Consider the following 56,999-nt stretch of genomic DNA (forward strand, 5'->3'; position numbering starts at 1 on the left):
GAGAAGCAATATTTCCAACGGCTCAAGAGTGTCTAGAGAAGCCGGGGCGATTCACCCATCAGTTTCGTCACTGTCCATTTTTGCGGACAATATCAAGCTTATGGCCGGGTAGCGTGCAGTCATACAACACTTGGGCAACCGGGAAAATCTGCAGGCCGTCTTCGAGCGGTGTTGAAGTACCTGGCCACCCTCTCAACAAGGGTGACTTTCAACGCACTCGAAGGAACCCGCTTCATGACAACCCAAACCACCTCCCAACATCCCCCTCCCCTGTGCTTCCACTACCACGGCAAACCCCTGCACGTACTGCGCCATGACGGCCAATGGTTGCTGTATAGCGACGATGTACTCGCAGTCATCGGCCAAAGACTGGGGCGACGCATGCAGCAATTGCTGAGCGCAGACACCAGCACCGACATTCATCCGGATGCAGAAAACGCGACAGCATGCTGGCCCGCGCAAGCCTTGCTGCGCGCCTTGCGCCGTAGCGGCAAGCCATTGGCACAGCAGTTGCGGAACTGGCTGTCCCACCACTTGCTGCCCGCACTGGCGCAGTTGCCACCGACTGCGCCGCAATGGGAGCAGGCCTTGGCATTGGCGGCGGAGGCCGGGGTGCAGGTGAGCCATGCCGTGTTGCAGGCGGTGTTGACGCAGGATATGCGCTGGCGGCATTCCCACTGGTTGCTGACGCTGGATTACACGCCGGACAACCGGCTGCGCCACGCCCATGGCCGGTTATTGGGGCTGAACAGCAAGGTGACGCCCTTACAGGCGCTGGCGCAACAAATTGCCATGCCACAGGGGCTGTCGGTGGATAACGGGGAGTTGTTGCGCTTGGCGGCGGCGTGTCATGAGCACTTGCACAGCTGTCTGTCGCGTCAGGTGCTACGGACTGCTGCGCCAGCCTGAGCGGTGACCGGCTGACAAAAAAGGCGCCTGGTGGCGCCTTGTTACCTTGACCGGTGCCAGCGCTATTGCGTCTGGAATGGCAGGCTGTAAGCCCTGTCGCCCAGATGCAAGGTTGCAATCCAGTGGCGGCTGCCACTTGCACACACCGGCAGGGTGATACGTGCTTGCCAGTTGGCCCCATCCGCCACAAAGCGGTAGCGATTGAAGCCCATGTCCATATCTGCCATGGAAAACTCCACGCTGGGTTCGCTGGCACTAACGCCCTCCAGCCGCATGACAAAGGGCTTGCCATTCTGCGGGGGAGTGACAAAGTGCAAACTGCCGCCATCCGGCAGGCTGCACGCAGCCTGTGTGACATTGCAGGCCAGCGCAACAGGTGCTGCGGTTTGCTGTTTGTGCTGCAGATACCACCACACCAGCCCGCCTTTGAGCGCAGCCAGCAGCAGCAGGGCCACGCCGATCAGCAGCAGCTTTTTCTGTTTGAGATTCATCGTCATTGCCATGCTCCCCGCATCAGCGCCACGCCGTGGGCTCCTTGCTGACGGGCGCAGTCCACATCCTGCTGTTTCAGGCCGCCCAGGGCATACACCGGTAGCGGGATGCCATCAGCCAATACCGCCGCAAAGCCCGCCCAGCCCAGCGGCGTGACGCCGGGGTGGCTGGCCGTGGGCTGGACATGGCCCAGCAAGGCGTAATCCAGGCCCTGCTCACCAGCCAGTTGCAGCTCGGCAGCGCTGTGTACCGACGCCCCTACCCAGGCAAAATCCGGCCGCTGCTGCAGATGCCGCAAACGCGGGCCATTCAGATGCACGCCATCCACCGGCCAGCCGGCCAGCCAGTCCGGGTCGGCATTCACCACTACCTTGCCGCCACGCGCATGCACGATGGCAGCCACCTCGGCAACAAATGCCTGTAACTGCGAGCGGTCCATATCCGGTTCGCGCACTTGCACCAGCCCGTATGCCGGGCCATCAGCCAGCGCCTGCAACTGCGCAGCCACACCGATTTCATGCGCACAGGTGATGGCATATAGCGCGGGCAGTTGCAGAGATTTGAGAATCGGGCCATTGGCGGGCAGCATGGGCTCGACGCTGGTCTGGCCCGGTGCTTGCCAGGCAAACTGCTGACTCTCCTGCGGCTGCGGCTCACCCTGCCAATCCCACACCCGGAAGAAACGCAGCAGTACCGAAGCGTGTTCGTAATGATGCACCCGGGTCAGCCAGGGCGTGGCATGGGTTACCGTAATGGCCATTTCTTCTTGCAGCTCGCGCACCAGCGCCTGCATGGCGCTTTCGCCCGGTTCCACCTTGCCACCGGGAAATTCCCAGTAACCGGCATAAGGCTTGCCTTCGGGCCGGCTGCCCAGCATGAAGCTGCCGTCCAGACGCATCAGCGCACCGGCCACCACTTCGATGATTTTCTTGTCGGAATGCATGATTGTTGTTGTCTGCCTTAATGTTTCTCTCGGGCTACCACTACACCGCTGGCAATGATGAGTGCACCGCCCAGCCAGGTGGTGATGCCGGGCAATTCACCAAAAAACAGATAGCCCAACCCTGCCGCCCACAACAGGATGCTGTATTCCAGCGGGGCCACTGCTGACAGCTGCACATAACGCAGCGACAGGGCGTTGACGAAATTGGCCAGCCCGCCGCTCAGGCCCAGCAATAGCAGCACCAGCCAATCACCCCAGCCGGGCAGCTGCCAGTCACTGCCTGCGGTCAGGGCGCTGACCAGCAGCATGATCAATGTCCCCAGCATGGCAATGGTGGCCGGGCTGTCGGTGGCCGACAGCTGCCGCGTCAGCAGCGAGGCCAGTGCATAAGACAAGGCCGAGCCCACCGCCAGCAGGCTGTACATATTGAACTGCAGGCCGGACCAGCCACACACCACCAGCACCCCCAGCAAACCGAGTGCCACCGCCAGCCATTGCCGTCGCCCCACTTTTTCGCCCAGCCACACCAGGCTGAGCAGCAGCATGAACACCGGATTGGACAGGGTGATCACCGTTACCGTAGCCAAGGGCAAATGGCGCAAGGCAATAAAGAAAGTGACGATGGTAACCAGCACCACCAGGCCGCGCAGCAGATGCCGCCACGGATGGGCCGTAGCCAGCAGCCGGGCCGGTGCACTGCTGTGGTGCAGCCCCAATACCAGCAGGATGGGCAGGGCAAACAGCGAGCGGAAGAAGATGATCTCCCCCACCGGATAGCCATGGGTCAGCCACTTGGCGCTGGCATCCATCACCGCCAGCAAAAAAATGGCCAGGCTGTACAGCAGAATGCCGCGCGCCTTGTGCTGCGGCGGCATGGCCGTGGTAGCAGCCACGCTCACTTGCCCAACTCCGCCTTGCGTTCCTTGGCACTGCGCCCGGCCCAGTCGTTGGCAAACTGCCAGGCCACGCGGCCAGAACGGCTGGCACGCAGCTGGCTCCATTGCAATGCCGCGCGTTCGGCCTCTTTGTCCATGGGCAGGGAAAAGTGCTCCAGCCAGGTTTGGACGGCGGCGAGGTAAGCGTCCTGATCAAAGGGATAAAACGACAGCCACAGGCCGAAGCGATCGGACAGCGACACCTTCTCCTCGATGGCTTCGCCCGGATGGATTTCGCCATCACTGACCCAGCCTTCACGGTTTTCGCTGTGTTTTTCCGGCATCAGGTGGCGGCGGTTAGAGGTGGCATACACCAGCATGTTTTCTGCCCGCCGCGCCAGGCCGCCATCCAGCGCCGTCTTCAGCGCCTTGTAGGCATCGTCGCCATCTTCAAACGACAGGTCATCGCAAAACAGGATAAAGCGCTCCTTGCGTCCGGCCACCAGCGCCATGATCTGGGCCAGATCGGACAGATGATCCTTGTCCACCTCGATAATGCGCAGGCCCTTGTCGGCAAACTCAGGCAGCAGGGCCTTCACCAGCGAGGATTTGCCGGTGCCGCGCGCGCCGGTCAGCAGCACATTATTGGCAGGCTTGCCTTTGACAAACTGGCGGGTATTGCGCACCAAGAGCTTGAGCTGATTGTCGATATGGGTCAGCCGTGCCAGCGGCAGGGTATGTGGTTCGGATACGCTTTCCAGCCAGCCGGCCATGCCCTGACGCCGCCAACGGTAGGCCGGGGCGCTCCAGTCCGGCTCGGGCCGGGCCGGTGGCAGCAAGGGTTCCAGACGGGACAGCAGCGCTTCGGCGCGGGCCAGGAATGCTTGCAGTTGCTCCATATCATCTCTCCATACAAAAACAGTCTGGCCGTAGCCAGACTGTCTGAACTATTGATGAGCTATTTCAGCCGCGCAGGCTGATGATGGGCCAGCCCTGCGCGGTGGCATGCTGGCGCAGAGTGTCGTCCGGGTCCACCGCTACCGGATTGCTGACAATGGACAAGAGCGGCAGGTCGTTGTGCGAATCACTGTAGAAAAAGCTGCGACCGAAGCTGGCCAGCGTCTGGCTGCGCTCTGCCAGCCACATTTCCAGCCGGATGATCTTGCCGGCCTGGAAGCTGGGTACGCCGGTGTGCTTGCCGGTGTAGCGGCCATCGGCGGTCTGTTCCAGGTCGATGGCGATCAGGTGTTCGTCATCCACGCCCAGTTCAGCGGCGATGGGGCCGGTGATGAAGCGGTTGGTGGCGGTGATGATGAGGATTTCATCGCCCTGCGCCCGGTGCAGGTTCAGCAAGTCGCGCGCAGCTTGCGGAATGATGGGGCGGATATGCTCATCCATATAAGCAGCATGCAGCGCTGCCAGTTCCGCGTTGTCGTAACGGGTGAGCGGCTCCAGCGCAAATTCCAGATATTCGCCGATATTCAGCGTACCGGCCTTGTACTGTTCGTAGAAATGATTATTGCGGTGGTCGTAGTAAGCCTGGTCGACAATGCCGCGCTTGATCAGGAAACGCGGCCATTCGAAATCGGAGTCGCCGATCAGCAGGGTATTGTCCAGGTCGAACAGGGCCAGATTGCGTGCTTGGGTCATGTGTCGGAAGAACTCGCGGTTTGCAAAACGTTTTTCACCAGCGGCACGGTGATCGGGCGGCGCAACGCCAGCGAATAGCGGTCCAGCATGTCCAGCATGCCGATCAGGCTGGACAGGTCGCGCCGCCAGTGGGTAAGCAGATAACGGAACACATCGTCGGCAATGGCCAGCTGGCGGTTGGCGGCATGGGTGCGCAGTGCGGCCAGCTTGTCGTCATCGGACAGGGCTTTTACCTCCAGCACCAGTCCCCAGCCCAGGCGAGTGCGCAGATCGTCACGCACCGCTGCGGCCATCGGCGGCTTGCGCCCGGCCATCAGCAAGCGGCCCTCGCCACTTTCCTTCAGCGAGTTATAAAAGGAGAACAGGGTGATCTGGTCGTCCGGGGCCAGGTCGTCAACGTGGTCCACCGCAATGAAGCTGGCTTCGCGGGCAAAGTCCGGCAGATGCTCGTTCTGGCCATCCAGATAAATGGAGGCGCGCCCCAGCCGCTCGGCATGGGCAATCCAGGCTTGCAACAGATGCGTCTTGCCGCTGCCGGGTTCACCCCACAGATAAATGAAGCGCTCGCCATCCTCCGCCGTGAGGGCGGTAATCACCTCGCGGTTGCGCTGGGCCAGGAAATTGTCGAAAGCCGGCAGCGGAGTGGGGGTCAGATCTAGTACTAGCTGGTCCAAGAGTAAGGTCGTGTGGGCCGGTTGAAGTCAGACTGCGATTTTACGCTGAGATGCCCGCTTGGCGAAACCGCTGCATGGTATTTGTTTAGTGCTTATTGTTGTATAAAATCGCCAACCGCCCCCGCCAGAGCACAGGCGCGCCAACCGTCTGCGGCCATGCCCGCATGCATTTTGCCGCCCATCCCTACCCGCTTGTGCCGCTTTCTGACCGACAGATGCAAACTAAGCGCAGCTTTCCCCAGGAAATTCAGTTAAAATACAGTGCTTTCGCATCAGCGAAAGCTTGACGTGAAAATACTTCAAGTTAGCAGAAAGCGAGTTTACCTTGAGCACCCAGTCCCTCAGTTACCGTGATGCAGGCGTGGATATCGACGCCGGCGACGCGCTCGTCGAAAACATCAAGCCCTATGCCAAGCGCACCATGCGCCCGGAAGTTCTCGGTGGTATCGGCGGTTTCGGCGCACTGGTGGAAATTTCCAAAAAGTACAAAGAGCCCGTCCTGGTATCCGGCACCGATGGCGTGGGCACCAAGCTGAAACTCGCCTTTGACTGGAATCGCCACGACACCGTCGGTATCGATCTGGTGGCCATGAGCGTGAACGACATCCTGGTTCAGGGTGCCGAGCCGCTGTTCTTCCTGGATTACTTTGCCTGCGGCAAGCTGGATGTACCGCAAGCCACCGACGTCATCAAAGGCATTGCCGCCGGTTGCGAACAAGCCGGTTGTGCACTGATCGGCGGCGAAACCGCCGAAATGCCGGGCATGTATCCGGTGGGCGAATACGATCTGGCCGGCTTTGCGGTTGGCGTAGTGGAAAAAAGCCAAGTGATCACTGGCCGTACCATCGTTCCGGGTGACGTGGTGTTGGGCCTGGGTTCCAACGGTGTGCATTCCAATGGCTACAGCCTGGTTCGCAAGATCATCGACCGCGCCCAGCCGGATCTGGACGCCGCTTTTGATGGCGACAAGAGCCTGCGCGATGCCGTGATTGCCCCGACCCGCATTTACGTGAAACCGCTGCTCAAGCTGATGCAAACCCTGCCGGTAAAAGGCATGGCCCACATCACCGGCGGCGGCATCACGGAAAACACCCCGCGCGTCCTGCCGGACAATGTGGTTGCCCAGCTGGATGCTGGCAGCTGGGAACTGCCCAAGCTGTTCCAGTGGCTGCAAAAAGAAGGCAATGTGGACAGCCAGGAAATGTACCGCACCTTCAACTGTGGCATCGGCATGGTGGTGATTGTGGCCGAAGAGCATGTGGCTGCTGCCACTGCCCTGCTGCAGCAGGAAGGCGAAACCGTACATCGCCTGGGCACGGTGCGCGCCCGCAACGGTGACGAACACCAGACCCAGATTTCCTGAGTCCGGCAGTGACACCAAACGGCGCCGCTAGCACTGCTGGCGGCGCTTGTTTTTTTACCGGCAAGCATTGTGGTTGCCGCAGACATGTTGACCCATGAAGAATATCGTCATCCTGATTTCCGGCCGTGGCTCCAATATGCAGGCCATTGTCGACGCCAATATCGCGGGCGCGCGTATTGCCGCCGTGCTGTCCAATCGCCCGGACGCCGCTGGCCTGGCCTGGGCTGCCGAGCGTGGCATTGCCACAGCCGTGGTGGACCACAAGGCCTATGCCAGCCGTGAAGCATTTGATGCACAGCTGGCGCAAGTGATAGACGGCTATCAACCCGATCTGGTCGTGCTGGCTGGTTTCATGCGCATCCTGACGGCAGACTTCACCCGCCGCTACGAAGGCCGCATGCTGAATATCCACCCCTCGCTGCTGCCTGCGTTTCCCGGCCTGCACACTCATGCACGGGCGCTGGAAATGGGCTGCAAGGTGGCGGGCTGCACCGTGCACTTTGTCACCGCCGAGCTGGATCACGGCCCCATCGTGTCGCAAGGTGTGGTCAGCCTGCTGGAAAATGACACGCCGGACAGCGTGGCCGCACGGGTACTGCAACTGGAACACCAGCTTTACCCGGCTGCCGTGCGCCGCTTTGTGGCCGATGAACTGAGCATTGTCGATGGCCGGGTTGCCTCGCCGACACAACCGGCCAGCAGCCTGATGGCACCGGCACCATAAGCCGTCATCGGCATGAAAAAACCGCTGCGGGTCTTTGTGCTCGCCCTACTGGCCTCTATCCTGGTGCATCTGGCCATGCTGGGCTCCGGCCTGCTGCCCGATGCCGTCATCGAACTGCCGCCGGATCAGGCGCTACGCAAGATCGACGTCAAGATGCAGGCACTGGCGCTGGAAGCCCAGCAAGCACCCGCAGTACCGACTGCCCGACTGCTACCGCTTGGCCCTGCTGCAGGCTCGGTGTCGCATCATCCGGCAGCGAAAAAGCGCAAGCCCAAACGCGATACCTCCGGCCCGCTGGCCAAGGCGGCGCCGGCAGCGGACAAACAGGCAGACAATCCGTCAGCGGTGGCAGATGCCAGCCAGCCAGTGACGGAAACCGACAAAACCGCAGCCGCCAGTGCAAGCACGGCGGAAGATGCTGCGGCAAAACTGGAAAAACAGGCCAAGGCAGAAGCCGCCAGCACGCCGGTGACCAGCAGTACCGACAAACCAGCCGGTTATCTGTACCCGGTCAGTTCGCTGCACCGTTTTCCGGCACGGGCCAAGCTTGGCTACCAGACCTTCTATAATGGTGCGATGGTGGGCGGCGGCGGTCTGGATTGGCAACACGATGGCCACCACTACACGCTGGAGATTCGCTTCAACCCGGTTATCGGCGGGAATCGGCGCTATGTTTCGCAAGGGCAGTTAAACCAGCACGGCCTGCAACCGGACAGCCTGCAAGCCTGGGTAGGTCAAGAAGCCAAGGAGTCTGCCCGTTTTGACCATGCAGCCGGTGTGTTGCACTTTGGTGATCAGGGCGACAAGGAAGTAGCACTGCGGGCAGGCGCACAGGATGTATTCAGTCTGGCTTTGCAGTTGGGCCTGAAGGGCGGCCAGCTGGGGAGTGCCCCGCTACAGATCACCACCGGGAAAAAGGTCTACGACTATCCGATGACCCCCAGTGGTGAAACCGATTATGACACCGGCTCCGGCAAGATCCGGGTGATTGTATTCCGCGCCAAGGGCGAGGATGACATCACCGAATTCTGGCTGGCTCCGGATTTCTCCAACCTGCCGGTGCGCATTTCGCGCATCGACAAAAGCAAGCGGGTAGAACTGCGCGCCGTGCTGATCAATGTTGACGGCACCGAGCAATGGCGCCTGCCCGCGCGCCCCATGACCCGGAATAACCGTTAATGAATATCAGCCATAGCCAACTGAAACATATCGAAACCGTCATCGGCCAGATGACCCGCTTCGACCGCCCGGCTGACGCCGTGCTGTCCGCCTACTTCCGTGAAAACGTGAAGCTGGGTTCCAACGACCGCCACCTGATTGCCGAAACCGCCTTTGGCTGTCTGCGCCGCCTGATCCAGTTCCGCGCCCTCATCGCCCCGGAAAAAGCCACCCCGCGCCGTCTGGCCATGGTGGCGCTGATGCGTCTGCAAAAGCTCAACATCAAGGAAATGGCCGATTGCACCAGCGCTGGCGAACGCGAATGGCTGGGTGGCATCAAGGGCAAAACCCTAGAAGAAAATCTGTCGGTAGCCGCCGAGTTGCCAGAATGGGTGATCGAGCGGCTGGCAGAAAAAGACCCGAAAGACGTACTGGCACTGGGCCTGGGCCTGATGGAACCCGCCCCGCTCGACCTGCGCGTCAACACCATGAAGATGAAGCGCGACGAAGTTATCGACCGTCTGCGCGCTGACGGCATGCCGTGCGAGCCGACGCCCTATTCGCCCATCGGTATCCGCCTGCAGAGCAAGCCCGCGCTGACCAAATACGAGCTGTTCCAATCCGGTGCCATCGAGGTGCAGGACGAAGGCAGCCAGCTATTGGGCCTGATTACCGGCGCGCGCCGTGGTGAAATGGTGGTGGATTTCTGCGCCGGTGCCGGCGGCAAAACCCTGCTGCTGGGCGCACAAATGGCTTCCAGTGGTCGCCTGTACGCCTTTGACGTATCGGAAAAACGCCTGGCCAACCTCAAGCCGCGCCTGGCCCGCTCCGGCCTGTCCAATGTGCACCCGCAACTGCTGGCACATGAAAACGACAGCAAGGTAAAACGCCTGGCTGGCAAGGCTGATCGTGTACTGGTGGATGCCCCCTGCTCAGGCCTGGGTACCCTGCGTCGTAATCCGGATCTGAAATTCCGTCAAAACCCGGACAGCGTGGCCGAGCTTAACATCAAGCAAACCGCTATCCTGGCTTCCGCCGCCCGTCTGGTCAAAGTTGGTGGCCGCCTGGTGTATGCCACCTGCAGCCTGCTGCCGCAGGAAAACCGCGACATCGTGGAAGCCTTCCTGGCCGCGCATCCGGATTTCAGCCTGCTGCCCATGGATGAAGCACTGGCCGAACAGAAAATCCCGCTGCAAATCGGCGATTATCTGCAATTGAAGCCACATTTGCACAATTCTGACGGTTTCTTCGCTGCGGTTCTGGTCAGAAAAGGCCATTGACCTTATCATTGAGTATTAGCAAAGTCGAAAATACTGTTTAATCATGAATGATTTGCGTTTCGGCTTTGCTGCTCACTTGATAACCCCACGGAGTTTCCACCCCCATGTCCGACTCCAGAGTCGCCCGGCACCTGGGCCAGCACGGCCTGCGCGCCAGTCGCCGCCTGAGATACCTGTACCTGTCCATTGCATTGTGGCGGCGTCGGGCCCCAATCTGGATCGCCGCCATTCTCATTGGCCTGGTGGCTGCCGTGTTTGCCAATGGCAGCCATCTGTCACACGCGCTGTTCTACCAGATATACGACCAATCTCCGCTGTGGGCACTGCTGATTACCCCGGCCGGGCTGGGCTTGTCGGTGTGGCTGCTGCGCACCTTTTTTGAAGGCGCAGGCGGCGGCGGCATTCCCCAAACCATCATCGCCATGCAGCCGGGCATGCATGCCTTGCGTGCACGCATCCTTACCATGCGTGCAGCGGTGGGCAAGATGGTGCTGACGCTGATCGGTGTCAGCTGTGGTTCTACCATGGGCTATGAAGGCCCCATCGTGCAGGTGGGGGCAGCCATCAAGTATTCACTCAATCGCGAAGCCGCGTTGCGGCATGAAGGCGTGGCACGCAGCTTTATCCTGGCGGGCGCGGCAGCAGGCGTGGCCGCTGCGTTCAACACCCCGCTGGCAGGCATCGTGTTTGCCATTGAGGAAATGGGCCGCACCTTCGACCAGCGTGCCAGCTCCACCATCCTGCTGTCGGTGATTCTGGCGGGTATTACCGCCATTGCCGTGCTTGGCGATTACAACTATTTCGGTGTGGTATCGGTAGCGCTGGATCTGCGCGCCGGCTGGATGGCCATTCCGGTATGCGGCATTATCGGCGGCATCATCGGCGGGCTGACATCGCGCATCATCCTGGTGCTGGCCGAACGCCTGCCCGGCCCGCTGCATGGCTGGCGCAGCCACTATCCCATTTTGTTTGCCATTGGCTGCGGTTTGCTGCTGGCCGTCATCGGCATTGCCAGTGACGGCATCACGTTTGGCACCGGCTATTTCCGAGCCAAGGAAATCATCGAGGGTGGCGGCAGCAGCATGCAGGAATACGGCATTCTCAAGCTGGTTTCACTGGTGATCACCTATATCAGCGGCGCACCTGGCGGCATGTTCGCCCCCTCGCTGGCCGTGGGTGCCGGCTTTGGCCTCAACCTGTCGCTGCTGCTGCCCGCCCTGCCGCAGGCGGCCATGGTGCTGCTGGGCATGGTGGCATTTTTTTCTGGCATGACACGCGCCCCGATGACCGGTTTTGTCATCGTGATGGAAATGACATCTTCTTCTTCCACCATGATCATTCCGCTGATGGCCACGGCACTGATGGCGGCCAACGTATCGCGCTTCATGAACCGCCATGCCTTGTATGACGGCCAGGCCGAATTGTTTCTGCAGCAACTGCGCGCCCGTAATCAGGCAAATTGACCACGACGGCGCGCTTACGTACAATAACCCATCGATTCAGTCAAGTATTCAAGGGCCAGCCCGGTGCCGGCCCGTTCACAGCAAGGAATTCCCCATGGATACCCAGGAAATCATCAAACAGACCGTCACCGAAAATCCGGTTGTGCTGTTCATGAAAGGTACGGCCCAGTTTCCGCAGTGCGGCTTCTCTTCGCGTGCAGTGCAAATCCTGAAAGCCTGTGGCGTGGAAACCATCAAGACCGTTGACGTGCTGCAGGACGCGGAAATCCGCCAGGGCATCAAGGAGTTCTCCAACTGGCCGACTATCCCGCAACTGTATGTAAAGGGCGAGTTCATTGGTGGTTCGGACATCATGTACGAAATGTATCAGTCCGGCGAATTGCAGCAGGTGTTGGAAGGTCTGTAAGCAAAAGCTTCAAGACCTGTATGCAAAACCCGGCCTGGCCGGGTTTTTTTATGCGGCAAACGGGTGCCAGCATATCCACTTGGAATTAGCTGTCTTACAATTCACAGATAACAGACCACACTGGCGGCACCCTGCCCTTTCCCTTGCGGACCACACAGACGACATGACCTCCTCCCAGACAGACGGCTTTTTCGCACCTCCAGATCATCCAGCCAGCCCGCTGAGCGCGGATAACGGCACGGCCATGCCGATTGATGAAATCTGGAAGGCACTGGTCAATGACCAGCTGGTTCCGTATTTCCAGCCGATTGTCGATGTCCAGACGCGCCGCGTCGTTGGGGCCGAAGCGCTGGCGCGCTGGCGTCACCCGGCGCTGGGTGTGCTTTCTCCCATCACTTTTGTTCCGGTGATGGAAGAACGCGGCATGATTCGCGAGCTGACCGAACTGATTCTGGAAAAAACGCTGTACGCCTGCCGTGACTGGCTGGATCAGGGTTTTGAGTTGAATGTGTCGATCAACCTGTCTGCCCAGTTGCTGGCAGACCCGCAGCTGACAGGACACCTGAGCCAGAAAACCCGGCTGGCCGGACTTAAGCCTGCCAATCTGGCCCTGGAGTTCTCGGAAAACACTTTGCGTCAGCACTGGTCGGTGGCTGATGTGCAGCTGGCCACCCTGCGTCAGGCTGGCTTTGGCGTGATGGTGGATGAGTTCGGTATTGGCGTGGGCCTGACCGACAAGCTCAAATCCAACCATTTCAGCGGACTGAAAATCGACCGGGCCTTTGTCCATGGTGCCGGGGGCAACCAGCACCTGCGCGCCATATTGGGTGAGGCGCTGGCACTGGGCAAGGCTGAGGGCTTGCAGACCATTGGCATGGGGGTGGAGGATGCTGGCGATCTATCGGTGCTCAGCGAGCTGGGTTGCCAGTCGGTACAAGGCTATATCTGCTCTGCCCCACTGCCGGCCTCAGGGTTAATTCCATGGATTTCCAGCTGGGAAAAGCGGTAGAATACCGCCCCATACCTCATTCAAAGACCGGCCATGGCAACAAGGCCGGTTTCGCATATCTGAAACAAGCTGCCATTGCGGTTCACAAGACCGGCATCGGCAGCTTTTTCGCAAGGTTGGGAACAAAAAAATGAATATCCATGTAGTCAACCATCCGCTGGTACAGCACAAACTCGGCCTGCTGCGCGAGGGTGATATCAGCACCATGAAATTCCGCCAGCTCACGCAAGAGCTGGCCCGTCTCCTGGCTTATGAAGCCACACGCGACTTCGAACTGGAAGCCACCACCATCGACGGCTGGTGCGGCAAGATCGACGTACAGCAAATCAAGGGCAAAAAAGTCACGGTCGTTCCCATCCTGCGCGCGGGTATCGGCATGCTGGACGGTGTGCTTGATCTGGTCCCCTCGGCCAAAATCAGCGTAGTGGGCCTGGCCCGCAATGAAGAAACGCTGGAGCCGGTGTCCTATTTCGAAAAATTTGTCGACAGCCTGGACGAACGCATTGCCATCATCATCGACCCGATGCTGGCCACCGGCGGCTCCATGGTAGCCACCATCGAACTGCTCAAGCGCAAAGGCTGCAAGCAGATCAAGGCCGTGGTGATGGTCGCAGCGCCCGAAGGCGTGAAAGTGGTCAACGATGCGCATCCGGACGTGCAGCTGTACGCCGCCTCGCTGGACAGCCATCTGAATGAAAACGGCTACATCATTCCGGGACTGGGTGATGCCGGTGACAAGATTTTCGGCACCAAGCACATTTGAGTCCTGCCCATGCCAACAACACGCCGCTCACCTTCAATCGAAGTAGCGGCGTTTTTTGCAGGCGATGCCACCCCAGCCCCATGCACAAGGAAGGCTTACCGTGTTGAGTCCCCATCAGGCGATTGATCAGGATTTTCTGCTGCGCTTTCCCGACGGTCTGCAGGATGAAGCCTGGCTGGCGCTGGCCAGAAAACACCGCAGCGTGGACAGCGTCATCACCCTGTGTCAGCAAGGGCTGAGCGCAAAGACCATGCAGCAGGCGCTGGCAGACGGCCAGTATGCCGCCATCAGCGAAACCTGCCGCCAGATCATCGGCCGCAGCACCACGGTCAGCACCTTCGAAAAGATGGCCTTTCGCAACTATCTGGGCTTTCGCGATGTGCATGTGCCGTTTGTGCAGGCCTTGTACCGCCTGCTGCACCAGTTTGGCCCGGATAGTTTTTCCGACTTTGTCGAAGTGCTGCAGCTGTGTCGCAATGATGGCAATGCCAATCCGGCCAAGTGGCCGGTGGTGAGCTGCTTTTTGGCCTATAGCCAGCCCGATGTGCATGTGTGCATCAAGCCCACTACCGTCAAGAAAGTGGCGGCGCGGCTTGGCGTGGACATTGCTTATCGCCCGCTACCCAACTTTGATACCTACTCACGGGTACAGGCCATGGTGCAGGACTTCAGGCAACACAGCGTGCTGGCACGGGAGCAGAACAACATCATTGCCCAGGCCATCATGTATTGCACGGTCTGAGTCAGCGTCAGGCCGCATTATTAATTTCAACAAAAACAGGGAATTCCCATTATGTTCCAACACGTGAAGGTGGCCATCTCCGGCGCCCAGATCCTGTTTGTCGCCTTTGGCGCACTGGTTCTGGTTCCGCTGCTGACCGGCCTCAACCCTGCCATGGCCTTGCTCGGCGCAGGCATCGGCACCTTGCTGTTCCAGCTGTGTACCGGCCGTCAGGTGCCTATTTTTCTGGGCAGCTCGTTTGCCTTTATCGGCCCCATCATCTACTCCATCCATACTTGGGGTCAGGGTGCCACCATGTTCGGCCTGTTTGCCGCCGGTTTCATGTACTTCGTGTTTGCCGCCATCGTGCGCTGGCGCGGCATGGCCCTGATCAACAAGCTGCTGCCACCAGTGGTGATTGGCCCGGTGATCATGATCATCGGCCTGTCCGTGGCCACGGCCGCTTCCGGCATGGCCATGGGCCAGGCTGGCGGCAAGCAGATCATGCCGTATGAAACCTCTATGCTGCTGGCTGCCATTTCGCTGGCGACCACCATCATCGTGTCCATTTACGCCCGTGGCATGTTCAAGCTGGTGCCGATTCTGGCCGGTGTGACCGTAGGCTATATCGCCGCCGCCTTCATGGGCATGGTGGACTTTGCCAAGCTGGCCAACGCACCGTGGTTTGCCGCACCGGTCTTCCACAGCCCGGAAATCAACTGGTCTGCCGCCCTGTTTATGCTGCCGGTAGCCATTGCCCCGTCCATCGAGCACATCGGTGGCGTGATGGCCATTGGCGGCGTCACTGGCAAGGACTTCACCAAGACCCCCGGCCTGCATCGCACCCTGATGGGTGATGGCCTGGGCGTGTGCCTGGCTGGCCTGATCGGCGGCCCGCCGGTTACCACCTACGCTGAAGTCACCGGTGCGGTAATGATTACCCGCAACTTCAACCCGGTCACCATGACCTGGGCTGCGGTGTTTGCCATCTGCATGGCCTTCTTTGGCAAATTCAATGCCCTGCTGCAATCCATCCCCATGCCGGTAATGGGCGGCATCATGGTATTGCTGTTTGGCACCATCGCCTCCATTGGCCTGAAGACGCTGATTGAAGCCAAGGTAGACCTGATGGAACCGCGCAATCTGGTGATCATCTCGGTGGTGCTGACCGCCGGTATCGGTGGCCTGACCCTGAAACTGGGCGGGCTGGAACTGGCCGGGGTTGGCTTGTGCTCGATTCTGGCCATGGCGCTGAACCTGATTCTGCCCCAGTCCTCGGCCACTCATGACGGCATTATTGAAGGGCAGGACGTGTAAATAGCCAGTCCGTTCACAGTACAGACAAGGAAAAAGCGCAGCATGGCTGCGCTTTTTCTCTGGCTGCTGCCAGGTCATTGGGGATGATGGTACAGGACTCGGCCAAGCCGAGCCTGTCGATCAAGTTTTAAAATCCGCAGCCTTCCTATCTATTCCCGATCCCCTGCCCTTGCCCTGTAAGGGAGCAAAGCGCGAGCAATTTGCGCTTTTTCTTTATATTAATCAGATACGTCGCAATATTACCGCTTCATGTCCGAATGATGAAGGACAGCTTGCCGGGCAGATTGGATAATGTTGACACTCTGTTGAAGTTTCTTCAGGGCCTGCCATGCATCAGCAGGCCACTGCCGTCAGGGGCAGACAGCAAACTCCTTTGTTGTGTCATTGAAAACGCCATCTGTCGATGGCGTTATTTTTTTGTCCCTTGCTTACGCCGCGCCATGCAGTGGCGCAGGACGCAGCCGGGCCATCTTCAATACATCTTCATAGCGGCCCGCGCGTAAGGCGTAGGCACGTAGCCTGGCCTCTTCCACAAAGCCGTATTTGCGATACAGCGCCAGCGCGGCGGCATTATCAGCAAATACCGTCAGCTCTACCCGATGCAGCCCCAGCCAGTTATCAGCCAGATCCAGCAGCGCCAGCAACAAGGCAGAACCTACGCCCAGCCCTTGCCAATCACGCCGGACCGCCATGCCCAGGCTGGCACCATGCGCCAACCGTGGCACACTTTCCCGCCACAAAGAGCCATGCGCAATCACTTGGCCATCGGCGCTTTCCAGCAGCAAGGCATGATGCAGCGGATCCTGGCCGACCAGCCGCTGCTGCCACAATTGCACTGACGGATAAGGCAGCTGCAGCGTATTGCCATAACAGGAGGGATCGCTCATCAGAGCGCGTAATGCCGCCGCGTCAGCCGGGCCAGGTTTGCGAATGTGATACGAGCTCATGCCTGCCCTCCCGCCGGCCAATGCAGCCGTGCCATCACCACGCTGTCCACATAGCACCCGTCTTGCAGGATATCCTGCCGCACCACGCCCTCATGCTGGAAGCCAAAGCGCTCGTACAACGCGATAGCACGCTGGTTGTCCTGCTGGGCCATCAATTGCAGCCGGATCAGCCCCAGCCAGTTGTCGGACAGCTCCAGCAAGGCCTGCATCAGTGCGCACCCCACGCCCTGGCCCTGCCATTCGTCACGAACCACCAGGAATATGTCCGCCACATGGCGGCAACGCGCCTGCGACAGAATGGTGAGCCCGGCGCTGGCAATCACCTCGTCAGCAGCATCACAGGCCACCAGCCAGTGACAGGATGAGGACAGCTGTTGCAGCTTGTGCTGCCAGTCTGCTGCCGACTGATAAGGCTGCTGCGAGGTATGGCGCACCACGCCCGGAGCGGATTGCAGCTGTGCCATGGCAGCGGCGTCGTCCGGCTCGATACGGCGGATATGAAATGACATGCGGCAATGCTCCTGTAAGCCGGTCCGGACCAGATAGCATGACATCATTACAAATAGCATGGCTGTTTAACAAGCAGATTCGCCAGACAACAGCCCCGTTTCATTGCTGAAAACGGGGCTGTTGCTGTTGCCTGCCGCGCGTGCAGCTAGCGGCTGCGGCAGGCCTTGTCCACCAGATACATCAGGTTCTGGTAAGGAATGCCAGAATTGGCCGACAGGCCGATCTCGCAGGTAACGCTATTGGAGAAGCCGCTGCCGCAGTCCTTCACCTGGGCTTTGAGGCCGGTGAGCGCACTGCTGTTGAGTTCTGGATGGCTAAAGCCCTTGTCACCGGCAAAACCACAGCAGGTGATGCCCTGCGGTTCGATGACGCTGCTGCTACAGCGCTTGGCCAGCGCATTGAGCATGGCGGCCTGGCCGGTCTTGCGCATGGAGCACACCACATGCAGCGCCACGCTTTCCTGCTGCGGGGTGAACTGCAAATGCTCGGCGGCCACTTCGTGGACAAAACGGGTGACGTCATACACCTGCAGCCGTTTGTCCTGCAGCCCTTCCAGCATGCTGGCGGTACACACGCCATTGTCGACAATCACCGGCCAGCGGCCATTGTCACTGGCCTGCAGCAAGGCCGCTTCCAGCTCGGACAGCTTGCTGGCGGCCGCATCCACCGCGCCCTTGGACTTGAACGGCGTACCGCAGCACAGGCCGTCCATCTGCTGCGGGTAAAGAATCTCATAACCGGCCTTGCCCAGCACCGAAGCCACCACCTCATTCAGCGGGCGCTGATCCGGCTGCAGCTTGGCCGGAGCAAAGGTGCGGGTCAGGCAGGATGGCAGATACACCACCTTGCGCTCGCCACGTTTGCCGCTGTCCAGCCGCAGCTTGCTGGCGGCACGCGGGAAGTATGGCGTCCAGTACGGAATACGGCGCCCCACCACGCGGCGCAGGCTGCGCATCAGCAAACCGGTTGCGCTATTACCGGTCAGCGCCTGTACCGTCTGCAAGGCAAACAGGCCAAGACGCGCGCCTGCGGTAGCGGTGCCGTAGTTGCTGGCCAGGGTATTGGCCAGCGCCCTGCCGGTATCGCTCAGGTTTTGCTGCCGCAACTGGCTGGTGAGCGCACCGGTATTGATACCCACCGGGCAGGCGGATTCGCACAGGCCACAGGTGGTACAGGTTTCATCACCGGCAAACTGGTAGCTTTCACGCAGCGCATCCAACCGGGATTGGTCCTTGCCGCTTTGCTCCAGCGCTGCCATTTCACGGTTGGCCACAATGCGCTGGCGCGGGGTCAGGGTAATGGCGCGGCTGGGGCACATCACCTCGCAGAAACCACACTCGATGCACTTGTCGATCAGCGTATTGGCGCTGGGAATCGGCTTCAGGTTACGGATGTGCAGCAGCTTGTCGTGGGTGATGATCACATCCGGGTTGAGGATGCCATCCGGGTCGAACAGGGCTTTGAGTTCCTGCATGATCCGGTAGGCTGCCGGGCCCCACTCCATCTCGACAAACGGCGCCATATTGCGGCCGGTGCCATGCTCGGCCTTGACCGCACCTTCGTATTCCACTGCCACCAGCTTGCACACGTCCTCGATAAAGGCCTCGTAGCGCTTGATTTCGGCTTCGCCAGAGAAATTGGGCGTGAACACAAAGTGCAGATTACCTTCCAGCGCATGGCCGAAGATGATGGCTTCGTCGTAATGGTACTGGCGGAACAAGGCCTGCAGCTTGAGCGTGCCTTCGGCCAGATGTTCGATGGGGAATACCACGTCTTCGATGATGACGGTGGTTTCCGCCGCGCGCATCGCCCCCACACTGGGGAACATGCCCTTGCGGATATTCCACAGCCGGGTGTACTCCTCGGCCACATCGGTAAAACGGATGCCGGACAGATTGGGAATGGCGGCAATATAGCCGCAAATGGCGTTGATCTGCGCCGTCAGTGCCACCGCATCACGGGCACGGGTTTCGATCAGGATGGCGGCAGCCTCATCGCCCAGCGTTTTCAGTTCGGCAGGCACGCCGGCCTTGTTTTCCACCGAGCGCAGGCTGGCACGGTCCAGCAGCTCTGCCGAGGACACCACATCCTTGTGCTGCGCCAGCAGCTGGATGGCATCGCAAGCATCCTTGATGGTGGGGTAAAACACCAATGCCGAGGCCTTGTTGGGCAGCTCCTCCACCGTGTGGTAGGTCGCCTCCGAGACAAAGGCCAGCGTGCCTTCACTGCCCACGATCAAGTGCAACAGCATGTCCAGCGGATCAACAAAATCCACCAGCGCATTCAGGCTGTAGCCGGTGGTGTTTTTCATCTTGTACTTGCGGCGGATACGCGCTTCCAGCTCAGCATCGGCACGGATACGCGCGGCCAGCGCGCCCAGCCCGGCCAGCAGCCCTGCATGGGATTGGCGGAAAGCCGCCACGCTGGCGGCATCGGCGGTATCCAGCACCGTGCCGTCGGCCAGCACCAGCCGCAGGCTCTTGATGGTCTGGTAGGTGTTTTGTGCCGTACCACAGCACATGCCGCTGGAGTTGTTACTGACAATGCCGCCGATCATCGCCGAGTTGATGGTGGCCGGGTCGGGGCCAATTTTGCGGCCAAACGGCAGCAGCGCGGCATTGGCCGCCGCGCCGATTACCCCCGGTTGCAGGCGGATGGCGCGCCCTTCATCCAGTACCTGTAGTTCTTTCCAGCCATGATTGGCCACCACCAGAATGGAATCGCTCACCGCCTGGCCGGATAAAGAGGTACCGGCAGCGCGGAAAGTCACCGGCAATTTCAAGGCCGCAGCCTGGGCCAGCACTGCCTGTACCTCGGCTTCGTCATGGGTCTGGATGACGACTTTCGGCACCAGCCGGTAACAGGACGCATCCGTCCCGTAAGCCAGGGTGGACAGCGGATCTGTGAACACCCGCTTGGGGTCGATCACTTCGACAATGGCTTGTTGAAACAGCCGGTAAGCACCTTGCAGCATGAAGTCTCTCCACGGCGCAGACAGCGATTCTGTGTCGGCTTGCCACGCCAGGTTGCGCACGTCCCCCGCTTGCAGAACTGCAATGGCAGGTGGACGGTCCCAAGAATGTTGAAGCGGCATAGTGCCACATCTGGCTTTTTCGCCCATCAAGGGATTACCCTGTCAGCCAAAGGGCGTATGCCTTGTAAATGACAGAAAGGGAGACACAAACATGCTGATGCAGATCGATCAGGCCACCCTGCTGGTGGTGGATATCCAGGACAAACTGCTACCGGCGGTGGATCAGGCCGACAGCATGTTGGCAGCCAGCCGGTGGATGGTGGGTGTGGCTCACGATACCGGCCTGCCGGTGGTGTTTTCCGAACAATACCCACGCGGCCTGGGCCATACCGAAGCCAGCCTGCTGGCCACGGCCCCCCAGGCCACGGTGGTGGAGAAGCTGCACTTTTCCTGCGTAGCCGCCGACTGCCTGCCAGACAGCCTGCTGGCACGCAAACAGGTGATTGTGTGCGGCATGGAAACCCATGTCTGTGTATTGCAGACCGTGCTGCAATTACTGGCTCAGGGCAAGCAGGTATTCGTGGTGGCCGATGCCGTGGCCAGCCGCCGCGATAGCGACAAGCAACTGGGCTTACAGCGCATGCAGGCAGCCGGTGCGGTGTTGGTCAGTCGGGAAATGGTGCTGTTTGAAATGCTGGGCGTGGCCGGTAGCGAGCTGTTCAAGACGCTGAGCCGAAAATACCTGATGGGGGTGCAGCCGGGTTGAATCCCGCCTGCACTCAAGCGAGGGTGGTCGTCTGGCCGAAGAGTGGTCTCTTCGGCCAGACCGGCCGGTGGCGGCTTTGCCGCTCTGGTTTCTCCTTTGCAGACTGGCGCAGGACGGTGATTACAAGAAAGAGCAGGTAATCACCCGTCGCCAGCTACTGCTGCACATATTAGCAATAACCATGCCTAAAATAGCAAGCTATTGATAATAAATACAATCAACTCCTATCCGCAGCAGCCACAGCCATCCGGTTACGCCCATTCACCCGCCAATCGTCACAAAATGCACCATAAAAGTGCACTCCCTGACCATCCTGGCGCAAGCCAGGCAGCAACAAACCTTGCCTTGCCATCCTGTGCTAGCATCCTCAGCTGACACCAACAGCACACAGCTCGCTCCAGGGCATACACATCATGACCACCAGCTTCAAGGAAATTCTGGAAACACTGCCCGCCACCGATGGCATCGCCGCCATCGTGCTGCTGGATGCCGCCGGCGCCGCACTCACGCGCCTGGAAAACCAGCCGGGCACCGCCGGCTCGGTACGGGTTTATCACGCGCTGATCAAGAAACACAGCCACATCAACCGGGCGGCCGCGCTGGAAGGCTTGCAACTGTATGCAGAACATACCGCCGATGCGCGCCTGCATCCGGGCAAGCACCCCAATATCGATCGCCTGCTGGCCATTGCCGAAGCAGATGCTCCGGGCTTGCGCGCCCGTATCGTGCTGCAGGACGACTGAACCTCACCCCGAGCGACAGCCGGCCCAACACCAGGCCGGCTTGCCCCCTCCGCCTTACCAGCTCTCCGGCAGCACGCCAAACAGCGATACCACCGCATACACGCCGCCAAGGAAGAAGGTGGCGACAATCAGCCACTGCACACTGCGGTGGGCATACCAGCCACAGACAAACTCGCTGCGGGCATCGCCGCGACGACGTGCCGCATTCAGCAGCAAGACCGGGATGATACCCATCAGCACCCCACCGAACGTACCGGCGAAATACAGTGCATTGACGAAACTGGCAATGCCCGAATAGGCCAGCAAAAAGGGCGGCAGCGCCACCATCACCAAGACCAGCAGCCGTTTTGATTTCTGGGTTTCGCTACCCAGGCGGAAATGGTCGAAGATATTGGTGAACAGACAGCCCCCCAGTCCCCAGTAAGAAGTCAGCATGGCCAGCAAGGCAAAGATATTGGCAGTGTAATAGGCCCACTGCCCCAACGCCCGGCCCCAGCTCAGCGTGGCCACCTGGGTAAGGTTGTCCGTGCCGACCAGCGCAATGACTGAAGCGGGAATCAGCGCGACGAAGACGAAGGTCAGCGCCATGCCGCACATGATCAGCCGTGGCAGCTTGCGTGGCGCGGAGAGATTGCCACGCACCAGCTCGGGAACCAGGAACTGCGCGCCAAACACGAATACCGCCAGATTGAACACCGGCACCACATACTGCCAGCGGCTGAGCCACAGATTGCTTAGCCGCGCATCCTGACTGACGATGGAAGCCATGATCAGCGCCAGGATGATGACAATCATGCTGATGCTGATTACTTTATTGCCCGCCCCCAGCACCTTCAGGCCCAGATATAACACCGCGACCGACGGCACGATGAACAGGATGCTGCCCAACTCCTTGCTCATGCCATACCCACCCAGCAAATCCAGCAAGATACTGCCACTCCCCGCCATATAAGCCGTCAGCGCACCAAAACTATTCGCTGCAACCGCCAGAAACAACAGCCAGCCGCCCACGCCACCCAGATAACGGCTGGCCAGGCCACTGAGTTGGCGATTACCACGAGTACGCAGCGCCACCTCAGTCAGATAGAGCATGGTGATGGTGCACAGCACACAGGTAATGGCCAGGCACAGCAATAACGGCACATAGCCGGTCTTGCGCGCGGCAAAGGCCATGCCCAGCACGCCGGCCCCGATATTGGTACCGAAAATGATGCCTATCGTTTCCAGCCCGCTAATAGGTTGGACCTGCAGGCCGGAGTCTTCATGAGACGGCGCCGCAGACGCAAGTTCGCTTGAATGCATTGGAGTACTCCGGAAATTGGACAACAACGCGGGAGCAGCCGGCCGCCGTTGCGGCACGGATGGCCGAGATTTCACTGCGGATGTGAGTACAACTTGAAAGCGATACGCCAACGTCCCTGACGCTTGAACAGCGAGACGTAATCGGTAAAGACCCGCCCAGCCAGTGGTGTTTGCAGCTCTGCCATGGCGGCATTGCCGCAGCAGCGGATTTCACCGATCTGCAGTCCGTAGGGAGCACCCTGTGCATGTGGTGAAGGCCGGTTTTGCAGCAGGCTGTGGTATTGCGTCTGGTCCAGCCGGGATTCGACGCCTTGGACATCACCCAGCAACAGGGCATCGGGGTGGAAAGCTTCTTCCAGTTTCTCCGCTTGGCCGTAATACAGGGCCTCGTAATAGGCGGTCAACGCCTGGCGGATCTGTTCCAGATCGGATGAGCAGGACATGCGGTTCTCCAGATGGATCTAGCGGGAATGGGAGGCAGCCGCCTTGGTGGGCGACAGGCCGGAAGGGGCCAGCTTGCATAGCTGCTGCATCAGCCAGGATGGCTGGCGGTTTTCATCGGCAGCCAGATCGACCTGCCCTACCGCATGGCGCACCAGCCGGCCCCCCAGATAGCGAAAGGGCTCGGGTGGGAAATCGCGCTGCAGGCCATGTACCAGACCACAGCGCGACCATTCGTTGTCCAGCTGCAGCGCCAGTGCGGCGAGAATCTTGCCGCCCAGCATGGAAGGGCCGACGCCATTGCCCGAATAGCCGATGGCATAGAAGATATTCGGCTGCTGCGACAGCGCACCAAAATGCGGCAGGCCATTACGGGTACGGTCGATGGGACCGGTCCAGTTTCCGGCAATATCCGCTGCCTGCACCCCTGGATAGGCGCGGCGCAAATGGGCGGCCACGGTGGCGGCGATACCGGATGCGCCATCCAGCTTGTCGGCCAGCTTGGCGCCATATACCAGTTGCTCATTGCCACCGCCCTTGCCAAAAACGATGCGGCCATCCGGGGTTGTGCGGTAGTAGTGGACCAGCATGCGGCTATCGGAAATGGTCATGCCATTTACCCAGCTGATGGACTGCAGCAATTCAGGGAGGGGACGGGTGATGACAACATCGCTGGAAACCACGACAAAGGCCTTGCGAATATCAGCAAACTGCACGGCCCAGGCATTCATGGCCAGAATCACCTTGTTGGCGCGTACGCTGCCATGCGTGCACTGTACCCGTGCCGGAGTACCGCCTTCCAGCCGTTCCATTGGGGAAGACTCGTATACCTTGACCCCGAGCTGACGGGCGTGGCGCAACAGACCACGTGCCAGCATGGCTGGCTGAATGGACGCCGATACCGGCTCGAACACCCCGTCCAGATGCAGGCTTGAACCACTCAGCTGCGCGGCCTGACCTGCGGCCAGCCGTTGGTAGGGATGCTGGCCCAGCTGTTCCAGCCGGCTGACCGTACTGTCCCAGGTCCCACGCTGGGCAGTCGTGGTTGCCGCCCAAAGCCAACCATCCAGCCGCAGCTGGGCATCAATGTCATGCTGCTGACAGAAGGCTTCCAGCTCGACGATGGCTTGTGACGATTGCTGGCACAGGCGCAGGGCTTCGGCCTCGCCACACATCTTGGCCAGTGACTGGTACTTGGCCCACAGGCTGAGCACAAAACCACCATTGCGGCCACTGGCCCCGCTGCCGCACAGTCTGGCCTCGACAATGACCACCTCGGTATCAGGACTGGCTTCCTTGATACGGATGGCGCTCCACAAACCGGTGAAACCACCGCCGACAATGCAGACATCGGCATTGACATGCTGTGTCAACGCGACAGGCTCTTCCGGGTTTTCCTGCTGTAGCGCCGCGCTCAGCCAGGGGCTGAAGCGACTGCAATGGGTGATGAGAGATGACATGCGGCAATGCTCCTGACTGCAAATACGGGGCCGATAACCTGCCGCAAGGCGGGTGCATGCTCGGCCCTGAGAAGGACAGCAGGGAGCTTATTGGAAATGCCATATCAAATTGATGGGAAAAAACTGAAACAACAAATGGAAAGCAGACTGAAGCAAAGATCATGCTTCTTGATCCTGATAGCGTACATCCGGCCTGGGACTGCGCTGGAAACATTCCGTCAGCCCATGAAAAAAGCCCGCATGAAGCGGGCTTTTTTCTTGCAGCATAATTCCGGATAAGGGAATCAGGCTTGACCGACCACAACCACCTTGATCGGGGATACTACGTCGTGGTGCAGAGCGATTTCGATGTCGTACTCACCGATAGCCTTGAACGGGCCGTTCGGCAGACGAACTTCGAAACGCTTGATTTCCACGCCAAATGCAGTCACGGCTTCAGCCACGTCCACATTGGTCACGGAACCGAACAGACGGCCATCAACACCGGCTTTTTGCGCGATGGTGATAACAGCGTCAACCAGCTTTTCAGCACGAACCTTGGCATCGGCCAGGATTTCAGCTTGCTTGGCTTCCAGTTCGGCGCGACGCGCTTCGAACTCTTTCAGGTTGACTTCGGTAGCGCGCTTGGCTTTGCCTTGCGGGATCAGGAAGTTACGGGCGTAGCCGTTCTTAACCTTTACCACATCACCCAGTTGACCCAGGTTGGCAACTTTTTCGAGCAGAATGATTTGCATCTTAAGTCCTTTCCCGGCTTAGTGTTGATCGGTGTAAGGCAGGAAAGCCAGGAAGCGAGCACGCTTGATAGCAGTGGTCAGCTGACGCTGGTAGCGAGCCTTGGTACCGGTAATGCGAGCCGGGATGATTTTGCCGTTTTCGGCGATGAAGTCTTTCAGGAGATCAACGGATTTGTAGTCGATTTCCTTGATGCCTTCTGCCGTGAAGCGGCAGAACTTCTTGCGCTTGAAGAGTTGACGAGCCATTTTGACTAACCTTTTACAAATTCAACATATTCGATATTGAGTACCAACCGTGGATTCTTCAGACTGCGCTGGGACAGAAAGCCGGTAAGTGTCACCGTGTTTCCCGCCAGTTTGCCGGCAATGCGCCGGGCGTCTTCTCCAATCAGCACGGCCTGTATTTCACAGGCCACATCCCGTTCGAACCCGCCAGCAGTCTGTCTAGACTGGTGCCGAACCCACATTTCCACTACCGGAATACCGGCAGGGGTGTAACGCAGGTCTTCTTCGCGTTCGACCGTCGCGGTCAATACCAGACGGTTCTGCAAGTCCTTCACTCCTGCCTATCAGGCAGCAGCTTCGGCCTCGGCTGCCGGCTGCTGGGAATCCAGCAGGTTCTTAGCCTTTTCGTCCTTCATCATCGGGGACGCTTCGGTAACGGCGCGATCCAGTTTGATGGTCAGGTGACGCAGAACAGCGTCGTTGAACTTGAAGGCGTGCTCGATCTCAGCCAGGGTTTCGGACTGGCACTCAACGTTCATCAGAACGTAGTGGGCTTTGTGCAGCTTCTGGATCGGGTAAGCCAGTTGACGACGGCCCCAATCTTCCAGACGGTGAATCTTGCCTTCAGCGGCCAGAACCATGCCCTTGTAGCGCTCGATCATGGCCGGAACCTGTTCGCTCTGGTCCGGATGGACGATGAACACGATTTCGTAATGACGCATGTTAACTCCTTATGGCTATTTAGCTTTTTGCCATGCGGTTGCAAAAAGCAAGGTAGTGAAACCGCAGCATTCTACGCACTTAATCAGACCGGGGCAAACTAAATCGGCCATGCAGGCCGGATAAACGGCGACCAGCCCGGCCAAAAACAACAGCTACATGCGTTTGTCGCGGTGAATTTCGCTGATCAGCCCCTGATGCAGGGTAATTACGGTGGTATAGGGCAGATCGATGTCGCCCAGCCAGTACAGCTGCGTGTCGCCGCTGCCTGCCGGGTCGGTGCGCACGTAATCGGGCTTGCCCGCCAGTTGCTGCAGCTCGCTGGCCGGCATGTCACGGTGCAAGTGCATGAATTGTTCAAACGGTAACGGATCGGCTTGCAGCAGCGGTGACAGCAGCAAGCCTGCCAGCGCAGGCAGAAGGGTTTTCATGGCGGTGCTTCTCTTACCGGGTGGGAAGCCAGAGTATTCCACAGGCAAACGCGGACAGGGCTGCCTGCCATCGTATTTGCGCCAAACAGTTGTTAACGGACCTTTTTCACCACATCAATCAGTTCGGTAACCATGCCGGTGGCATCGCCTTCCTGCAGGGCGCGGCTGACACAGCCCTTCATGTGGTTTTCCAGCAACTGCATGGCCACCGCATCCAGTGCTGACTTCACCGCCGCCACCTGGGTGAGCACATCCACACAGTAACGGTCTGATTCCACCATGCCGCTGATACCGCGTACCTGCCCCTCGATACGCGCCAGGCGCTTGAGCAGGGCCGCCTTGTTGGGCTGGGTCACACTCTTGCCACTGGCTTCCGGCTGCGGATGGCAGCAGGCGTCGGTTTTGGGGGCAAGGCTCATGCGGACTCCGCTATCGGGTTGAAATCAGGGCTGCCAGTGTAACACCGGCAGCCGCAGTCTTGCGTGGCAGTACCGCTCAGGCTTGTACATCCAGCGTAGCCATCATGCCGGCGTCTTCGTGCTCCAGAATGTGGCAGTGGAACATGCGCAAGCCTGGCAAGTGCTGGACAAAGCGCAGCCGCACGGTTTCGCCTGCCGGAATGTTGACCACATCGCGCCAGGCCAGGAAGGGTTCTGGCTGCCACACGCCATCATCGGTGCGGGCAATCACCTGAAACTGGGTGCCATGGATGTGGAAAGGGTGGTCCATATGCGCCTGGCTGACGATATCCCATTCTTCCACCTGCCCGGCCTTGCCGGTGAAATCCACCCGGTTCATGTCGAACTTTTTGCCATTGATCAGGAACATGGCTGCCGGATCGGCCATGTTCTCGCTGAAGTTGACCACCCGCTTGACCGCAGGCTCGCCCAGCGCGGTGATGTCGCGCAGTTTGTCCGGCAGCGTGGCGGTAGCCTTGCTGCCCGCCTGCCGGATGGTGGCCAGCGTCAGGATATCGGTCTGCTCCTTACCCATGGCCTTGCCACGGTTGTAAGGCAAGGCCAGCAAGGCGGATGGCTGACCGGGGGTGAAGCGCCCGGTGACCACCAGTTCGGCCCGCTCGCCCGGTGACAACAGCAACTGGTCCAGCTGGCGTGGCGTGCCGATCAAGCCACCATCGGTTCCCACCAGTTGTACTTCGTGGGCGGGCAAGGCCAGTTTCAGAATACGGGCGCTGCTGGCATTCCAGATGCGCCAGCGCTGACGCTCGCCTGCGGCCAGGCTGATGACCGGCTGCCAAGCGCCATTCACCAACACAAACTGGCCTTCGCGGCCATCGTGGTGGTCTACCGCACTGCTATCTGCAATCTGGCCATGGGCATCCAGCTTGAGGTCGGACAGCACCAGCCACTGTTCTGGCAGATGGGCCAGCGGGTCGTGGCGGCTTTTCACCACAAATACCCCGGCCAGCCCCATATAGGCCTGCTGCGCGGTATGGCCATGCGGATGCGGGTGATACCAGTAACTGGCCGCACTGCCTGGCGGCAGACGGAAGCGGTAGGCATGCTGTTGGCCTGGCAGCACCGGGTTGTGCGGATTACCGTCCTGATCTGCCGGTACCGGCATGCCATGCCAATGAATGGTGCTGGGCTGCTGCAATTGATTGGCAAACTGCAGGCTCACCTCATCGCCCTCCCAGGCCACGATGGCCGGGCCGGGAATCTGGCCGTTATAGGCCCAGAAGGTGGTGGCGGGCTTGCCCGGCAACAGCGGCAGGCTGACCGGAGCGGCTTGCAAGCGGCCGACAAACTGGCCGGCAGCCCCCTGATTGGCCAGCATGGACAGGGCAGGTAAAGGCAGGCCACGTGGCAGGCCCAGGCTGTCGGCACCCGGCAGGGTCACATTGCTGGCAGTGCCATGCCCCATCGCGGCGTGATCCATGCCCGGCATGTCGGCCATGCCAGCGGCCCAGCTCTTGCGTGCCAGTAGCGGCGTCAGCGCCAGCGCACTGCTCCAGTGCAGGAAATGTCTTCTGTCCATGTATTGACTCCGTCAGCAAATGAAATGCGCTTAATCCTGCCAGCCCGCATGCAGGACCGCCACGCCATACCCCCCAAGGGTATAAGCACAATAGAGTGCAGTATACGCAAGCTGGTTCCGCAGCGGGACAGACCGCGCACAAAAAGCTGACCATCATCAAAAAACCCCATGCCGTGGCATGGGGTTTGCAGGATGCATGTGGCGCAGACGACTCAGCTAGCCTGCAGCCTTCAGTACGCGCTGACGGCGGCTTTCGGCCAGCACCATGCCGGAAGAGACCGACACATTGAGGCTTTCCACGGTGCCGAACATGGGAATGGACACCAGCACGTCACAATGCTCACGGGTCAGGCGGCGCATGCCCTCGCCTTCCGAACCCATCACCCAGGCCAGCGGGCCTGCGGCATCGACATGGAACAGATCGGTATCGGCTTCCATGGTGGTGCCGGCAATCCACACGCCAGCGTCTTTCAGATCGCGCAGCGTGCGCGCCAGATTGGTAACGGTGATGTAGGGAACCACTTCAGCCGCACCGCAGGCTACTTTGGAGACGGTGGCATTCAGCCCGGCAGAACGGTCCTTGGGGGCAATCACCGCATGCGCGCCCATGGCATCGGCCACGCGCAGGCAGGCACCCAGATTGTGCGGATCGGTCACGCCATCCAGAATCAGCAGCAGCGGCGGTTCGGCCAGATTTTCCAGCACGTCATCCAGGTCGACATGATTGCGACTGGCGTCGATCATGGCCACCACGCCCTGATGGCGGGCGTTGCCGCTCATGCTGTCCAGCCGTGCCTTGTCGACAATGTGCAGCTTGATGTTTTCTTCACCGGCCTTGTCCAGCACGGCCTTGGCACGTTCATCGTGGCGGCCGCCAGCCAGCCAGATTTCGATCAGGCTTTTCGGGTTCTGCCACAAGCGGGCGTTGATGGCATGAAAGCCGTGAATGAGTCGCTTGTTGCTCATGCGCTTGAAGCCTTGTAAACGGGAATGGGCGCTATTGTAGCCGCAAAGCCAGGGCCTTGCTGCCAAACTGCAGCGCCCGCAGCCTACATCCCGCCCTGCCAGTCCGCCAGCACGGCCAGCCGGGCCGACTTGGCCAAGCGCTCCGCCAGTTGCGGAAATTCCACCGCCGGTACCGGTTTGCCAAAGTGGTAGCCCTGCAGCAGGGTGCAGCCCTTGAGTTCCAGAAAATCGGCCTGGGCGGCATTTTCCACGCCTTCGGCCACCACGCTGAACTTGAGCTTCTTGGCCATGGCCAGGATGGCCTCGGCAATGGCCACGCTGTCTTCGTCACCGGGCAGGCCATCGACAAAGGAACGGTCGATTTTCAGCGTATCCAGCGGGAAGCGCTTGAGATGGGACAGCGAGGAATAACCGGTGCCAAAGTCGTCAATCGACAACCATACCCCCAGCGCCTTGAGTTCCCCCAGCTGGTGCACGGTTTCCACCGGGTTCTGCATGATCATGCTTTCGGTGATTTCCAGCTCCAGCCGGCCTGCGTCCAGCCCGGCGGTCTGCAAGGCACGCGCCACGTTCTCTACCAGCGTGGTCTGTTCAAACTGGCGCGCCGACAGGTTGACTGCCACGCGCGGTACATGCAGCCCGGCCGCATCCCACTCGGCCAACTGGCGGCAGGCTTCTTGCAGCACCCAGTCGCCAATCGGCTTGATCAGGCCGGTTTCTTCGGCCAGCGGAATAAAACGCAGCGGCGGAATCAGCCCCAGTTGCGGGTGACGCCAGCGGATCAGCACCTCCACCCCGGACATGTCGCGGCTGGCGGCGTTGAGCTGCGGCTGGTAGTGCAGTTCAAATTCGCCCCGCTCCAGCGCCTGGCGCATGCCGTTTTCCAGCAGCAGGCGCTCGAAGGTCTGGGTGTTCATTTCGGCATCAAAAAACTGATAGGTGTTCTTGCCGGCATCCTTGGCGCGGTACATGGCAACGTCCGCATTCTTCAGCAGGCTGCGCGCATCGGTGCCATCGTTGGGAAACACGCTGATGCCGATACTGCCGGTGACAAACACTTCGTGTTCTTCCAGCCGCAGGCCACGTCCCAGCACGGTGAGGATGTCCTCGGCCAGTGCGGCCAGTTCGGCCTGGTCGGCAAATTCAGTCAGCAGCAGGGTGAATTCGTCACCGCCTTGTCGGGCCAACAGGCCACGCTCGCCCACCGAATTGGACAGGCGAATGGCGATTTCCCGCAGTAATTCGTCGCCGGACTGGTGGCCGAAGGAGTCGTTGATCAGCTTGAAGCGGTCCAGGTCGATAAACATCACCGCCAGGGGCGTCGGTTCGCCACGCATGTCGACAATGGCTTGTTCCAGCCGGGTAATCAGACTGCTGCGGTTAGGCAGGCGGGTAAGCGGGTCGTGATTGGCCAGAAATTGCAAGCGCTCTTCGGCCTGCTTGCGCACGGTGATGTCGGAAAACACGGCAACGTAATTACTGTGGAAACCACCATCGTCACGAACCAGCGAAATGGACAGCTCGGCGGGATACCAGTCGCCGTTCTTGCGCCGGTCGCGCATTTCGCCCTGCCACTGGCCGTGCTGGGCCAGCGCCTGCTGCATTTGCTGGCTGACGCTATCCTCACTATCGGCAAAAATGCGCGACAGCTTGCCCAGCGCTTCGGCTTCTTCGTAGCCGGTGATGCGGGTGAAGGCGTGGTTGACGGCGATGATGCGGGTATCCGCGTCGAGAATCAGAATGCCTTCCGCCGAGTTTTCAAATACCTTGGCCGCCAGCTTCAGATTGGTATCCGCAGCGATGCGGTCGGAGATATCCACCACCACGCCAATCAGCGCCGGCTTGCCGTCGTACTCCACCAGGCGGCTGTGGACTTCCAGATCGACCAGCCGCCCGTTACGGCTGATGGCGCGGGTGGTGTAGTGCATCACCTGGATGTTGTCGCGCAGGCGGCGCTTGATCTGCAGCCGGATACGGCTGGCTTCGCTGGGCGGCAACAGGTTTTCCAGCGGCATGTCCTGCATGTCTTCGGGCGGATAGCCAACAATATCGGCCAGCTTGGGGTTGACGTACACCAGCCGCTCATCCTGCAAGATATAAATACCGACCAGGGTTTGCTCTACCAGCGCCCAGTATTTTTCCTCGGCTTCCTTCTTGGCCTTCTGCTCTTCCCGCGTGCGGGTGATGTCGGTGTCCACACTGCCCACCCCGGCCGGGCGGCCCTGGCTGTCAAACAAGGGAAACTTGGTTACCAGCATGGTGAAGGTAGCACCGCCGACGCTGAAGCTTTCCTCGAACTGGCGCGGCTCCAGGCAGTTGAGTACCACCTCATCCTGCTGCTGGATGCGCAGGGCATCTTCTGGCACAAAATAATCCACCAGCGAGCGCCCAACCATGGCGTACTCGGTCACCCCCAGCATGCGGCTGTAAGCACGGTTGGCCAGCAGAAAACGACCATCCAGCCCCTTGAGCGACATCATATTGGGGCTGTTGTTGACCAGTGATTCCACCCGCGAACGGAATTCGTTCAGCTCGTCTTCTTTGCGACGGTGAATATCACTGAGCGTGGCCACCAGCAAAGAGGCCACGATGAAGGTCAGGCACAGCGCCGTTTCGGTCATCAGCTCGGTGCTGCCCGCATACAGATACAGACTGGGGAAAAAGCCCGGCAGCGACAGCAGCAGGCATAGCAGCGAGCCGGACAGGCAGGCTCCCAGCAGTCGGCCACGGAAGGCCGCCCAGATCATCAGCGGGAAGAACAACACCGGGCGGGGGAAAGGCAGGTTGTGGGTATTGCTCACCATGGACGCCCATACGGCCAACATCACCAGCAGGATGACCAGCAACTCCAGCAGGCGGCGGCGATCCGGCAGGCCCGGCAAACGTAACAATGGCAGCCAGCAAGTCATGGCCAGCATGCAGCAGGCTGCCGCTAGTGCCATCCACGGCAACACCATGGCCAGGCTGCCATGCCAAAAGCAAAACAGCCCCAGCAGGGCTACCGGCGGGGCCGCCAGGTAGGCACCCACTTGCAGCAGGTTCAGCAATAAGCGGGAAATGGCCGAGGCGTCCGACAGTACCACCGGCTGGGCACGCAAGCAGCGGGCCCCCGGCAGCAGCAACAGCAGTGACAGGCTCAGTGCGCCAGCCCATGGCCACGGCAACCACTGGCTGCAAATCAGCCAGGCGGCCAGCGGCCAGTACCACACCGCGCCAAAACCACGCCACAGCAGCCAGCCGGCAAACAGGCCGTGCGGCAGAAAGCCGTACAGCGGAATGTCACCCAGCGCCTGCCTGGGCCACAACAACAAGCTGGCAGCAAACAGCAGAAATGCCGCACAGCCAGCAAACAGCCCCTTAGTTTTCACTCTCCCAGTCCTTTGCAGCCACGCTCTGACCATGCCCGGCAGCTGCCGGGCAGTATTGATTGGTATAGGGTTCAGATTTCTGGCGGGTCTCGGGCCTGATGGCCTCTTGTAAATGGATGGCAAACACACCTTTGGTATGAAATGCCCGCTGGTATAATACCCGCAGATCCACGAATGTGAAGAAGAATGTTGGACACACTGCCCCGCATTGCTCCAGCCGGTCAAAAGACCCGCTGCCCCGCCCTGCCTGATGGCCTGGATGCCGCCGTACTGGCAGGCCTGGCCCAGGCAGGCCATACCCTGCTGGTACTCACTGCCGATGCCCAATCCGCGCAGCGGCTGAAGGCCGAGCTACCGTGGTTTGCCCCCGCTATCAAGGCCGCCTTGCTGCCGGATTGGGAGACGCTGCCGTACGACCATTTCTCTCCGCACGGCGAACTGGTGAGCGAGCGGCTGGCCACGCTGTGGCAGATCCACCGTGGCGAATGCCAGGTGGTGATTGCCCCGGTCAGCACCGCCATGACGCGGCTCTCCCCGGTGAGCTACCTGCTGGGCCGCACCTTTTTGTTGCAAAGCAAGCAGCAGCTGGATGTGGAGCAACTGCGCGCCGATATGGTGAAGGCCGGCTACAGCCACGTTACCCAGGTGATGGCACCGGGCGAGTTTTCCATTCGTGGCGGCCTGGTGGACCTGTTCCCCATGGGCAGCCCCCTGCCCTACCGCATCGACCTGTTCGACAAGGAAATCGACAGCCTGCGCACCTTCGACCCGGACAGCCAGCGCACGCTGTACCCGGTGCCGGAAATCCGCATGCTGCCCGCGCGGGAATACCCGGCGGACGAAAGCGGCGTCACCGCCTTCCGCCAGCATTACCGCGAGCGCATGGAGGGCGACCCGTCCAAGAGCCGTATTTATAAAGAAGTGTCGGCCAATCTGTTCCCGGCTGGCATCGAGTACTACCTGCCGCTGTTCTTTGACGAAACCGCCACCCTGTTTGACTACGTGGGCGAATCCGCCCTGGTGGTGCTGCACCGTGACGTAGCCGGTGCCGCCGACACCTTCTGGAAGGACGTGCAGAACCGCTACCACATGGCGCAGGGCGACCCGGAACGTCCGGTGTTGCCTCCGGCAGATGTGTTCTTGCGTCAGGACGAATTCCTCGGCCGCATCAAGCCGTATTCCCGCATCGAGATTCCCGCTGCCGATGCAGACAGCACCGTCTTGCAATTGCCTGATCTGGCCGTCGAGCGCCGCGCCGACAACCCCTTGCACAAGCTGGCGCATTATCTGCAAAGCAGCGGCCAGCGCGTGCTGCTGACGGCAGAAAGCCTGGGGCGGCGCGAAACCATGGTGCAGTTTCTGCAGGAACATGGCATCAAGCCGCAACTGATCGACAACTGGCAGGACTTTGCCACCGGCAACATGCCGCTGGCGCTGGTGGTGGCCCCGCTGTATTCCGGCTTTGCCCAGCAACAACCGCCGCTGTCCATCATCACCGAGAGCGAGCTGTACCAGCACATTGCGCGCAGCCACACTCGCCGCCGCCATGTGAAGATGAGTTCGGACTCCATGCTGCGCGACCTGGCCGAGGTGAAATCCGGCGACCCGGTGGTGCACGAGCAGCACGGCATCGGCCGCTATATCGGCCTGGTGTCGATGGACCTGGGCGAAGGCGAAACCGAGCTGATGCAGCTGGAGTACGCCGACAATGCCACCCTGTACGTGCCGGTGAGCCAGCTGCACCTGATTTCGCGCTATGCCGGTGGCCCGTCCGAGCAAGCCCCGCTGCACAAGCTGGGCAACCCGGCCTGGGAAAAAGCTAAAAAACGCGCTGCTGAAAAAGCGCGCGACACCGCCGCCGAACTGCTTAATCTGTACGCCCAGCGCGCCGCGCGCGAAGGCCACAGTTTTACCCTGTCGCACCACGATTACGATGCCTTTGCCGCCGGGTTCGGCTTTGAGGAAACCATCGATCAGGCCAATGCCATCGAAGCCGTCATCCATGATATGTGCAGCGGCAAGCCGATGGACCGCCTGGTATGTGGCGACGTGGGCTTCGGCAAAACCGAAGTCGCGCTGCGCGCAGCGTTTGTCGCGGTGATGGGCGGCAAACAGGTGGCGCTGCTGGTGCCCACCACCCTGCTTGCCGAACAGCATTTCCAGAACTTTTCCGACCGTTTCAACGACTGGCCGATCAAGATTGCCGAGCTGTCGCGCTTTCGCAGCGCCAAGGAAAGCAAGGCCGCGCTGGCTGGCCTGGCCGAGGGCACGGTGGACATCGTCATCGGCACCCACAAGCTGGTGCAGCCGGATGTGCAGTTCAAGAACCTGGGGCTGGTGATCATCGACGAAGAACACCGCTTTGGCGTGCGCCAGAAGGAACAGCTCAAGCGCCTGCGCGCCAATGTCGATGTACTCACCCTCACCGCCACGCCGATTCCGCGCACGCTGTCGATGGCGCTGGAAGGGCTGCGTGACTTCTCCGTCATCGCCACCGCGCCCAACCGCCGCCTGGCGGTGAAAACCTTTATCAGCCCGGCCAGCAATGGCGTGATTCGCGAGGCCGTACTGCGCGAACTCAAGCGCGGCGGGCAGGTGTTCTTCCTGCATAACGAAGTCGACACCATCGAAAACATGCGCGAAAAACTGGCCGAACTGGTGCCGGAAGCGCGCATCGGCGTGGCCCACGGCCAATTGCGCGAACGCGAGCTGGAACAGGTGATGCGCGACTTCCTGCAGCAGCGCTTCAATGTGCTGCTGTGCTCCACCATCATCGAAACCGGCATCGACATTCCCAATGCCAATACCATCCTGATCAACCGCGCCGACAAATTCGGCCTGGCCCAGCTACACCAGCTGCGTGGCCGGGTGGGCCGCAGCCATCATCAGGCCTATGCCTATCTGCTGACCCCGGACGGCATGACCAAGGACGCTGGCAAGCGACTGGAAGCCATCCAGCTATCCGGCGAGCTGGGGGCGGGCTTTTATCTGGCGATGCACGATATGGAAATCCGTGGTGCCGGTGAAGTGCTGGGCGAAGGCCAGTCCGGCGAAATGCAGGAAGTAGGCTTCTCGCTGTTTACCGAGATGCTCAAGCAAGCGGTGCGCGACCTGAAAAAAGGCCGCGAGCCGGACCTGGACGCACCGCTGGGCGTCACCACCGAAATCAATCTACACAGCCCGGCGCTGCTGCCGGATGCCTACTGCCCGGACGTGCATGAACGGCTGGTGCTGTACAAGCGCCTGGCCACCTGCGATACCGAGCCGGAAATCGACGCCATCCACGAAGAGCTGATCGACCGCTTTGGCCTGCCGCCGCAAACGGTGAAAACGCTGATTGAAAGCCACCGCCTGCGCCTGTTGGCCAAGCCGCTGGGTGTGGCCAAACTGGACGCCAGCGAAGTGGCCATCCAGCTGCAATTCATCAAGAACCCACCGATCGACCCGATGAAAATCATCCAGCTGATCCAGAGCAAGAAGAACTACAAACTGGCCGGGCAGGACAAGCTGCGAGTCGAGTCCAAGATTGAAGAAGTAGGCCTGCGCGTGGTGCGGGTGAAAGAGCTGCTGAAAGAGCTGAGCTAACGCCTGGATCAAAATCACGGAAGTCCGTTCAACGCCGAAACAGTCTTGCGACACCGTTGCGGCGTTTGTCCATCTCACGCTGGCTTGTAGTGTGACGCGACAGCCCCAGGCAGGTAAAGCAGCCTCGCTGCATTCCGCCAGCGGTCCCAACTGCACCCTCAACATGGCAAGGGTGCAGGCGCGCCCGACTTCTGCGAGTGATCTCAATCAAGCCGGACGCGCCCATCACTACAGGCCAGACCCCAAGCTAACGCCCGATGTATTGCGGCGTTCGCCTGTCAAAGAAGGCCTGCATGCCTTCCTTCTGGTCTTCAGACGAAAACAACATCTGGTAGGCTTTGCGCTCCAGCATCAAGGCCGTTGCCAATGGCCCATCGGCTCCCGCCAAAACAACTTCCTTAACCTGTTGCACCGCCAGCGGCGGCATGGCTGCGATGGTGCGCGCCAGCTCGATGGCACGGGGCTCAACGGCCTCATCGCCGACCACTTCGCTGATCAGCCCCATGGTGAGTGCTTGTTGCGCGCTCACCATGCAACCGGTCAACAGCATCCGCATGGCCTGCGCCTTGCCCACGGCGCGCAGCAGGCGTTGCGTGCCGCCAGCCCCTGGCATGATGCCAACCTTGATTTCCGGTTGCGCAAATTGTGCCGACTCCCCCGCCACGATAATGTCGGCATGCATCGCCAATTCGCAGCCACCACCCAAGGCATAGCCAGACACGGCAGCGATAATCGGTTTCGGGCACTCGGCCACCGCCTGCCATAGCTTGTGCACCTGGCGCTGCATCAGCGCGATGCTACCGATGTCGGCCAGCTCTTTGAGATCGGCTCCGGCGGCAAAGGCTTGTTCGTTGCCGGTCAGCACGATGACGCGTATCTCCGGGCTGTCGGACAAGTCCTTGAGTGCATCCGCCAGTGCCTGGCGTAGTGCCATGTTCAGCGCGTTACGGGCCTCAGGACGGTGCAGACGCAAACGGGCAATGCCCGGCTCTGGATAATCCAGCAGTAATGGTTCGGTCATGGTCGCTTCCTCTATACGCGCTCAATCACCATGGCAATGCCCTGGCCGACGCCGATGCACATGGTGCATAGCGCCAGACGGCCGCCAGTGGCCTCCAGTTGCCGTAGCGCGGTCAGCACCAGCCTTGCGCCGGAAGCGCCAAGCGGGTGCCCCAAGGCAATGGCCCCGCCGTTCGGGTTCACCTGCGCGGCATCGTCAGCCAGGCCCAAGCGACGGAGTACTGCCAAACCCTGCGCGGCAAAAGCCTCGTTCAGCTCGATCACATCCATGTCCTGAATCCGCAGCCCCAGCCGATGGAGCAGTTTCTGGCTGGCCGGTGCCGGACCGATGCCCATAATGCGTGGCGCCACTCCCGCGCTCGCCATGCCCAGAATTCTGGCGCGCGGGGTGAGCGCATGACGTGCCACAGCGGCCTGGCTGGCAAGCAGCAAGGCCACAGCACCATCATTTACACCGGAGGCATTGCCCGCTGTCACCGTGCCGTCAGCACGCACCACTCCATTCAACTTGGCCAGCATGGCCATGGTGGTCTCCGGGCGCGGGTGTTCGTCATGCTGGATGAACAATGCTTCGCCCTTGGGGCGCAGCACGGCGACCGGCACGATTTCGTCCGTGAAAAAACCATTGGCCAGGGCGGCTGCATAGCGCTGCTGGCTGCGTAGCGCAAAGGCATCCTGATCGCAGCGGTTCACCCTGAAATCAGTAGCGACGTTCTCGGCGGTCTCGGGCATCGAATCCACCCCATACTGTTGCTTCATCTTCGGGTTGATAAAGCGCCAGCCGATGGTGGTGTCTTCTACCTTGGCACTGCGTGCAAACGGCTTGTCCGCCTTGCCCAACACAAAGGGAGCGCGCGACATGCTTTCCACACCACCGGCAATGATCAAGTCAGCCTCGCCAGCAACAATGCTACGGGCAGCCATCGCAATGGCATCCATGCCCGAACCGCACAGCCGGTTGATCGTGGTGCCGGGTACCGCAACGGGTAGCCCGGCCAGCAAGCCTGCCATGCGCGCAATATTGCGGTTGTCTTCTCCGGCCTGATTGGCGCAACCATAAATCAGCTCGTCCACCAGGCTCCAGTCAAGTGCGGGGTGGCGCTCACAGAGCGCACGAATCGGGATGGCCGCCAGGTCATCTGTACGCATGGAGGACAGTGCGCCGCCATAGCGGCCAAAAGGGGTGCGAATACCATCGCAAATATAAGCGTGGGTCATGATGTTCTCTCGAATGCGCAGCTGGGATTAGCGGTGATGGAAAACGGGCGGACGTCTTTCGACAAAGGCGCTCATGCCTTCCTTTTGGTCTTGCAGCGCGAAACTGGCGTGAAAGACCCGCCGCTCGAACAGCAGCCCTTCGGACAAGCTGGACTCAAAGGCACGGCCCAGTGATTCCTTGATCATCATCAGCACCGGCAGCGAGTAGCCGGCCATTTGCTGTGCCAGCTGGAAAGCGGTGTCGAGGACGGCCTCGTCGGCCACTACGCGGGATACCAAACCGGCTTTTTCGGCTTCGGCGGCACTGTAGAAATTGCCGCTCAGGCACCATTCCATCGCCTTGGCTTTGCCGATGGCACGGGGCAAACGCTGGGTGCCGCCCATGCCGGGTAAAGTCCCGATCTTGATTTCGGGTTGGCCGAATTGGGCCGAGACACCGGCCACAACGACATCACACATCATCGCCAGTTCGCAGCCTCCACCAATCGCGTAACCGCAAATTGCGGCAATCAGCGGCTTGCGCAGCGTGCGCGCACTTTCCCAGTGCCGGGTGACATAGTCGGAGAGAAACACATCATGGAAGTCCCATTCGGCCATGCGACCGATGTCTGCACCGGCGGAGAACGCCTTTCCGTTGCCAGACAGGACAATGACGCTGGTGCCTGGGTCTTGGTCTGCAGCCATCAAGGCCGCCTCCAGCTCCTGCACCAGCTCGGGATTCAGCGCATTGCGCTGGGCGGGACGGTGAATTTCGATATGCGCAACGCGTTCATGCTGCGCCATCTTCAGGAAGGTGTAGTTGCTCATGCGGAGTCTCCTCCTGCCTGGGCGGTATAAGCGGCAAGCCGGGGCTATACACACCATGCAGGAACATCTGACTGACGATCTCCGCCATTGCTGCTCTATCTATCGGTCCGTCGGCACGAAACCAGGTAAAGGTCCAGTTCATCATGCCGAACAGCGTCATGGCCACCGGCTTGATCTGCACTGCCGTCAACTCCGGACGCAATCTGGCAATCAGCCTGGCAAACCCATCCACCACCTGACGTTGCTTCTCGGCCACCTTGCGGAACGCCTCATCCTCCAGGAATTTTACGTCCTGCACCAATACGATATGGTAGTGGCGCGACGTAGCATATTCCTCCATGAAACGGACGATAAGCTCGGTCAGATGCGCTTGGGTATCCAGCCCTTGTCCGGCAACCTCATCCTCAATCGCAACCAGGCGGTCAAGGTAGGTGTCGGCGATATCAAACAAGAGATGCAACTTGTCCCGATAGTAGTGATACAGCAACGGCTTCGACATGCCACATAATTCAGCCAGTTGGGCTATCGATGCACTGGGGAAGCTTTTCTGCGCAAACAACTGTGCAGCGTTCTCCAGTATGGAGCTGCGCTGTACTTCGAAATTGGGGGATTTTGTTCTTGCCATATCCGGGGTCTGCTTGATTCGTGGTGCGTCAGACTCGGCTTATGCGAAAACGGCCCCCTTCATTCGGAGTACGGCACGTCAACGTTCGTCAAAACTGACCACAACGTTTTCGGTAAGCGGATGCGCCTGACAGGTGAGTGCAAAGCCCTGCTCGACTTCTGCCGGTTCGAGGGCGAAATTCTTATCCATGCGCACGTGGCCAGCGAGGACCTTGGCACGGCAGGTGCAGCATACCCCACCTTTACACGAATAGGGTAGATCGATCCCTGCGTTGACGGCGGCATCCAGAATGCTTTGTCCTGCAGACAATCCCACCTCGCGGGCCAGGCCATCCATGATGACTGTCACGGTGGCTTGCACCGCTTCATCATCCCGCGCAGTGCGCGGTGTATTGGCCCCCTGTGGTACGCAAAAACGCTCGGTATGGATATGCGCACGCGCCAAACCTGCCTGTTGCAAAGCCGCGATGGCGTCATCAATCATCTCGTTGGGCCCACACACAAAAGCCTCGGAAATAGTGGAGAGTGGGAGCAGCGTGTCGAATATCCGCTGCAGGCGTGCGCCGTCCAGCCGACCGTTAAATAGTTCCAGCTCCTGCGCCTCACGCGAGAGGAAGTGATAGACGGATAAGCGGCTCATGAAGCGGGCTTTCAATGCGGCCAGGGTGTCGGCAAACAGAATGGTGCCGCGCCGCTGGTTGCCGTACAGCAAGGTAAAGCGGCTGTTTGGCTCGACTTCCAGCGTGGTCTTGATGATGGACAACAGCGGTGTGATGCCACTGCCGGCCACAATCGCCAGGTAATGTTTTTTATTGTCCGCAGCCAAAGGGACAAAAAAGCGGCCATCCGGCGGCAATACCTCGATACGCTGCCCCGCACGCAATTCCTTGTTGGCATAGGTGGAGAATATTCCGTTTGCCACTTGCTTGATGGCAATACGCAGTTCGCCATCGCCAATGCCGCTGCAGATCGAATAGGAGCGGCGTACGTCAGCGCCGCCGATATTGGCGCGCAAGGTGAGATGCTGGCCCTGGATAAAGCGGTAGGTTTCAGCCAGATCGGGGGGGACTTCAAAGCGGAGCGATATCGCCTCTTCGCTCTCTTTGCTCACTTCAGCGATGCGTAGCAAATGAAAATTCGTACTCATGGTGGGGTCCTTGCTCCGTAGATTCCCAGGCGGAAGACTTAGGCTTAAATGGGTTTGAAGTACTCGAAGGGTTCGCGGCAGTCCTGGCAGCGGTACAGCGCCTTGCAGGCGGTTGCGCCAAACTGGCTCAGGCGCTCGCTGTGCTTGCTGCCGCAGCGCGGACAGGCCGGGTGTAATGGCGTGAAGTGCAGAATCTGCCAGCCGTCCTCGGACGTCTCCGCCCAATGCTCCGGCGGCGCAATACCGTAGTCGTGCAATTTGCGTCGCCCCTCCTCGCTGATCCAGTCGGTGGTCCAGGCCGGGCTGAGTTGCGTACTCAGCCGCAGAGGGCCGGCGCCGGCAGCTGCCAGCGCATCCCGTACCGAAGCCTCAATCACTTCGGTGGCAGGACAGCCGGAGTAAGTCGGCGTGAGCGTCACCTGCAGGTCATCCCCATTGCGGCGGATATCGCGCACAATGCCAAGGTCGCACAGCGACAATACGGGTATTTCCGGGTCGGGTACCTGCTGCAGCACGGCCCAGGCTTGGGCTATGGTTAACATCACGCCCCCTTTACCAACTGCCGCCGGGATAGGCACGCTGCAAAAACTGCATCTCCGCCAATAGCGGGCCAAGCGCCTCGCTGTGGATGCCATACTTGCCACGGCTCAGATAGCCCGCTGTTGTCGGGACTTGCAGCGTTGCTTCGGCCAGCACCGGCAGCACAATGTCTTCCCAGGCGCTACGCAAGGTATCTGAGGCAGGAACCACGCCTGTCAGCCGTGTTTCCACCTCGTCCCGGTCAAACAGCTCTGCCGTGAAGGACCACAAGTATTCCAGAGCAACCTGCATGCGATGGTGCGACTCCTCGGTACCATCACCCAGTCGCACTACCCAATCGGCGGCATAGCGCAGATGGTAACGGCTTTCCTTCAGACTCTTTTCGGCGATGGCGGCCAAGCGGACATCGCTGGCGCGCAGCAATGCCTGCCACAAAACCACCTGATACCCGGCAAACAACAGCACGCGCAGCACGGTGCGGCCAAAATCGCCGCCATCCAGCTCGGTCAGCGTCAGATTGTGGAATTGCAGCTCGTCACGCAGGAAGGCAAGTGCATCCTCGTCACGGCCACTACCTTCCAGCTCCCCGGCATAGCTCAGTAGCTGACGCGCCTGGCCAATCAGATCGAGGGCAGTATTAGTCAGGGCAATGTCCTCTTCGATCGCCGGTGCATGGCCGCACCATTCGGACAGCCGCTGGCCAAGTACCAGTGTGGAGTCGCCCAGGCGCAGCAGATATTCGATCAGATCTTTGTTATCAATTTCAGCCATGGCTGGGCTCCTTACATATTGTTGACGGCGGCGGGAAGCTGGTAGAAGGTGGGCAAGCGGTAGGTTTTGTCGGCCATTGCATCGAAAAACGGCGCACTCCACTCGGCCTCACAGGCCAACACCGCAGCAGAAGGCACAACCCACAAACTACCTGCCGGGTAATTCCCAAAAGCCGCTTCGGCACAGTGCAACGCAGCTTCACCGTCACAGGCGTCGACACTACCAATGTGCTTGTGATCCAACCCCGGCTTCAGCCGCAGGAACACTTCAAACTGCCGAGGGGTCTCGCTCTTGCCTGCGGCTGGTTCTGCACCGTTCTGGCTGATATGGCGGGTCGCGACTACCCACAGGCTATTGCCTTCCTGGCGGCGGGTGTAGACATCGCGCGCCAACAGCAGTGCATGCTGGCTGTCGGTGGCGTGCAGACTGCTGGAATGCTTGTGTTCCAGACCGTTACGGCTTTTGATGAAAACCTCGTACTGCGGCCATTGATCGTGAAATTCTGTCATCGTGTAGTCCTCCGGAATTAGTGAGCCTGCCTGGCTATTTTTTTCTCGGCATGCACACGGGCGGCTTCACGCACCCAAGTACCGTCTTCATGTGCCTTGATGCGGGCCGCCATGCGTTCCCGGTTGCATGGGCCATTACCCTTGACCACCTGCCAGAATTCATCCCAGTCGATGGCACCGAAATCGTAATGGCCACGCTCAACATTCCATTTCAGCTCAGGGTCGGGCAGCGTCACACCGAGCACCTCGGCCTGCGGCACGGTGGCATCGACGAATTTCTGCCGCAGATCATCATTGGAGACGCGCTTGATACCCCACTTCATGCTGGTGGCGCTGTGTACCGAATCCTGGTCGTGCGGGCCAAACATCATCAAAACTGGCCACCACCAACGGTCAACCGCCTCCTGCACCATTGCACGCTGCGCCGGGCTGCCTTTCATCATGGCCACCAACAGGTCATAGCCCTGACGCTGGTGGAAGCTTTCCTCTTTGCACACCCTTACCATCGCACGGGCATATGGGCCGTAAGAGCAGCGACACAGCGGCACCTGGTTCATAATGGCGGCCCCATCCACCAGCCAGCCAATGACACCAATATCCGCCCAGGACAGCGTCGGGTAGTTGAAGATGCTCGAATATTTGGCACTACCGTCCAGCAAGGCAGCCACCAACGTATCGCGATGGACCCCCAGCGTTTCGGCTGCGGCATACAGATACAGGCCGTGCCCTCCCTCGTCCTGTACCTTGGCCAGCAAGATGGCCTTGCGCTTTAACGTTGGCGCACGGGTAATCCAGTTTCCTTCCGGCAACATGCCGACAATTTCCGAATGGGCATGCTGCGAAATCTGGCGGATCAGGGTCTTGCGATAGGCATCGGGCATCGGGTCTGATGGCTCGATCTTGATATCGGCCGCCAGCTTCTCGTCGAAACCGGCACACGGCGGTTCTTTCACTGCACTGTCGGTCGCTTGTGTGCCGGGCAAATCCAAAGCTTGTGTGTACATCTGCACAACTCCTTGTCGATGAATGGGTAAGGAACGTCGTCATTTCATCCTTCGCCACACCATGACTGCGCTTTACTGCCACAAAGGCAACGCGTTGTTGATTGCTGGCGAATTTAATTAACTTAACGGTCGGTAAATTAAAAAGCAAGAAAAAAAGGGACGGTATGAACCTTCATCCAGCTCACTCAGCGCGGACGCTTGTCGATCACTCGCCGCACCTTGCCTACCGAGCGCATGATCGTCATCGGCTCAACCACCTCTACCAGGGTACTGACTCCTACATTGCTCTTGATCATCTGCTGCAATTCTTTGGCCATGCGCATTTTGGCTTCATCAGAGGCATAGCCCGCCGGGTCGCGTTCAACAAAAACGGTCAACACGTCCAGATGGCCATTTTTGTCCACTTCCAGGTAAAAATGCGGGGTCAGAGAATCAACCCGCAGAATCAATTCTTCGATCTGAGTTGGAAAAACGTTCACGCCACGGATGATCAGCATGTCATCGGAGCGACCAACAATCTTGTCGATACGCCGCATGGAACGCGACGTGGGTGGCAACAGACGGGTCAGGTCACGTGTACGGTAGCGAATCACCGGAAACGCCTCCTTGCTCAGTGAGGTCAGTACCAGCTCCCCTTCCTCGCCATCCGGCAACACCTCACCGGAGACCGGATCAATGATTTCCGGGTAAAAGTGGTCTTCCCAGATAACCGGCCCATCCTTGCTTTCGATGCACTCGCTGGCGACACCCGGTCCCATCACTTCGGACAAGCCATAGATGTCCACCGCGTCAATGCCGGCGCGCTTTTCGATTTCAAGGCGCATCTGCCCGGTCCAGGGTTCTGCACCGAAAATACCGACCTTGAGCGAAGATTTGGCCGCATCAAACCCCTGCCGCTCCATCTCGTCGAGAATGTTAAGCATGTAGGATGGCGTCACCATGATGATGTCTGGCTGAAAATCGTGGATCAGTTGCACCTGCTTTTCGGTTTGGCCAGCGGACATCGGCACCACCGTACAACCAAGTCGCTCAGCACCATAATGTGCGCCCATACCACCGGTAAACAGTCCGTAACCGTAAGCGATATGCATCATGTCCCCCTTGCGCCCTCCTGCGGCGTACACCGAACGCGCCACGACAGTCGCCCAGGTATTGATATCGTTCTGGGTATAGCCAACTACGGTCGGGCGGCCGGTAGTACCGCTGGAAGCGTGGATTCGTACGACATCCTTGCGCGGTGTCGCAAACAAACCAAACGGGTAGTGCTCGCGCAAGTCGGACTTGGTGGTAAACGGAAATAGTTTCAGGTCTTCCAGCGACTCCACATCAGCCGGATGCACCCCTATCGCTGCACATTTGGCACGAAATGGTGCCACATTGTCGTAGGTGTGCTTGAGCGACCATCTGAGCCGTTGCAGCTGCAAGGCACTCAGCTCGTCGCGGCTGGCAGTTTCAATCGGCTCCAGTTCGTGGGCCTGGGCTACTTTGCTCACCATGGTGTTTCTCCTCTTGTGTGGATTGGGTTACCCCGTTCTGTTTTCTGCTTTTCGCGCGCCAGTCCAGCAAGACCAGCAGCACAAGTCATGCTCCGCGTTGTGTATAAAACGTGCGGTCATGCCAGCCTTCTGCCATACAGCAGCATATGGGTGTCAGCCATGCAGCCGTCTTCCCGCTGCTGCGCGACGACGAATCAAGGGAGAGATGCGGTAGCGGCTCTCGCCATAATGGGCATGCAGTGCTTCAAGCACCTGTGCCAGGCGGGCAGTGCCAAAGCCATCTGCCCAGGCCAGTGGACCGACCGGGTAATTGGTGCCGTAGCGCATCGCCAAGTCGACATCTGCCGCGCTGGCAATACCAAACAGCACAGCATCAGCCGCCTCGTTGGCCAGCATTGCCATCGTGCGCATCACGACCATCCCGGCGATGTCATCAATGGGCAGAATCGTGATGCCCGCCACCTGCAGCAAACCGGCTGCTTGCTCCAATACACCAGTTGCGGCCTGGTCTGCGACACATAAGGCCAAGTGGCTTGTACTTGCGTAGTCCTGGGCCAAATCAAACAGTATCCAGTTGGTGTGCCCGGTATCCGCAGCGCGAACCGTGGCAGTCCGGCCATCGGTCAATGCCAGTCGCAGATCTCCTGCCAAGGCCAGGTAGCCCATGCCTTGCGCCGCTTGCCGCTCGACCGCAAGCCCGGCCTGCTGCAGTCGATGCACCAGCGGCTCGGCAATGCCAAGATCGCCAACCACCCGCACCTGGTGCGGCGCGGCTTGTCGCGCCAATGCTGGCGGCTCGGGTTGCGATGCCTGCTCGCGATAGTCGTAGAAACCCCGGCCAGACTTGCGTCCCATCCAGCCTGCGGCAACACGCTCCTGCTGTTGCAGCGAAGGTTGAAAACGACCGTCGTTATACATGGCGGCAAAAACGGAACTGGTGACAGCGAAATTGACATCGTTGCCAATCAAGTCCATCAATTCGAATGGTCCCATCGGACCCCCCCCTGCGCTGCGCAGCAAGGTGTCAATCACCTCGGGTTGGGCCGCCGCTTCGGCCATGATGCGTAAGCCCTCAGCGTAGTAAGGACGGGCCACCCGATTAACAATAAAGCCCGGCGTTGATTGCGCCCGCACCGGCAGCTTGCCCCAGGCGCTGACCGTGTCACACAGGATGTCGACCACCGCAGGATCCGTTCCCAAACCGTGGATCACCTCGACCAGCTTCATCTTGGTGGCGGGGTTGAAAAAATGCAGGCCGACGAGTCGCGCGGGGTGAACAAGGCCACGCGCCAACAAGGTGATTGAAATCGATGAAGTGTTGGAGGCCAGGATGGCTGAATCGGACAACACGGCTTCCAGCGCCCGGAACAGGGCTTGTTTCGGTTCAGCCAGTTCGACAATGGCCTCTATCACCAGTGCGGCATCAGCCAGTTCTGCCAGAGAGGAGACCGGATGCAGACGCGCACAAGCTGCATCTTGTTCCGCTGCTGTCCATTTGCCCCGATCCACCAGCACCTGCCATTCGGCACTGATCAAGGCAGGTGCCGCCAAGGCGGAGGCAGCATCCATATCGAACAGGTAAACCTGATGACCAGCCCTGGCAGCTACGGCGGCAATACCCCGGCCCATGGCACCGGCACCCACTACACCGATACGATCCTTGCTTGTCAGTGCCATCTCATTTCCCCACAAATTGCGGTATGCGCTTGGCCATGAAGGCCGCCACACCTGCGCCATAATCGGCGCTGTAACCAAGTTCGCGCTGAAAAGTACGCTCCAGTTCAAGCTGCTGCTCCAGCGTGTTGCATTCGGCAGCATGCATGGCCTGCTTGATGCGTGCATAGGCGAGCGTCGGCCCCTCGGCCAATTGACGGGCGGTGCTTGCCACCTCTGCAGCAAAATCAGCATCGTCTACGCATCGCCAGATCAGCCCCCATGCTGCGGCCTGCTCGGCGGGTAACTTGTCCGCCAGCAATGCCAGGCCCATGGCACGTGCATTACCCAGCAAGCGGGGCAGGAAATAGCTGCCGCCGGAATCCGGCATCAAGCCGATCTTGCTGAATGCCTGGATAAAACTGGCCGATCGTGCAGCGATGACAATGTCGCAGGCCAGCGCGATATTGGCACCTGCCCCGGCGGCCACCCCATTGACCGCCGCAATCACCGGCTTGGGCATGCTGCGCAAGCGGCACACCAGCGGGGCGTAATAGCGCTCAATCGACTCCCCCAGATCACGCGGCGTATCCGAAGGTGCGACTGTCCGGTCGGATAAATCCTGTCCGGCACAAAAGCCTCGTCCGCTTCCAGTCAGAACCAGCACACGTACCGCTTCGTCTTGGCAGACCTGTTCCAGTGCATCGGCCACTTCACCGTGCATGTCGACATTGAAACTATTCAAACAATCGGGCCGTGTGAGTGCCAGTGTGGCGACACCGGCCTCGATATCGAGGCGAATGTGCTGATAGGGGCTGCGCATGTGGTTCTCCGTACAGTTAGCTACCCGATATGCCACAGGTAGCCTGCAAGCAGACAAGTACTTGTTTTAAATACAATTTATTCAGCACAACAGAGCAATAGCTGTGCCTAATGCCGACCCAATCTATCATTGACCGACCGGTAAATCAATATTAGAGTGATCCAGGTCAAGGAAATTTTTCAGCACCGGTTTCCACGACAGAGTTCCGCAAGCATCCGCCCCTGATCAGGCTCGAAAAACACCATTCGGCCTTTGTATTGAAAGGAATGAAGCGATGGCAAATCCGCTATTTGAACGACATGAAACCACCTTGCACCAGGCCCTGAACGCCATTGGTGAACGTGGGTACTGGACACCCTATCCGGAGACACCGAGCCCGAAAATCTATGGGGAGACAGCCGCCGATGAAGGCCGAGCAAGGTTCGAGGCCCTGCTTGGCCGCACATTCGATTATCCCGGCCAGCCGCCAGCCAGCGGTCTTGTTGGTAGCGAACGTTCGCCATACAGCGGCGCGCTCAACATCCGCTACCCGCGTTTTGACATCGATACCCTGATTGCCGCTTCGAACACTGCGCTCGACAACTGGCGCCAGGCCGGGCCGGAAGCCTGGGTGGGTGTGTCATTGGAGATTCTTGCACGGCTCAACAAGCACAGTTTCGAGATGGCCCATGCGGTGATGCATACCACCGGCCAGCCATTCATGATGTCGTTTCAGGCAGGTGGCCCACATGCGCAAGACCGTGGACTGGAGGCCGTCGCTTACGCCTGGCGCGAGATGTCCGCCATTCCGTCCTCAAGTAGCTGGAGCAAGCCGCAGGGCAAACATGAGCCAGTCGTGCTGCAAAAGAACTGGAAAATCGTGCCGCGTGGTATTGGTCTGGTCATTGGCTGCTGCACCTTCCCGACCTGGAATGGCTACCCGGGGCTGTTCGCCAGCCTGGCCACTGGCAACACCGTCATCGTCAAGCCGCATGCGGGTGCAGTGCTGCCGATGGCCATCACGGTGAAGATTGCCCGCGAGGTACTACAAGAAGCCGGCTTCGACCCGAATGTGGTGCTGCTGGCCGCCAATCAGAGCGGTGAGCCGCTGGCCACCAAGCTGGCGGAAAACGCATCCATCAAACTGATCGACTTCACCGGTAGCCGTAAAAACGGTGAATGGCTGGAGGCTAACTGTCGGCATGCACAGGTTTACACCGAGAAAGCCGGTGTGAACACCATCGTGATCGACTCAACCCACGACTTCAAAGGACTCAGCCGCAATATCGCCCTGTCGCTGGCGTTGTACGGCGGGCAAATGTGCACGGCACCGCAGAATATTTTCATTCCGGCCAGTGGTATTGAAACCGCGGAAGGACATTTGTCCTACGAAGAGGTGGTGGCTGGTCTCGTCTCAGCCATCAATGGCCTGACCGCCGACCCGGCCAAGGCAGTGGAATTTCTTGGTGCCATTCAGAACCCGGGGGTACTGGCCCGGCTGGAGGCGGCGCAGAAGCTAGGTCGCCCCTTGCTCGACAGCCGTGCCATCACACACCCGCTTTATCCCGAAGCCGTCGTACGTACACCGCTGCTGCGCGCCCTGTCGGTACAAGACCACGCCATCTACCAGGAAGAACACTTCGGCCCGATTGCCTTCGTGATCAAGACCAGCAGCAGTGCGGAAAGCCTTGCCATTATTGAAGATACGGTAGGAAAACACGGTGCGCTGTCGTTCTCGGTGTACAGCACCGATGCCTGCGTACAGGAACAGGCACAAACGGTTGCCGAACGTGCCTGTGTCTCACTGTCCCTCAACCTCACCGGCAGCGTGCTGGTCAATCAGTCGGCTGCATTCAGCGACTTCCACGGTACCGGTGGCAACCCGGCGGCCAATGCCGCGCTCTCCGACAGCGCCTTCGTCGCCAACCGCTTCCGTGTGGTACAAACCCGCCGCTTCGCTTAAGCCACTTGCCGCCCGGTATCTGCCGGGCATTTTTCATCTTGTTTTCGGAAAGATCGCACGATGCAGTGCTATGCAATTGACGGGGTAATCCCTGTGGTCAGCCCGGACACCTTCATCCATCCCTCAGCGACATTGATCGGTGATGTTGTGGTTGGCGCAGGCTGCTATGTAGGACCTGGAGCGGTACTGCGCGGGGACTTTGGCCCGATCCGCATTGCTGCAGGCAGCAATATCCAGGACAACTGCGTGCTGCATAGCGGAGTGGATAAGCCGCTAATCGTCGAAGAAAACGGTCATGTCGGCCACGGTGCCATTTTGCACGGCTGTCATCTGGAGCGCGGGGTGCTGATCGGCATGAATGCCGTTGTGATGGATGGCGCACGACTAGGCAGTCAATGCATCGTCGGTGCGATGGCCTTCATCCCTGCCGACAGGTTTTGCGCACCACGCCAGTTGCTGCTTGGCCTGCCAGCCAAAGCCGTCCGCACTCTTAGCGATGAAGAAATCATTGCTAAGCAGCGCGCGACACAGGCTTATCACCATCTGGCCATACGCTGCCGTCGCAGCCTTGTACCGGTGCAGCCCTTATCCACACTCGAAGCCAAGCGTTCCATGCTTGATCTATCCGTATTCACAACAACCGCAGCCGAAACCTCCGGCACTGAATAACAAGCATCGTCATACCAGCCCATGCAGCAGGACAAGCCCGGCCCCCAGGAGAATATGTGATGAACGACCCTAAATTGGAATTAATCCTGCAGCATCCGGATTTCCAGCAATTGATCGACAAGAAGACCCGCCTTAGCTGGACGCTTAGCGCGGTGATGCTGGTGATTTACTACGGTTTCATTCTGCTGCTGGCATTTTCACCGGGCACACTAGGTAGCCCTATCGGCGATGGCGTTACCACCATCGGTATTCCGGTCGGCGTGGCCATCATCCTGCTTACTTTCGTGCTGACGGGTATCTATGTATGGATAGCCAATCGAGATCTCGATCCACTCAACGAAAAAGTGCTCAGGGAGTTCCTAGCATGAAGCGCCTGTATCATCTGCTTACGCTCTTGGCATGCGGCCTGAGCAGCCAACCCATTCTCGCCGCAGCAAGCAATCCCATATCCGCCAGTCCCAGGTCGCTTAACTGGAACGCCATCACCATGTTTTTGGCTTTCGTCCTTTTTACACTGGCCATTACCAGGTGGGCGGCCAAACGCACCCGATCCACTACCGACTTTTATACCGCCGGTGGCGGTCTGAGCCCCTTGCAAAACGGACTGGCAATTGCCGGCGACATGGTATCGGCTGCTTCATTTCTGGGCATTTCAGCCATGATGTTCGACAAGGGCTACGATGGTCTCATCTACGCACTGGGTGTACTGGCGGGCTGGCCCATCATCCTGTTTCTGATTGCCGAACGGTTGCGCAACCTAGGCAAGTTCACCTTTGCCGATGTGGTGTCCTTCCGTTTAGCGCAAACACCGGTGCGGATAACCGCCGCGCTAGGCACTTTGACGGTGGCCATCATGTACCTGGTGGCACAGATGGTTGGGGCCGGTAAATTGATCGAGCTGCTATTCGGCACCAGCTACTTGTCCGCCGTCATGCTGGTTGGTGTGCTGATGGTGTTGTACGTCACCTTTGGCGGCATGCTGGCCACCACCTGGGTACAAATCATCAAGGCGGTATTGCTGCTGGCCGGTACCACCTTCATGGCCTTCATGGTGCTGTCGTACTTCGGTTTCAGCCCGGAGGCGCTATTTGCCAGTGCCGCCACGACACATGCCAAAGGAAAGGCCATCCTGGCACCGGGCGGCCTGGTTTCCGACCCTGTTGACGCCATCTCGCTGGGGCTGGGCATGATGTTCGGCACCGCAGGCCTGCCGCATATCCTGATGCGCTTCTTTACCGTTGCCGATGCCAGGCAAGCACGCAAATCGGTGTTTTACGCCACCGGTTTTATCGCTTATTTTTATCTGTTAATCCTGATCGCAGGCTTTGGAGCCATCGTCATGGTGGGTAGCGACCCCAACTTCCACGATGCTGCGGGCAAAATCATCGGCGGCAATAACATGATTGCGGTCCACCTGGCCCAAGCAGTTGGCGGTAACCTGTTCCTTGGTTTCATCTCGGCAGTCGCATTCGCCACCATTCTGGCCGTGGTAGCCGGGCTCGCCCTATCAGGTGCTTCTGCCATTTCTCACGACCTGTATGCAACTGTCCTTTGCAAGGGGAGTGCCAGCGAACAGAGTGAAATCAGGGTATCCAAAATAGCCACTTTAGCCATTGGCATCCTCGCCATCGTACTGGGCTTGCTGTTTGAAAAACAGAACATCGCCTTTTTATCCGGCTTGGTATTGGCGATTGCGGCTTCGGTCAATTTCCCGGTTTTGTTCCTGTCCATGTTCTGGAAAGGCCTGACTACCCGTGGAGCCGTAGTCGGCAGCCTTGCCGGGCTGATATCAGCGATTACCCTGTTGATAATCGGCCCGACGGTATGGGTGGGGATCCTGCAGCACCAGACCCCATTATTCCCCTATGCCAACCCGGCCTTGTTCTCCATGAGTATTGCCTTTGGCAGTGCCTGGCTATTATCCGTACTCGACAACTCACCGCGCGCGCAAGGGGAACGCCAGCGCTATCTTGCACAGTACATCCAATCAATGACCGGTATTGGGGCAGCAAAAGCCAGCCAGAAGCATTGAATGGCACCCTGCAACCAGGCAGATACAGGCAGGCCTCCTGTTTCTGCTTGGGAAAAGCTCAACACCACCCAGGTACTAACCGTATCCCCACTGCAAGACAACTTCTGGCGGTGGTGGAACCGAAGCAGGATGCAGCAAAATGCAACTGGCCGGTGGAACTGCGAAGAGGCTACACTGACAGGGCAACACGCAGTCTTCCTCATTACTTACAACAACAGGAAAATGCGATGACCCACTCCCGTTACCAAGCCCCGCTGCAAGGCCGCAGCGATGACGACGACGAAGACGACGACATCAAGCTGCCCGCCTTCCGCCGCTACGAATCACAAGGCGTGATCCGGCAGATTTCCTACTATCTGTCCGGCGAAATTGTCGACCCCATCCAGTACACCGACCTGCTGTACACCCTGCGCACCGCCACCGCCACTGACCTGATCTTCCTGCATCTGAATACGCCGGGTGGCAATTTCGATACCGGCCTGCAAATCATCAACAATATTGCCGCCAGCGAAGCCCACGTCATCACCATTCTGGAAGCCCGCGCCTTTTCCATGGGCGCGCTGATCTTTCTGGCCGGGGATGAGCTGATCGTGCATGACACCTGCCAGCTGATGTTCCACAACTACTCGTCAGCCTCCATTGGCAAGGGCAATGAGCAGGCGGCACAGGTGATGGCCAGCCGCAAATGGTTCGACAAGGTAATGCGCAATGTCTGCCGCCCCTTCCTGAGCGATCAGGAACTGGAACGCATCAGCAAGGGTGAGGATATCTGGCTGGACACCGACGACATCCGCCGCCGTCTGTTGCATATCCAGAAAGGCGAACCGGCGGTCAAGCCCAAAACCAATAGCGCCAAGGTCAAACCCGTTGCCGTGAGTGAAGACGAAGCAGACGGCACCGCCAAACCGGCCAGCAAACCACGCAAAAGCAAACCGGCCTGAAGCGGTACGTGGCGCGGCTCACAACATAGCGTAGCAGCCCTGCGGCAAGGGGGCGCAACGCAGCAGCAGGGCTTGTGTGAGCCGCGCTTAATCCACGATGAACAGCCGCGCCCCAGTCCTGGTCGACGAGCGGTGCGGCTCACCTTCATCCGCCACCTGATAACTCAAACCCGGTGTCAGCATGAAGCGGCGGCCATCCGCCAGTTCGGTCAGCAACTCCCCCTCCAGACACAGCAGGATATGGCCCTTGCGGCACCAGTGGTCGGCCACATAGCCCGCGCTGTACTCCACCATGCGCACGCGGATGTTGCCAAACTGGCAGGTGCGCCACAGCGCCATGCCGCTTTCGCCGGGATGCTCGCTAGGGGCAATGGCCGACCAGTCGGTCACGCCAAAGGGGAAGTCACTCATCAGCATGGTCTACTCCTCAGTTGAAGGATGATTATTTATGACAGAATGCTTGACCTTTTAGCAAGCATGCCCGGTACGATAATGCCCATCGGTCTGTACAAAACTCACTTTTCCCCCACTATCGCGGAGGAGCCGGGTCGGCGCAGCACAGGTAGGGCCTGCAATAACAAGGCCGCCAGCACGCAGACCATGCCCAGCAACTGGGAGCAGCGGATCTCCTCCTGCAGCACCACAGCGGCAAACAATAAGGCCGACACCGGCAATACCGCCGTAAACAATGCCGCCTCGCTTGCCGCCACCCGCGCAGCCCCGGCATACCACAGCACAAAACCCAGCACGGTTGGCACCACTGCGTAATAGGCCAGACCCAGCAGCGCAGCCGCAGACACATGCCAGTTGCCCTGCCACTCCAGCGCCGCTGCCGGCAGCGCCAGCAACAAGCCCAGCGCGCACAGATAGCAGGACAAGGCCTGCGGCGGCAATGTCTGGCGCAAACGCCGGTTCAGCAAAATGAACAGCGCTTCGCAGGCCACCGCCAGCAGGATCAGCCCATTGCCGGCCAGCTCGCCAACCGTACTGAACGATAGCGTCGCATCCGCCTGCCAGGACACCGTCAACGCCCCCACACTACACAGCAGCAGGGCCAGCCCTTGCTGCCGCTGCAAGCGTTCGCGAAACAGCAGCCACGCCAGCAGACTGGACACCGCCGGTAGCGTGCCCATCATCACACTGGCACTGGCAGCCGTACTCAAGCGCACGCCGGCCAGCAGCAACACGGTATAACCGACGCTGCCGGCTCCTGCCTGCAGGATCAGCATGAGCCAGTCATGTCGGCAAAGCCTGGGCCAGCCACCACGCCGCCAGCACATCAGCAGTAAGAACAAGGGTAAGGCCATGCCGAAGCGGATGGCGGTGGCGGTAAAAGGTGGCAGGCTGGCGGACACCAGCTTGCTGACTACTACGGTACTGCCAGCACCCAACATGGCCAGCAGCAGATAAAGGTAGGCAATCCAGCGGGAAGACATCGGCGGCTCCAGTCACAGGTGATGAAACCGCTAGCTAAACCGATATGGCCCTATTCCGGCTTGGACATTATTGCAGCAGAGAATGAACAGGCTCTCAGCGCCAGGTCCGGGCATAGCGACCCGGCGTAATACCCAGCCGCTGCAGGAATACCCGGTTCATATGGCTTTGATCAGCAAAGCCAACTGCCGCCGCCACATCGGCCAGCGGCCTGCCCTGTGCAATCAGCCCACGCGCCAGCGTCAAACGCCGCTGCTGCAGGTAGTCATGCGGGCTGCACCCCAGTTGCTGGCTAAAGCTGCGCAACAGACGAAAACGGCTGATGCCAGCTAGCTCTGCCAGCGCGGACAGGCTGTGCGCCAAAGTCGGCTCATCATCCAATACCGCCCGTACCCGGGCGATGTCGGCGGAACACATAGTGGGCAAGCGGCGGCCACCATGCCTGCCCAACAACTGCGCCAGCATCAACAGTAGCGCCTGCTCATCAGCCAGAGGGCTATGGGCTGGCTGGCCCAGCCGGGCGAATAGCCGGCAAAACTGCTGACGCAGCAGCGCATCCTGCGCCAGCGGCGGTAATAACGGCAAACCTGCGGCATCGCCATCGCACCATTCACATGCCAGGTGCTGCAACAGTTCTGGCTGGATATACAACATGCGCCAGGCCCGGCCACCATCCAGCAAAGGTTGGCCATCGTGCACTTCGCCGGGGTTGACCATGATGATGTCACCCTGACCGGCCTCCACCATGCCACGGCCACTGCAGGAACGTTGTGCGCCGCGCACGATCAGCCCCACGCCGAACTCCTCGTGACTATGGCGGGCAAAGGTCCGGCTGCTATCCGCCTGCATGGTGTAAATACCGTGCAGGGCGCTAGGGTAATAATCGATGCGTTCGGCCATCCGCCATCTTCCTGATACGACACAGCAGTCTGCATGCTACTGCGCTAGCCCGTAGAGCGACCAGCGCCCCTTGCTGTGCTGGCAATAAAAAAGCCCGAAGCATGCTCCGGGCCGGTGTGACAATGTGCTGAAGCTTTATACCGCTTTGAGCTTGCCCTTGGGCTTGCGCACCACGGCGGTGTCGCTGGCGGCCTCGCGCAAATGGGCTTCGCACCAGGCGTGGCCATAGTAGCTGTCCAGCAATAACTGCTTGAGTTCGCTGATCAGCGGATAGCGCGGATTGGCCCCGGTGCACTGGTCATCGAAGGCGGCCTCGGCCAGCTTGTCCACCTTGGCGAGGAAGTCCGCCTCGCCCACCCCGGCAGCCTGAATCGACATGGGAATGTCCAGTGTCTGCTTCAGCTCATCCACCCACTGCACCAGCCTTTCCACCCGTTCGTGATCGCGGCTGGCCTCCAAGCCCAGATGGCGGGCAATCTCGGCATAACGCTCCACGCTCTTGGGCCGGTCGTACTGGCTGAAGGCGGTTTGCTTGGTCGGAATATCAGCGGC

57 protein-coding genes (1 of these 57 running past the window's edge) are annotated in these 56,999 nt (G+C 59.7%); 20 read left to right on the forward strand and 37 right to left on the reverse strand.

The features are described from left to right. Window positions 1–234 precede the first annotated feature (234 nt). A complete protein-coding gene (locus ACODR9_RS12810; RefSeq protein ID WP_488809713.1) occupies window positions 235–909 on the forward strand; it encodes a BRO-N domain-containing protein in 675 nt (224 codons plus the stop codon). Between the two features lie 62 nt (window positions 910–971). On the opposite strand, the gene ACODR9_RS12815 is transcribed toward ACODR9_RS12810, so the two are convergent. The 6 genes from ACODR9_RS12815 to hda form a co-directional block, all read right to left on the reverse strand. After that, window positions 972–1,406 carry a hypothetical protein gene (locus tag ACODR9_RS12815; protein WP_488809714.1) on the reverse strand — a complete coding sequence of 145 codons (435 nt, stop codon included), beginning with the start codon at window positions 1,404–1,406 and terminating at the stop codon, window positions 972–974. Then, on the reverse strand, window positions 1,403–2,344 hold the full coding sequence (locus ACODR9_RS12820; protein WP_488809715.1) for a Nudix family hydrolase: 942 nt from the start codon (window positions 2,342–2,344) through the stop codon (window positions 1,403–1,405). The genes ACODR9_RS12815 and ACODR9_RS12820 overlap by 4 nt, the downstream gene beginning before the upstream one ends. A gap of 17 nt (window positions 2,345–2,361) precedes the next feature. Next, window positions 2,362–3,243, reverse strand: coding sequence for a DMT family transporter (locus tag ACODR9_RS12825; protein ID WP_488809716.1), 882 nt, complete (start codon window positions 3,241–3,243; stop codon window positions 2,362–2,364). Further along, window positions 3,240–4,118, reverse strand: a complete 879-nt coding sequence (locus ACODR9_RS12830) for an ATP-binding protein (protein WP_488809718.1) — start codon at window positions 4,116–4,118, stop codon at window positions 3,240–3,242. Before ACODR9_RS12830 ends, ACODR9_RS12825 begins: the two co-directional genes overlap by 4 nt. Before the next feature lie 64 nt (window positions 4,119–4,182). Then, window positions 4,183–4,869, reverse strand: coding sequence for a histidinol-phosphatase (locus ACODR9_RS12835; protein WP_488809719.1), 687 nt, complete (start codon window positions 4,867–4,869; stop codon window positions 4,183–4,185). Beyond that, window positions 4,866–5,543 carry a DnaA regulatory inactivator Hda gene (gene hda, locus ACODR9_RS12840; protein ID WP_103524711.1) on the reverse strand — a complete coding sequence of 226 codons (678 nt, stop codon included), beginning with the start codon at window positions 5,541–5,543 and terminating at the stop codon, window positions 4,866–4,868. The genes ACODR9_RS12835 and hda overlap by 4 nt, the downstream gene beginning before the upstream one ends. 325 nt (window positions 5,544–5,868) lie before the next feature. Between hda and purM the strand changes: the two genes are divergently transcribed. The 11 genes from purM (at window position 5,869) to ACODR9_RS12895 (ending at window position 15,747) form a co-directional block, all read left to right on the forward strand. Continuing rightward, a complete protein-coding gene (gene purM / locus ACODR9_RS12845; RefSeq protein WP_488809720.1) occupies window positions 5,869–6,906 on the forward strand; it encodes a phosphoribosylformylglycinamidine cyclo-ligase in 1,038 nt (345 codons plus the stop codon). Between the two features lie 94 nt (window positions 6,907–7,000). Beyond that, complete coding sequence (gene purN / locus ACODR9_RS12850; RefSeq protein ID WP_488809722.1) at window positions 7,001–7,630, forward strand: phosphoribosylglycinamide formyltransferase; 630 nt, start codon at window positions 7,001–7,003, stop codon at window positions 7,628–7,630. A gap of 12 nt (window positions 7,631–7,642) precedes the next feature. Further along, window positions 7,643–8,809: a DUF3108 domain-containing protein gene (locus ACODR9_RS12855; protein ID WP_488809724.1), complete on the forward strand. Its 1,167-nt coding sequence runs from the start codon at window positions 7,643–7,645 to the stop codon at window positions 8,807–8,809. Between the two features lie 5 nt (window positions 8,810–8,814). Beyond that, complete coding sequence (locus ACODR9_RS12860) at window positions 8,815–10,068, forward strand: RsmB/NOP family class I SAM-dependent RNA methyltransferase (RefSeq protein WP_488809867.1); 1,254 nt, start codon at window positions 8,815–8,817, stop codon at window positions 10,066–10,068. A gap of 104 nt (window positions 10,069–10,172) precedes the next feature. Then, window positions 10,173–11,531, forward strand: coding sequence for a chloride channel protein (locus tag ACODR9_RS12865; protein WP_488809725.1), 1,359 nt, complete (start codon window positions 10,173–10,175; stop codon window positions 11,529–11,531). A gap of 94 nt (window positions 11,532–11,625) precedes the next feature. Next, on the forward strand, window positions 11,626–11,937 hold the full coding sequence (grxD, locus tag ACODR9_RS12870; RefSeq protein ID WP_488809726.1) for a Grx4 family monothiol glutaredoxin: 312 nt from the start codon (window positions 11,626–11,628) through the stop codon (window positions 11,935–11,937). 163 nt (window positions 11,938–12,100) lie between these two features. Continuing rightward, window positions 12,101–12,946, forward strand: a complete 846-nt coding sequence (locus ACODR9_RS12875) for an EAL domain-containing protein (RefSeq protein WP_488809727.1) — start codon at window positions 12,101–12,103, stop codon at window positions 12,944–12,946. Then, a complete protein-coding gene (locus ACODR9_RS12880) occupies window positions 12,919–13,080 on the forward strand; it encodes a hypothetical protein (protein ID WP_488809728.1) in 162 nt (53 codons plus the stop codon). The genes ACODR9_RS12875 and ACODR9_RS12880 overlap by 28 nt, the downstream gene beginning before the upstream one ends. Next, complete coding sequence (gene upp, locus ACODR9_RS12885; protein ID WP_045847282.1) at window positions 13,077–13,709, forward strand: uracil phosphoribosyltransferase; 633 nt, start codon at window positions 13,077–13,079, stop codon at window positions 13,707–13,709. The genes ACODR9_RS12880 and upp overlap by 4 nt, the downstream gene beginning before the upstream one ends. A 100-nt stretch (window positions 13,710–13,809) precedes the next feature. Beyond that, on the forward strand, window positions 13,810–14,451 hold the full coding sequence (locus ACODR9_RS12890; protein WP_488809729.1) for a hypothetical protein: 642 nt from the start codon (window positions 13,810–13,812) through the stop codon (window positions 14,449–14,451). A 51-nt stretch (window positions 14,452–14,502) separates the two neighbouring features. After that, entirely contained in the window at window positions 14,503–15,747 is a 1,245-nt protein-coding gene (locus ACODR9_RS12895) for a uracil-xanthine permease family protein (RefSeq protein WP_488809731.1), read from the forward strand. 428 nt (window positions 15,748–16,175) lie between these two features. On the opposite strand, the gene ACODR9_RS12900 is transcribed toward ACODR9_RS12895, so the two are convergent. From ACODR9_RS12900 to ACODR9_RS12910, 3 genes are all read right to left on the reverse strand, one after another. After that, entirely contained in the window at window positions 16,176–16,694 is a 519-nt protein-coding gene (locus ACODR9_RS12900) for a GNAT family N-acetyltransferase (RefSeq protein WP_488809732.1), read from the reverse strand. After that, window positions 16,691–17,203 (reverse strand): GNAT family N-acetyltransferase, encoded by a 513-nt coding sequence (locus ACODR9_RS12905; RefSeq protein WP_488809733.1) that lies wholly within the window; start codon window positions 17,201–17,203, stop codon window positions 16,691–16,693. Before ACODR9_RS12905 ends, ACODR9_RS12900 begins: the two co-directional genes overlap by 4 nt. Window positions 17,204–17,349: 146 nt before the next feature. Beyond that, window positions 17,350–20,178, reverse strand: a complete 2,829-nt coding sequence (locus ACODR9_RS12910; protein WP_488809734.1) for an FAD-binding and (Fe-S)-binding domain-containing protein — start codon at window positions 20,176–20,178, stop codon at window positions 17,350–17,352. 211 nt (window positions 20,179–20,389) lie between these two features. On the opposite strand from ACODR9_RS12910, the gene ACODR9_RS12915 reads away from it, so the two are divergent. Continuing rightward, on the forward strand, window positions 20,390–20,944 hold the full coding sequence (locus tag ACODR9_RS12915) for a hydrolase (RefSeq protein ID WP_488809736.1): 555 nt from the start codon (window positions 20,390–20,392) through the stop codon (window positions 20,942–20,944). A 413-nt stretch (window positions 20,945–21,357) separates the two neighbouring features. Next, window positions 21,358–21,687 (forward strand): DUF2322 family protein, encoded by a 330-nt coding sequence (locus ACODR9_RS12920; protein ID WP_488809737.1) that lies wholly within the window; start codon window positions 21,358–21,360, stop codon window positions 21,685–21,687. Window positions 21,688–21,741: 54 nt separating this feature from the next. On the opposite strand, the gene ACODR9_RS12925 is transcribed toward ACODR9_RS12920, so the two are convergent. The 12 genes from ACODR9_RS12925 to ACODR9_RS12980 all read right to left on the reverse strand — a co-directional run bounded on the left by ACODR9_RS12925 (window position 21,742) and on the right by ACODR9_RS12980 (window position 33,332). Further along, window positions 21,742–22,989, reverse strand: a complete 1,248-nt coding sequence (locus ACODR9_RS12925; RefSeq protein ID WP_488809738.1) for an aromatic amino acid transport family protein — start codon at window positions 22,987–22,989, stop codon at window positions 21,742–21,744. Window positions 22,990–23,060: 71 nt separating this feature from the next. Next, entirely contained in the window at window positions 23,061–23,432 is a 372-nt protein-coding gene (locus ACODR9_RS12930; protein ID WP_488809739.1) for a nuclear transport factor 2 family protein, read from the reverse strand. 18 nt (window positions 23,433–23,450) lie between these two features. After that, on the reverse strand, window positions 23,451–24,890 hold the full coding sequence (locus ACODR9_RS12935) for an FAD-dependent oxidoreductase (RefSeq protein ID WP_488809740.1): 1,440 nt from the start codon (window positions 24,888–24,890) through the stop codon (window positions 23,451–23,453). A 284-nt stretch (window positions 24,891–25,174) separates the two neighbouring features. After that, window positions 25,175–25,624 (reverse strand): 50S ribosomal protein L9, encoded by a 450-nt coding sequence (gene rplI, locus ACODR9_RS12940; protein WP_488809741.1) that lies wholly within the window; start codon window positions 25,622–25,624, stop codon window positions 25,175–25,177. 18 nt (window positions 25,625–25,642) lie between these two features. Beyond that, on the reverse strand, window positions 25,643–25,870 hold the full coding sequence (gene rpsR, locus ACODR9_RS12945) for a 30S ribosomal protein S18 (protein WP_011137185.1): 228 nt from the start codon (window positions 25,868–25,870) through the stop codon (window positions 25,643–25,645). Between the two features lie 5 nt (window positions 25,871–25,875). Next, window positions 25,876–26,175, reverse strand: coding sequence for a primosomal replication protein N (gene priB / locus ACODR9_RS12950; protein ID WP_488809742.1), 300 nt, complete (start codon window positions 26,173–26,175; stop codon window positions 25,876–25,878). 18 nt (window positions 26,176–26,193) lie between these two features. Continuing rightward, window positions 26,194–26,571: a 30S ribosomal protein S6 gene (gene rpsF, locus ACODR9_RS12955; RefSeq protein ID WP_103524040.1), complete on the reverse strand. Its 378-nt coding sequence runs from the start codon at window positions 26,569–26,571 to the stop codon at window positions 26,194–26,196. A 153-nt stretch (window positions 26,572–26,724) separates the two neighbouring features. Beyond that, window positions 26,725–27,000, reverse strand: coding sequence for a hypothetical protein (locus ACODR9_RS12960; RefSeq protein ID WP_488809744.1), 276 nt, complete (start codon window positions 26,998–27,000; stop codon window positions 26,725–26,727). Window positions 27,001–27,092: 92 nt separating this feature from the next. Further along, window positions 27,093–27,419: a metal-sensitive transcriptional regulator gene (locus ACODR9_RS12965; protein WP_488809745.1), complete on the reverse strand. Its 327-nt coding sequence runs from the start codon at window positions 27,417–27,419 to the stop codon at window positions 27,093–27,095. Window positions 27,420–27,495: 76 nt separating this feature from the next. Continuing rightward, entirely contained in the window at window positions 27,496–28,998 is a 1,503-nt protein-coding gene (locus tag ACODR9_RS12970; protein WP_488809746.1) for a multicopper oxidase family protein, read from the reverse strand. 216 nt (window positions 28,999–29,214) lie between these two features. Next, a complete protein-coding gene (rlmB, locus tag ACODR9_RS12975; protein ID WP_488809747.1) occupies window positions 29,215–29,964 on the reverse strand; it encodes a 23S rRNA (guanosine(2251)-2'-O)-methyltransferase RlmB in 750 nt (249 codons plus the stop codon). Between the two features lie 83 nt (window positions 29,965–30,047). Then, window positions 30,048–33,332 carry a sensor domain-containing protein gene (locus tag ACODR9_RS12980; RefSeq protein WP_488809748.1) on the reverse strand — a complete coding sequence of 1,095 codons (3,285 nt, stop codon included), beginning with the start codon at window positions 33,330–33,332 and terminating at the stop codon, window positions 30,048–30,050. Between the two features lie 186 nt (window positions 33,333–33,518). Between ACODR9_RS12980 and mfd the strand changes: the two genes are divergently transcribed. Continuing rightward, window positions 33,519–36,917, forward strand: a complete 3,399-nt coding sequence (gene mfd / locus ACODR9_RS12985; RefSeq protein WP_488809749.1) for a transcription-repair coupling factor — start codon at window positions 33,519–33,521, stop codon at window positions 36,915–36,917. 247 nt (window positions 36,918–37,164) lie between these two features. On the opposite strand, the gene ACODR9_RS12990 is transcribed toward mfd, so the two are convergent. From ACODR9_RS12990 to paaG, 12 genes are all read right to left on the reverse strand, one after another. Further along, window positions 37,165–37,938, reverse strand: a complete 774-nt coding sequence (locus tag ACODR9_RS12990; protein WP_488809750.1) for an enoyl-CoA hydratase — start codon at window positions 37,936–37,938, stop codon at window positions 37,165–37,167. Between the two features lie 11 nt (window positions 37,939–37,949). Next, the gene (gene pcaF, locus ACODR9_RS12995; RefSeq protein ID WP_488809752.1) at window positions 37,950–39,155 is read right to left on the reverse strand and encodes a 3-oxoadipyl-CoA thiolase; all 1,206 of its coding nucleotides are present in this window, start codon (window positions 39,153–39,155) and stop codon (window positions 37,950–37,952) included. Window positions 39,156–39,182: 27 nt separating this feature from the next. After that, the gene (locus ACODR9_RS13000; RefSeq protein ID WP_488809753.1) at window positions 39,183–39,962 is read right to left on the reverse strand and encodes an enoyl-CoA hydratase-related protein; all 780 of its coding nucleotides are present in this window, start codon (window positions 39,960–39,962) and stop codon (window positions 39,183–39,185) included. Further along, window positions 39,925–40,587 carry a TetR/AcrR family transcriptional regulator gene (locus ACODR9_RS13005; RefSeq protein WP_488809754.1) on the reverse strand — a complete coding sequence of 221 codons (663 nt, stop codon included), beginning with the start codon at window positions 40,585–40,587 and terminating at the stop codon, window positions 39,925–39,927. Before ACODR9_RS13005 ends, ACODR9_RS13000 begins: the two co-directional genes overlap by 38 nt. Window positions 40,588–40,665: 78 nt before the next feature. Continuing rightward, a complete protein-coding gene (gene paaE / locus ACODR9_RS13010; protein ID WP_488809755.1) occupies window positions 40,666–41,733 on the reverse strand; it encodes a 1,2-phenylacetyl-CoA epoxidase subunit PaaE in 1,068 nt (355 codons plus the stop codon). Between the two features lie 44 nt (window positions 41,734–41,777). Continuing rightward, the gene (gene paaD, locus ACODR9_RS13015; RefSeq protein ID WP_488809756.1) at window positions 41,778–42,275 is read right to left on the reverse strand and encodes a 1,2-phenylacetyl-CoA epoxidase subunit PaaD; all 498 of its coding nucleotides are present in this window, start codon (window positions 42,273–42,275) and stop codon (window positions 41,778–41,780) included. Between the two features lie 10 nt (window positions 42,276–42,285). Then, window positions 42,286–43,044 carry a 1,2-phenylacetyl-CoA epoxidase subunit PaaC gene (gene paaC, locus ACODR9_RS13020; RefSeq protein ID WP_488809757.1) on the reverse strand — a complete coding sequence of 253 codons (759 nt, stop codon included), beginning with the start codon at window positions 43,042–43,044 and terminating at the stop codon, window positions 42,286–42,288. A gap of 11 nt (window positions 43,045–43,055) precedes the next feature. Further along, window positions 43,056–43,553 carry a hypothetical protein gene (locus ACODR9_RS13025; RefSeq protein ID WP_488809758.1) on the reverse strand — a complete coding sequence of 166 codons (498 nt, stop codon included), beginning with the start codon at window positions 43,551–43,553 and terminating at the stop codon, window positions 43,056–43,058. Between the two features lie 17 nt (window positions 43,554–43,570). After that, window positions 43,571–44,557, reverse strand: coding sequence for a 1,2-phenylacetyl-CoA epoxidase subunit PaaA (paaA, locus tag ACODR9_RS13030; RefSeq protein ID WP_488809760.1), 987 nt, complete (start codon window positions 44,555–44,557; stop codon window positions 43,571–43,573). Between the two features lie 185 nt (window positions 44,558–44,742). Next, window positions 44,743–46,053 carry a phenylacetate--CoA ligase PaaK gene (gene paaK, locus ACODR9_RS13035; protein ID WP_488809762.1) on the reverse strand — a complete coding sequence of 437 codons (1,311 nt, stop codon included), beginning with the start codon at window positions 46,051–46,053 and terminating at the stop codon, window positions 44,743–44,745. Between the two features lie 153 nt (window positions 46,054–46,206). Further along, window positions 46,207–47,730, reverse strand: a complete 1,524-nt coding sequence (locus ACODR9_RS13040; protein ID WP_488809763.1) for a 3-hydroxyacyl-CoA dehydrogenase — start codon at window positions 47,728–47,730, stop codon at window positions 46,207–46,209. A gap of 1 nt (window position 47,731) precedes the next feature. Beyond that, a complete protein-coding gene (paaG, locus tag ACODR9_RS13045) occupies window positions 47,732–48,529 on the reverse strand; it encodes a 2-(1,2-epoxy-1,2-dihydrophenyl)acetyl-CoA isomerase PaaG (RefSeq protein ID WP_488809764.1) in 798 nt (265 codons plus the stop codon). A gap of 274 nt (window positions 48,530–48,803) precedes the next feature. Here paaG and paaN point away from each other — a divergent pair, with 274 nt between their 5' ends. The 5 genes from paaN (at window position 48,804) to ACODR9_RS13070 (ending at window position 54,113) form a co-directional block, all read left to right on the forward strand. Beyond that, on the forward strand, window positions 48,804–50,471 hold the full coding sequence (gene paaN, locus ACODR9_RS13050) for a phenylacetic acid degradation protein PaaN (RefSeq protein ID WP_488809765.1): 1,668 nt from the start codon (window positions 48,804–48,806) through the stop codon (window positions 50,469–50,471). 60 nt (window positions 50,472–50,531) lie between these two features. Beyond that, window positions 50,532–51,140: a gamma carbonic anhydrase family protein gene (locus tag ACODR9_RS13055; protein WP_488809766.1), complete on the forward strand. Its 609-nt coding sequence runs from the start codon at window positions 50,532–50,534 to the stop codon at window positions 51,138–51,140. A 59-nt stretch (window positions 51,141–51,199) separates the two neighbouring features. After that, complete coding sequence (locus ACODR9_RS13060) at window positions 51,200–51,508, forward strand: DUF485 domain-containing protein (RefSeq protein WP_488809767.1); 309 nt, start codon at window positions 51,200–51,202, stop codon at window positions 51,506–51,508. Next, complete coding sequence (locus ACODR9_RS13065; RefSeq protein WP_488809768.1) at window positions 51,505–53,172, forward strand: cation acetate symporter; 1,668 nt, start codon at window positions 51,505–51,507, stop codon at window positions 53,170–53,172. The genes ACODR9_RS13060 and ACODR9_RS13065 overlap by 4 nt, the downstream gene beginning before the upstream one ends. A 227-nt stretch (window positions 53,173–53,399) precedes the next feature. Then, window positions 53,400–54,113: a Clp protease ClpP gene (locus ACODR9_RS13070; RefSeq protein ID WP_488809770.1), complete on the forward strand. Its 714-nt coding sequence runs from the start codon at window positions 53,400–53,402 to the stop codon at window positions 54,111–54,113. Between the two features lie 87 nt (window positions 54,114–54,200). Here ACODR9_RS13070 and ACODR9_RS13075 read toward each other — a convergent pair whose 3' ends face one another. The 4 genes from ACODR9_RS13075 to adhE form a co-directional block, all read right to left on the reverse strand. Beyond that, on the reverse strand, window positions 54,201–54,530 hold the full coding sequence (locus ACODR9_RS13075) for a DHCW motif cupin fold protein (protein WP_488809771.1): 330 nt from the start codon (window positions 54,528–54,530) through the stop codon (window positions 54,201–54,203). Window positions 54,531–54,628: 98 nt separating this feature from the next. Then, window positions 54,629–55,549, reverse strand: coding sequence for a DMT family transporter (locus ACODR9_RS13080; protein WP_488809772.1), 921 nt, complete (start codon window positions 55,547–55,549; stop codon window positions 54,629–54,631). 94 nt (window positions 55,550–55,643) lie between these two features. Then, the gene (locus ACODR9_RS13085; protein WP_488809773.1) at window positions 55,644–56,447 is read right to left on the reverse strand and encodes a helix-turn-helix transcriptional regulator; all 804 of its coding nucleotides are present in this window, start codon (window positions 56,445–56,447) and stop codon (window positions 55,644–55,646) included. A gap of 135 nt (window positions 56,448–56,582) precedes the next feature. Next, window positions 56,583–56,999, reverse strand: partial view of a bifunctional acetaldehyde-CoA/alcohol dehydrogenase gene (adhE, locus tag ACODR9_RS13090; RefSeq protein ID WP_488809775.1) — the 3' portion only. Its footprint extends 2,250 nt past the window's final position; only the last 417 of its 2,667 coding nucleotides appear in the window; its start codon lies off the right edge, out of view; it ends in the stop codon at window positions 56,583–56,585.

The sequence above is a fragment of the Aquitalea sp. FG25 genome (assembly GCF_057809375.1).

Bases quoted from the DNA above. Each gene is read 5' to 3' on its own strand.
- ACODR9_RS13060 (WP_488809767.1), top strand. From the start codon at position 51,200: ATGAACGACCCTAAATTGGAATTAATCCTGCAGCATCCGGATTTCCAG.
- ACODR9_RS12815 (WP_488809714.1), bottom strand. From the start codon at position 1,406: ATGACGATGAATCTCAAACAGAAAAAGCTGCTGCTGATCGGCGTGGCC.
- ACODR9_RS12900 (WP_488809732.1), bottom strand. From the start codon at position 16,694: ATGAGCTCGTATCACATTCGCAAACCTGGCCCGGCTGACGCGGCGGCA.
- ACODR9_RS12910 (WP_488809734.1), bottom strand. From the start codon at position 20,178: ATGCTGCAAGGTGCTTACCGGCTGTTTCAACAAGCCATTGTCGAAGTG.
- rpsF (WP_103524040.1), bottom strand. From the start codon at position 26,571: ATGCGTCATTACGAAATCGTGTTCATCGTCCATCCGGACCAGAGCGAA.
- ACODR9_RS12865 (WP_488809725.1), top strand. From the start codon at position 10,173: ATGTCCGACTCCAGAGTCGCCCGGCACCTGGGCCAGCACGGCCTGCGC.
- ACODR9_RS13085 (WP_488809773.1), bottom strand. From the start codon at position 56,447: ATGGCCGAACGCATCGATTATTACCCTAGCGCCCTGCACGGTATTTAC.
- ACODR9_RS12830 (WP_488809718.1), bottom strand. From the start codon at position 4,118: ATGGAGCAACTGCAAGCATTCCTGGCCCGCGCCGAAGCGCTGCTGTCC.
- mfd (WP_488809749.1), top strand. From the start codon at position 33,519: ATGTTGGACACACTGCCCCGCATTGCTCCAGCCGGTCAAAAGACCCGC.
- ACODR9_RS12895 (WP_488809731.1), top strand. From the start codon at position 14,503: ATGTTCCAACACGTGAAGGTGGCCATCTCCGGCGCCCAGATCCTGTTT.
- upp (WP_045847282.1), top strand. From the start codon at position 13,077: ATGAATATCCATGTAGTCAACCATCCGCTGGTACAGCACAAACTCGGC.
- ACODR9_RS12875 (WP_488809727.1), top strand. From the start codon at position 12,101: ATGACCTCCTCCCAGACAGACGGCTTTTTCGCACCTCCAGATCATCCA.
- rplI (WP_488809741.1), bottom strand. From the start codon at position 25,624: ATGCAAATCATTCTGCTCGAAAAAGTTGCCAACCTGGGTCAACTGGGT.
- rpsR (WP_011137185.1), bottom strand. From the start codon at position 25,870: ATGGCTCGTCAACTCTTCAAGCGCAAGAAGTTCTGCCGCTTCACGGCA.
- ACODR9_RS12925 (WP_488809738.1), bottom strand. From the start codon at position 22,989: ATGCATTCAAGCGAACTTGCGTCTGCGGCGCCGTCTCATGAAGACTCC.
- ACODR9_RS12960 (WP_488809744.1), bottom strand. From the start codon at position 27,000: ATGAAAACCCTTCTGCCTGCGCTGGCAGGCTTGCTGCTGTCACCGCTG.
- paaC (WP_488809757.1), bottom strand. From the start codon at position 43,044: ATGGCTGAAATTGATAACAAAGATCTGATCGAATATCTGCTGCGCCTG.
- ACODR9_RS12905 (WP_488809733.1), bottom strand. From the start codon at position 17,203: ATGTCATTTCATATCCGCCGTATCGAGCCGGACGACGCCGCTGCCATG.
- ACODR9_RS13065 (WP_488809768.1), top strand. From the start codon at position 51,505: ATGAAGCGCCTGTATCATCTGCTTACGCTCTTGGCATGCGGCCTGAGC.
- ACODR9_RS12855 (WP_488809724.1), top strand. From the start codon at position 7,643: ATGAAAAAACCGCTGCGGGTCTTTGTGCTCGCCCTACTGGCCTCTATC.
- purN (WP_488809722.1), top strand. From the start codon at position 7,001: ATGAAGAATATCGTCATCCTGATTTCCGGCCGTGGCTCCAATATGCAG.
- paaG (WP_488809764.1), bottom strand. From the start codon at position 48,529: ATGCGCAGCCCCTATCAGCACATTCGCCTCGATATCGAGGCCGGTGTC.
- pcaF (WP_488809752.1), bottom strand. From the start codon at position 39,155: ATGACCCACGCTTATATTTGCGATGGTATTCGCACCCCTTTTGGCCGC.
- ACODR9_RS12930 (WP_488809739.1), bottom strand. From the start codon at position 23,432: ATGTCCTGCTCATCCGATCTGGAACAGATCCGCCAGGCGTTGACCGCC.
- ACODR9_RS12810 (WP_488809713.1), top strand. From the start codon at position 235: ATGACAACCCAAACCACCTCCCAACATCCCCCTCCCCTGTGCTTCCAC.
- ACODR9_RS12935 (WP_488809740.1), bottom strand. From the start codon at position 24,890: ATGTCATCTCTCATCACCCATTGCAGTCGCTTCAGCCCCTGGCTGAGC.
- ACODR9_RS13000 (WP_488809753.1), bottom strand. From the start codon at position 39,962: ATGAGCAACTACACCTTCCTGAAGATGGCGCAGCATGAACGCGTTGCG.
- paaA (WP_488809760.1), bottom strand. From the start codon at position 44,557: ATGTACACACAAGCTTTGGATTTGCCCGGCACACAAGCGACCGACAGT.
- ACODR9_RS13040 (WP_488809763.1), bottom strand. From the start codon at position 47,730: ATGGCACTGACAAGCAAGGATCGTATCGGTGTAGTGGGTGCCGGTGCC.
- ACODR9_RS13070 (WP_488809770.1), top strand. From the start codon at position 53,400: ATGACCCACTCCCGTTACCAAGCCCCGCTGCAAGGCCGCAGCGATGAC.
- ACODR9_RS13075 (WP_488809771.1), bottom strand. From the start codon at position 54,530: ATGCTGATGAGTGACTTCCCCTTTGGCGTGACCGACTGGTCGGCCATT.
- ACODR9_RS13005 (WP_488809754.1), bottom strand. From the start codon at position 40,587: ATGGCAAGAACAAAATCCCCCAATTTCGAAGTACAGCGCAGCTCCATA.
- ACODR9_RS12880 (WP_488809728.1), top strand. From the start codon at position 12,919: ATGGATTTCCAGCTGGGAAAAGCGGTAGAATACCGCCCCATACCTCAT.
- paaN (WP_488809765.1), top strand. From the start codon at position 48,804: ATGGCAAATCCGCTATTTGAACGACATGAAACCACCTTGCACCAGGCC.
- ACODR9_RS12920 (WP_488809737.1), top strand. From the start codon at position 21,358: ATGACCACCAGCTTCAAGGAAATTCTGGAAACACTGCCCGCCACCGAT.
- ACODR9_RS12820 (WP_488809715.1), bottom strand. From the start codon at position 2,344: ATGCATTCCGACAAGAAAATCATCGAAGTGGTGGCCGGTGCGCTGATG.
- rlmB (WP_488809747.1), bottom strand. From the start codon at position 29,964: ATGAGCAACAAGCGACTCATTCACGGCTTTCATGCCATCAACGCCCGC.
- ACODR9_RS13055 (WP_488809766.1), top strand. From the start codon at position 50,532: ATGCAGTGCTATGCAATTGACGGGGTAATCCCTGTGGTCAGCCCGGAC.
- paaE (WP_488809755.1), bottom strand. From the start codon at position 41,733: ATGAGTACGAATTTTCATTTGCTACGCATCGCTGAAGTGAGCAAAGAG.
- ACODR9_RS13080 (WP_488809772.1), bottom strand. From the start codon at position 55,549: ATGTCTTCCCGCTGGATTGCCTACCTTTATCTGCTGCTGGCCATGTTG.
- ACODR9_RS12915 (WP_488809736.1), top strand. From the start codon at position 20,390: ATGCTGATGCAGATCGATCAGGCCACCCTGCTGGTGGTGGATATCCAG.
- ACODR9_RS12835 (WP_488809719.1), bottom strand. From the start codon at position 4,869: ATGACCCAAGCACGCAATCTGGCCCTGTTCGACCTGGACAATACCCTG.
- paaK (WP_488809762.1), bottom strand. From the start codon at position 46,053: ATGGTGAGCAAAGTAGCCCAGGCCCACGAACTGGAGCCGATTGAAACT.
- ACODR9_RS13025 (WP_488809758.1), bottom strand. From the start codon at position 43,553: ATGACAGAATTTCACGATCAATGGCCGCAGTACGAGGTTTTCATCAAA.
- ACODR9_RS12965 (WP_488809745.1), bottom strand. From the start codon at position 27,419: ATGAGCCTTGCCCCCAAAACCGACGCCTGCTGCCATCCGCAGCCGGAA.
- ACODR9_RS12990 (WP_488809750.1), bottom strand. From the start codon at position 37,938: ATGACCGAACCATTACTGCTGGATTATCCAGAGCCGGGCATTGCCCGT.
- paaD (WP_488809756.1), bottom strand. From the start codon at position 42,275: ATGTTAACCATAGCCCAAGCCTGGGCCGTGCTGCAGCAGGTACCCGAC.
- ACODR9_RS12970 (WP_488809746.1), bottom strand. From the start codon at position 28,998: ATGGACAGAAGACATTTCCTGCACTGGAGCAGTGCGCTGGCGCTGACG.
- grxD (WP_488809726.1), top strand. From the start codon at position 11,626: ATGGATACCCAGGAAATCATCAAACAGACCGTCACCGAAAATCCGGTT.